Here is a 55,466-nt window from a genome sequence, read left to right as displayed (position 1 = left end):
TGGTTTTAGGTGATGAGTTTACAAACACAGCCAGTATTTATTTTGATTATAACTTTCCAATCATTACCAACACCACTTCCACAACGGTGGAAGAACCTTTAAGCAATCAAGATTTTGATTTTGAAACTAATTTTTCACTTTATCCAAATCCGGCAAAAGAGGTTTTAAACATCAAAGTAAAAAGCGAAATGGAAGTAAAATCAGTTTCTATTTACAACACACTCGGACAAATAGTAATGACAACCATTCATGCTGAAAATGGTGAGATAAACGTTTCAAACTTACAATCGGGAAGTTATTTTATAAAAGTGTTTACAGATAAAGGGAGCTCATCGGCAAAGTTCATTAAAAAATAATTTTATTAATTCAGAATATAAGCTCTACTTCGGTAGGGCTTTTTTATTTTAAAGCGAAAACTGAAAAGGATTTTCTTATATTTGCTTTATCAAAAAACAAACGACTTAAACCATGAAATTATTAGAAGGAAAAGTAGCCATCATCACCGGAGCCAGTCGGGGAATTGGTAGTGGAATCGCGAAAGTTTTTGCTCAACACGGTGCTAATGTGGCGTTTACGTATAGTTCATCAGCCGAATCGGCTATGGCATTGGAAAATGAATTAAACACTTTAGGTATTAAAGCCAAAGGATATAAATCAAACGCAGCCGATTTTACTGAAGCTCAAAAATTAGCTGATGATGTGTTGGCAGAATTTGGAACCATCGATATTTTAATCAATAACGCCGGAATTACTAAAGACAATTTATTAATGAGAATGTCTGAGGAAGATTTTGACAAAGTCATTGAAATCAACTTAAAATCAGTTTTCAACATGACCAAAGCGGTGCAAAAAGTAATGTTAAAAAACCGTAAAGGTTCTATTGTGAACATGAGTTCAGTGGTGGGTGTAAAAGGAAATGCAGGTCAAGCCAACTATGCCGCATCAAAAGCCGGAATGATTGGTTTTACGAAGTCAATTGCGTTAGAATTAGGCTCTCGAAATATTCGTTGCAACGCCATTGCACCCGGATTCATCGAAACCGAAATGACCGGAAAATTAAACGAAGAAGTGGTTCAAGGTTGGAGAGATTCTATCCCGCTTAAACGTGGCGGAACTCCGGAGGATGTGGCAAATGCCTGTCTTTTCCTGGCTTCTGACTTGAGTGCTTATGTCACCGGACAAGTGATGAATGTGGATGGGGGAATGTTGACGTAGTCAGTTTCCAGTCACAGTCGCAGTTTTCAGTCACAGTTTTCAGTCGCAGTTTTCAGTCGCAGTCGCAGTTTTCACACCTCGTTTGTCATTTCGCAAGATGACGAAGTCGAAATAGAAATCTCTCGCCTCGGCGAGCAATAAACCAGACAACTGACAACTGACAACAGAAAACAGATTAGAAGCTATTCCCGCTGTCCGTTACAAGTTTTTTAAGAAAAATTAAGTTTTGTAAGCCACACAAAGAGCTTCCGTTGGTCGCTTTTGTTTGGCAACAAAACTAAAAATTTTCCTTAAAAAAGCTTTACACTACCATCGGGGCTAAAAAGTGCTAAAAAGAAAAATTCATTTAAAATTGAGATTTGTCGTTATTCGTTAATCACCAATTACTAATCACTAATTACTAAAAATGACTACAACTACTGTGCTTTTACTCTTACTTTCAGTATTAATAGCCGGAGGAGTATCATTTTTTCAGTATTTCTACAAAACCAAAACCAATTCTAAAGTCTATTGGTTGTTAGCATTTTTGCGTTTTGTTGCTGTTTTTGGATTATTGATATTATTAATCAACCCAATTCTCACCCGAAAATCATTTGAAACCATCAAAATTCCTTTGCCAATTGTGGTCGATAATTCGTCATCAGTTATCGAATTAAAAGCGAATGAATCCGCTTTGGATGTTTATAAAAAATTGACTTCCAATGCCGATTTACAAGATAAATTTGAGGTACAATCCTATCAATTTTCTTCTGAATTAGAATCTTCGGAATCCTACGATTTCAAAGGAACGCAAACCCGAATCGATGGAGTAGGAAAGGGGCTCAAAAGCATCCACAAAAGTATCAATCATCCCACCGTCATTATTACGGATGGAAACCAAACCCAAGGAAACGATTATATTTATTCTTTTGACGAAAATAAAGCGGTATATCCGGTTGTGTTGGGCGATACAACGGCTGTTTTAGATTTAAAAATCAGTCAGCTCAACGTCAACAAATACGCTTTTTTGAAAAATAAATTTCCGGTGGAAGTGTTTGTCAACTATTCCGGAAATAAAAATGTGAATGCTACTTTTTCCATTTCACAAGGAAATACGGTTTTAAGTAAGCAAAATGTAGATTTTTCAAACAGTCAAAAATCAAAAGTAATCACTGTTTTATTACCTGCTGAAAAAGTGGGTGTTCAGGTTTTTAAAGCAACTATTTCCTCTTCAGAACAGGAAAAAAACACGTATAATAATTCCAAAAATTTTGCCGTAGAAATCATCGATCAAAAAACGGAAGTGGCAATAGTTTCATCGATTAATCATCCTGATATAGGAGCATTAAAAAGAGCTATTGAGTCCAATCAACAACGCAAGGTTTCGATTCTTAAACCCAGTCAAATCAAATCGTTGCAAGACTTTAACGTGTTGATTTTGTACCAACCAACATCTGAATTTAAATCCGTTTTTGAAAAAAATAATTTGGCTAATCTGAATACATGGATGATTACGGGCTTGCACACCGATTTCAATTTTTTAAATCAACAGCAAACGACTTTCGATTTTAAAATGAGTAGTCAACAAGAAGATTATTTGGCTACTTTTTCTTCGCAATTCAATCTGTTTGCCATTGACAACATTGGTTTTGAAAATTTTCCTCCCTTACAAAATCCGTTCGGAACGATTACGTCAAAAACGAATTATGATAAATTAATTGGTGCCCGAATTCGAAACGTAGAGCTTGATTCACCTTTATTGGCATACACCGAAAATCAAGGAAAACGTTCTGCTTTTTTATTGGGTGAAAACATCTGGAAATGGCGTTTGCAAAGCCACATTGACCAACAAAGTTTTCAGAAATTTGATGTGTTTATTGATAAAACTATTCAGTTTTTAGCTTCCAACAACGCAAGAAAATCTTTGGTCGTTACGCATGAGAACTTTTACAATTCCGGTGATGCTATTGAAATTAATGCTCAGTATTTCAACAAAAACTATGAATTTGACGACAATGCTCGTTTGTCCATTACGGTAAAAAATAAAGCAACGAATCAAACTAAATCGTATGATTTACTAAAATCAACCAATTCGTATAAAGTAAATTTTGACGGACTTTCAGCCGGAAATTATTCATTTACGGTTACTGAAAACAACTCCAAAACGTCGTATTCAGGTTTTTTTGACGTCTTAGATTTTGATATCGAAAAACAATTTGTAAATCCGGATTATGCCAAATTAAACCAATTGGCTACTCAAACCAAAGGAAAAACGTATTTGGCTAATCAAGTGGATGAATTAGTTCAATCGCTTTTAGCTAACGAAAATTACAAACCCATCCAAAAAGAAATCATCAAAAAAACACCTGTAATTGACTGGGTTTGGTTGTTAATCATCATAGTTTTGGCTTTAGGTACGGAATGGTTTATTCGAAAATATAACGGGTTATTGTAACTTAAGATTTACTTAATTACCCATTCACTTTCAATAATTGGACTGTTTTTCCGTTATTTTTACATAAAATTTGACGGATGAAAAATTATCTTCTTCTCGTATTACTATTCATGAATACGGTTTTATTGGCTCAAAATTGGCAGTCTAACTTTCAGGAAGCCAAAGTTATAGCTCAAAAAGAAAACAAAAATATTGTATTGGTTTTTTCCGGTTCCGATTGGTGTGCACCTTGTATGAAACTCGAAAAAAACATTTGGATGTCAGACGTATTTAAAGCGGAAGCTGAAAAAAATTGGGTAACTTATAAAGCTGATTTTCCAAAGAAAAAAGCGAATCAATTAGCTCCGGAATTAACTGAGCAAAATAAAAAGCTGGCTGAAAAGTATAACAAAGGAGGAAGTTTTCCATTGGTTGTATTGTTAGATCCCAATGGAAAAGTGTTAGGAATGACCGGTTTTAAAAACGTATCTGCCGAAGAATACATTCAATTGTTGCATAGTTTTGTCAAAAAATGAGAGGATTAATTTTTTATTTACTGGTGTTGATTGTGTCGGTTTCATCAGCTCAAATTGTGCATAGTAAAAAAACATTTATGCTTGGTAGTCCGTTTGAAATGACGGTTGTAGCAAACGATACCATTCAAGCAAATCAATATATTAATCAAGCTATAGAAGAGGTAAAACGCATTGAACATTTAATTTCAGATTGGATTCCAACAACACAAGTATCAAAAGTCAATCAAAATGCCGGAATTACGACCGTAAAAGTGGATCAAGAGGTATTTGAATTGATTGAAAGAGCCATTAAGATTTCGAAACTAACAAATGGGGCTTTTGATATTTCGTATGCTTCGATGGATAAAATTTGGAAATTTGATGGCAGTATGAAAGAAATGCCTTCAGAAGAAGCCATTAAAAATTCCGTAGCAAAGGTTGGTTATCAAAACATCATTTTAAACGAAAAAGAATCTACTGTTTTTTTAAAAAATAGAGGAATGAAACTTGGCTTGGGTGGCATCGGTCAAGGATATATTGCTGATAAAGTCAAAGCATTGTTACTTGAAAGTGGTTGCAAATCTGGAATTGTCAATGTATCGGGAGATGTTTTCGCTTGGGGCAAACAACCTGATGGGAAACCGTGGACGGTTGCTATCGTAAACCCAATGAATAAAAACAAAGTGTTTGCCACATTTCCTCTCGAAGACAGTGCGGTAGAAACTTCGGGTAGCTATGAAAAGTTTGTTTCGTTTAACGGAAAGCGTTATTCACATATTATAGATCCAAGAACAGGTTATCCTGCCACCGGAATAGTGAGTGTGTCGGTTTTTGCCAAAACCACAGAACTCGCCGATGCACTTGCTACCGGAGTTTTTGTTTTAGGTGTAGATACTGGACTTGATTTAATTAATCAACTTAAAGGAATTGAATGCATAATTGTGGATGATAAGGGCGTTGTGCATACCTCCAAAAATATTGACATGAAAAAATTTGAAAAATAATAATCAGATAATTTTTAAAAATTTTATAAATCTGTGTTCTAAAAATCCTAAAATGAAAAAAGTTACAATTTTAACCTTGATTCTTTTCATTCTCCAATCCTGTAATACGGTCAAAGAATATGAAAAAGAAAAAATAAACGACCCTGACATGAAATTAGCTGCTCGTTCCTCTGAACGTTTTGAAACCAATTTTCAAGTCTATCGCGAAGCAGCTGCCGGAGCCAATGGTGGTAAAACCGGAGGAGGGTGTGGTTGTAATTAGTTTAAAGTTTAAGAGTTTAAAAGGTTAAGGGTTTAAAAGTTGAAAAGGTTTTGAGAATAGTATAGATTATGAGTCTTAAAACATCTTTAATAATTTTTTCAATTTTTTAAATCTGTGTTCAAAAAAATATATTTATGAAAAATTGGTATTCATTCATTTTGTTATTCATCACATCATTGGGTTTTGCTCAAGTGAATGATTCTATAGAAGTGAGCTACAAAAAACGAGTGTTAGAATCCATAGAAGTAGATTTCCTGATGAGTTATTACAAACAAGACGGAATTCATTCAGCGGTTGCCGGTGGAAATGGAATGGAAGATTTAACCGATATTACACCCACAATTGTAGTAGCTGTTCCTTTAAACGACGACGATGTTTTAACGGTGGATATTGGAATTTCTGCCTATTCATCTGCTTCCTCGGGAAATATCAATCCTTTTGACAGTAATACGCCCAGTCCGTGGCAAGCCAGTTCAGGTGCTTCTGCTCAAGATGTGTTAACGACTTTGGTGATTAATTACAGTCATAGTTCAGATGACCGCAATACCATTTGGAACGCTCATATTTCGGGTTCGGTGGAATATGATTATTCTTCCATCGGTTTTGGTGGTGGATTAACCAAATTATTCAATGATAAAAATACGGAAGTAGGTATTGCTGCTAATGTATATTTAGATACTTGGAAGCCTATTTATCCAAAGGAGTTACAAGATTTTGCCGATAACGGTAATAATCTGAATGGGGGAATTTTTGATGATTTTACCGTCACAGGCAACACAAATTATGCTCCGACAAATTTTGTTTTTCATCCAGATAAAAACAGGAATTCTTTTGCAGTTTCACTAAGTTTTTCGCAGGTGCTGAATAAAAAGACTCAGATTTCAATATTTGCTGATATTTTACAACAACAAGGGTTACTTTCCACACCTTACCAACGGGTTTATTTTGCAGATGTTGACAATGCTTTTATCAATGAATTTCAATTGGCCGATGACATTGAGCGATTACCGGACAGCCGATTTAAATTGCCCATTGGTGCCCGATTGAATTATTATGTCAACGAAAAATTGGTAGTACGAACGTATTATCGTTTTTACACGGATAATTGGGGAATTTCCTCTCATACCGCCAGTTTGGAATTACCGTATAAAATTACCGATCGATTTACGCTTATTCCGATGTATCGTTATTATACGCAACAAGCTTCAACCTATTTTGCCCCGTATGAACAACATCTTTCCACTGACCAGTATTATACTTCTGATTATGACTTGTCAACCTTTGATGCTCATCAATATGGATTTGGCGTAAATTATACAGATATTTTTACCGCTGCAAAAATTTGGAAATTCGGAATAAAGAATATTGATTTCAGGTTTAATCATTACTCCCGAAGTGATGGTTTAGAGGCTAATATTGTCTCGTTTGGGATAAAATTTGTCATGCAATAATTAGGTAACATTAGTTACTCAAAATTAGTTTATTCTGAATTAAATTTGAGCAAAATTAATATCATGAAAACGTATATTTTATCATTATTGTTGTTGATTACACAAGTCAATTTTGCTCAAAATGAATTTAATTATTCTTTAGAATTAAACCCTGTTACAATTAATGGTTTACCAGGCTTGCATTCATTTGCTTTCGGACAAAGCGATGGAAAATGGCTCATAATTGGTGGAAGATTAGATGGTTTGCATGCCCGACAACCTTTTAATGCTTTTCCGGCATCTAATAATAATTCATCATTATATGTGGTTGATAAAATGACACAACAGAGTTGGTCAGTTTCATTATCCTCTTTACCAACCGGAATCAGAGAGCAATTACAGTCTACTAATATGAATTTTTATCAGGATGGTGATACGCTTTACATCATTGGTGGTTATGCATTTTCTGTTTCGGCCAATGATCACATCACGTTTGATAAATTAACGGCAATTGATGTACCAAATTTGATTAATGCCATAATCAATAACTTGCCAATTACGAACTATTTTAAACAAATCAGTAATACTATTTTTGCTGTAACCGGCGGACAATTAGGAAAAATTAATACTACTTTTTATTTAGTTGGCGGTCATCGTTTTGACGGTCGTTATAATCCAATGGGGAATCCTACTTTTACGCAAACTTATACGAATCAAATTCGAAAATTTACCATTGATAATTCCGGAACTCAATTGAGTTTTTCTTTAATTGAACAAATCACAGACCCAATCCATTTGCATCGAAGAGATTATAATTTAGTTCCTCAGGTTTTTCCCGATGGTGAATTGGGTTATACCATTTCATCCGGTGTTTTTCAAATTAACCAGGATTTACCTTTTTTATATCCGGTAGATGTAAAGGCTAGCGGTCATGTTCCACAAACTTCTTTCAATCAATATTTAAGTAATTACCACAGTGGCTCGGTTGGATTATTTCAAGCAGAGTCCAATACGATGCATAATCTATTTTTTGGTGGAATGAGTCAGTATTATTACAACGGAACAACTTTGGTACAAGATAATTTGGTTCCTTTTGTAAAAACAATTAGTAGAGTTACTAGAGAAGCAAATGGTAATTTAACTGAATATAAACTACCCGTCGAAATGCCTTTGTTAAATGGTGCCGGAGCCGAATTTATTCCGAATTTGAGTTTGCCACGTTTTTCAAATGAAGTGATCAAATTAGATGACATTGTAGATGATGAATTTATCATTGGTCATTTGGTGGGTGGAATCAGTAGTAGTTCTTTGAATCCTTTTTCGGTAAATCAAACCAATACCACTTCAGCCAACCCAACCGTTTACGAAGTAAAATTGATTAAAGAGCCATCCATGTCAATTCCTGTGCAAAATAGTCAAAATCCAATATCATTTACAATCGCTCCAAATCCAATCAAAGGAAGTGAATTAGAGATGGAATTTGAGGTCCCCTATGAAGCGGATTTATCATATTTTATTACTTCGCTTGACGGAAAAATACTTAGTGAAGGTGAGATTACGGATTTTCATTCGGGAAAAAACACAATGCAATTTGTTTTGCCTCAAAAAATGACAGCAACGTTTATTCTTACGCTAGTTTTTGATAATAAATTTTACTCTTCTCAAAAAATAATGGTAGAGTAAAGATTACCTAATTTTATGAAATGAAAATATTAATAATAGAAGACGAATCCGGAATCGCATCTTTTTTAAAGCAAGGACTTGAAGAGGAGAATTATGATGTTTCCCTGGCAATGGATGGTCAGGCAGGTTTACATAAAGCACAATCTGAACAACCGGATTTAATTCTGTTAGATTGGATGTTGCCCAAATTATCAGGTTTAGAAGTTTGCCAAGCAATCCGAAAAAATGATAAATCAACCCCAATTCTTTTTTTAACCGCAAAAGATACTATCCAAGAAACCATTGAAGGGTTAAAAGCCGGAGCCAATGATTATATTAAAAAACCATTTTCTTTTGAAGAATTGTTGGAGCGTATTAAAATTCATTTCAGAAATAAAAACGAAAATAAAGTCCTAACGTTAGGCAATATTGTTCTGGATAAAAATACTTTTCAAGTTTTTGTTGATAAAAAAGAAGTAAATTTGACACAACGAGAGTTTGAATTATTGGCCTATCTTATTAAAAATAAAGGTCATGTATGCACCAGAACCAATATTATTGAAGATGTTTGGGACATTCATTTTGAATATGATACGGGAGTAATTGATGTATTTATGAATGCCATTCGAAAGAAGTTAAACCTAACAAAAGAACAGGAACTCATCAAGACTATTCGTGGAGTAGGCTATATTGCAAATGATTAAATATTTTAATTTTTCTTTTAAAAACAGAATTGCCTTTAACTATATCGTTAGTAGTGCAGTATTTATTGCTCTTGTCTTTATAGCCATTTTTCAAGTGGTAAAATTTAGTGTAAATGAGCACATTAATGACGAAGTCTACGAAGAATTAATAAAACACTTGGATGATGTCACAACGGATGAAAATGAAACTTATCTCATTCAGGTGGATCAATGGAAAGCAAGGGAGCATAATTCTATCAGTGTTAATCCGGTTTTTGTTCAGTTTTATGATAACAATGGAGAAACAATTGATAAGTCTCCCAATTTGAAAGAAATTGATTTGGTACTTTTTGATCGTTCAAAGAATGATGTTTTTGTAAATTCTGAATTGAATTCCATTCCTATCAGACAAATTCAAAGACCAATTCTCAATCAAAATAAAGTGGTTGGTTTTATTGTTGTTGCCATGTCAATGGAAGATTTTGAAATTGTATTGATTTTAAAAAATATTCTGCTGATTACTTTTCCCTTAATTCTTTTTTTATTGTTTTTGATGGCCCGATTTTTTGCCGGAAGAAGTATTAAACCTGTTCAAACAATAATTGAAACCTCAAATCAAATCACTAAAGACAATTTAAAAACACGCATTCCATTACCCCAAAATAAAGATGAATTATTTGTTTTATCTGAAAATATAAATAGCCTTTTAAACCGAATTGAAAATGCGGTAGATAGAGAAAAACAATTTACATCTGATGCTTCGCATGAATTGAGAACGCCTTTAGCAGTGATAAAGGGAACCATGGAAGTATTGATTCGAAAACCGAGAAATGAAGCGGAATACAAAGAGAAAATTCGATTTTGTATTGATGAAATAGATCGATTGAATACTATGGTGGATCAATTGTTATTATTAGCCCGATTTGAAAATCAAAAAAGTAATAGCAAAAAAGAGATTGTGTATTTAAACGCTTTGGTTTTAGATACACTATCTCGTTATTCAGATAAAATTGAAGCCAAAAAAATTACTGTCATTACACATTTTGATGACGATATTTATGTGGAATCAGATAATTACCTCTTATCTATTATTATAGAGAATTTAATTTCCAATGCAATAAAGTATAATAAGCATAATGGTCATATTACAATTAAATTGTCATCAGCATCCGGTCATATTTTACTTTCAATAGAAGATTCAGGTATAGGAATTTCTGATGAAAATATGGAGAAAATATTTTTACCCTTTTATCGCTTGCATAGTACTGAATATCCTTCCATCAAAGGAAATGGGATAGGACTTTCAATCGTAAAACGTTTATGTGATATATTAAATATAAAAATTGTTGTCAAAAGCAAGTTAAATAACAGTACAACTTTTCTACTTCATTTTAATTAAATCTTAATTTTCTATTAAGTAATTCCTAAGCATTTTCTGGGCTTACCACCATACATTTGATTAAAAAAATAGTATGAAATCATTTGTAATCGGACGAATAAAAAGCCTGAAATTTGCTTTATACGGCATGTTTTTATTAGTAAAAACAGAGCATTCTATTATTACTCAAAGTTTACTTTCCCTACTATTAATTGCAATTGGTTTTTACATTGATTTATCCAAATTAGATTGGATTATTCAATTGTTTTGTATGGCATTTATCTTGGCAATAGAAAGTTTAAACACAGCCGTAGAAAAACTTTGTGATTTTGTACATCCTGATTATCATCCTAAAATTGGTTTCATAAAAGATATTGCAGCCGGAGCAGTATCTTTTGCTGTTCTAATTTCTATTGTTATACTTTCCATAACCTATTATTCTTATTTATAGTTATGAATTTTAAATTATTATATCAACGATACCTGGTTGCCATTTATTTTTTTATTGGCTACTTAATTCTAGCAACTTTTGTGAGAACAATTTTAGCAGTAATATCAATTGATAAATTAGAATTATCAATTTATTCTGCCGTTAAAATTTTTGGAAAAGGATTTTTATTTGACTGTACTGTTGGGATTTCATTTTTAAGTGTCTATATTTTATATTTAACATTTTTTCCTTCAAAGTGGATTGGTACTACATTTGATATTATCTTAAATTATTTTATACTATCGTTATTGTTTTTTATTGTTTTGTTCTCATTTTTTGCTGAGTTTCCTTTTTGGGATGAATTTAATACAAGATTTAATTTTATAGCGGTAGATTATTTAATTTATACGTATGAAGTGGTAGCAAACATTAATCAATCCTTTCCCATACCGGTTATACTTTTAATTTTGCTTAGTATTATTTTGATCATTTTTTATTTTTTGAGAAAGCATAAAATTTTTCAGCAACTATTTAGTTCAAAGCCAAAATTTTCAAATCGATTTTCAATCTTTTTTGTTTTTATTCTTATAGAAATCAGTTTGTTAACAATCGTAGAAAACAAATCAGCAGAATGGAGCACAAATACTTATGAAAATGAACTTTCAAAAAATGGTGTGTTTTCTTTTTTTGCCGCTTACCGTTCTAATGAATTGGATTATGATTTGTTTTATGTCAAATTAGACAAAAAATTGGCATATCAAATCGTTAAAACAGATTTATTGTCTTCCGGTGAAAAATTTACTTCCAAAAAATATGATGATATATCAAGAGTTATTGAAGGAACTGACGATATAAAACCAAATATTATATTGATTTGTATAGAAAGTTTAAGTGCTGATTTTTTAAAAGAATTTGGAAATTCAGAACAATTAACAACAACAATTGATCAACTTGCGAATGAAGGAATTTTATTCAAAAACATGTATGCAACAGGAACAAGAACTGTTCGTGGTATGGAAGCTTTAACGCTGTGTGTTCCACCAACCCCGGGAAATAGCATCGTGAGAAGACAAAATAATGATAATTTATTTTCCGTTGCAACCGTATTAAAACAAAAAGGCTACCAACTCGATTTTATTTATGGAGGTGATGGTTATTTTGACAACATGAACACTTTTTTTGGCGGTCAAGGATTTGACATCAATGACAGAGATAGGGGAAATCCATTATCTGACGAAATTACAACTAAAAGAACATCTATTCCTGATAGCGAAGTAACCTTTGAAAATGCATGGGGAATTTGTGATGAAGACATATACTATCAATCTCTTAAAAAGGCTGATTTAGAATCTGCTTCCAATCATCCTTTTTTTCAATTTATTATGACAACTTCCAATCATAAACCTTATACTTTTCCTGATAATAAAATTAATTTAAAACAGGGAAATAGAGAAGCCGCTGTAAAATATACTGACTTTGCATTAGGACAATTTATCAAACAAGCTAAAACAAAAAAATGGTTTTCCAATACTGTTTTTGTTATTGTTGCTGATCATTGTGCCAGTAGTGCCGGTAAATGGGAAATTAATGTTGATAAACATCATATTCCGGCAATAATCTATAATTTGAATCAAAAAAATGAAAAAATAGACAAATTAGTTTCCCAAATTGATGTAATGCCTACACTTTTTGGTTATTTGAATTGGAAGTATAATTCGAGTTTTTTTGGGAAAGATATCTCTAAGATGAATTCTTCTGATGAAAGAGCTTTTATGGGCAATTACAGAACATTAGGACTATTAGAAGGAACTACATTTACCGAAATCAATGACCGAAAAAAAGTAATTCAATACCATTGGAACTCAAATAATAAAGTTTTAGAACCAAAAAAAATCATAAACGATTCCCTAAGAAACAAAACTATTTCCTATTATCAAATAGCAAGTGAACGCTTTAAAAATGGAAAAATGAAAGTTAGATAGTGTTTTAACATTAAGTAGTTCTTAAGCAAAACATCGTTTTTATTCACTATATTTGTATTGTATTTAAAGCATTACAAACTGATAATGAATAAATTAATTGCCATCTTTCTTTTATTGGTTTTTATGTGTGCCAACACATCGATAGGGCAATTATTCAAAATTCCAAACCTAATTGAGCATTACAACGAACATAAAAGTGAATCCACTGATACTTCCATTTCATTTATTGATTTTATAAAACTGCATTATTCTAACAATGCAGAGCACAGTCATGAAGAACACCACGATTTACCTTATAAGACGTTAGAAAATTCAACATCAATAGTATATTTCACATTAATTGAAAATAACCTATTTGAAACTATTACCTTTTTCTATCCAAGAAAAAAAATAGTTGGTTACTCTTCTACTTTTAAATCAAATTTACTTTCCTCCATTTGGCTTCCGCCAAAAATAAACTAACATTTTGTATTAAAAATCAAAATTGATTTGATGTATTTGTTTGTTTATCAAATAAATACTATTTGTTTAGTTTAATTATATCAAAAAATGTTAGAAAAAATAATTGCTTTTAGTTTAAAAAATAAACTAATAATTCTCCTGTTTACATTGGGTATTTTAGGATTTGGATTGTTCTCTGTTTTCCAAATATCAATTGGAGCGGTGCCGGATGTCACCAACAATCAAGTACAAGTGATTACCACTTCAAGAAATCTTTCCACACAAGATATTGAACAATATATTACCTATCCGGTGGAATTGGAAATGGCCAATTTACCGGGCGTGACCGAAATTCGTTCCATTTCTAAATTTGGATTATCTGTCGTAACCATCGTTTTTGAAGATGAAATTGGAACGTATTTACCTCGCCAATTGATTGCCGAAAAAATAAAAACCGCCTCTGAAAAAATCCCACAAGGTTTTGGAACGCCTGAAATGGGACCCATAACAACCGGCTTAGGTGAAGTATATCAATATACGTTGGAGGTACAACCGGAATTTAAAGACCGTTATTCTATCACCGATTTACGCACTATTCAAGATTGGGTGGTTAAACGCCAATTATCCGGAATTAAAGGCGTTGTAGAAATCAATACATGGGGTGGTTATTTAAAACAATACGAATTGGCCATCAACACATCCAGTTTGAAAGCGATGAATATTGCTGTTTCGGATGTTATTACCGCTTTAGAAAAAAACAATAGTATTGCCGGAGGTTCCTATATTGAAAAAACCAATCAAAGTTATTTTATTCGTGGTGAAGGCAAGATTAATTCAATAGACGACATTGAAAATATTGTCATCAAAAATGATTCCGGTACGCCAATTTATTTAAAAAATATTGGTAAAGTTCAATTTGGGCATGCCAATCGTTTTGGAGCGATAACCGGTAATGGTGAAGGTGAAAAAGTACTCGGTCAAGTCATGATGCTCAAAGGAGCTAATTCCAAGCAAGTCATTGAAGACGTCAAACACCGTGTCACTGAAATTGAAAAAACGCTCCCCGAAGGGGTTTATATCAATGGGTTTTTAGAACGAAGTGAATTGGTAGGGAAAACAACATTCACTGTGGCAGAGAACCTGATTTTAGGTTGTTTAATTGTCATTTTTGTCGTGGTTTTATTGTTGGGAAATTGGCGTTCAGGTTTAGTTGTGGCCTCTGTTATTCCACTTTGTTTACTTTTTGCTATTTCTTTTATGAATATTTTCGGAATCGATGCTAATTTAATGAGTTTAGGAGCTATCGATTTCGGAATCATCATTGACGGTGCGGTCATTATTGTTGAGTTTATTGCCTTCCAAATTGCACATAAATCCAAACATTTAGTAGGTTTAGCTAAAGAAGAACGTCAGATGGAAATAGACCAAATAACGTATAAAAGTGCTTCCAAAATGATGAATTCTGCCGTATTTGGTCAGTTAATTATTCTCATCGTTTTCATTCCTATTTTATCCCTTTCCGGAGTGGAAGGTAAAATGTTTAAACCCATGGCTATGACGTTCAGTTTTGCCTTGTTGGGTGCCATGTTGCTTTGTTTTACATATGTACCGGTGGCTGCTTCTTTGTTTTTAAAACCGAAAGAAGAAAATCCCAATTCAATTTCTAATCGATTAATTAATCAGTTGAACAGTTGGTATTTACCGGTCATGAAATGGTCTTTAGTTAATGCCAAAAAAGTTTTAGTAGGAGCAGTAAGTTTATTGTTTTTTGCCATCGTATTATTTTCAACCATGGGTGGAGAGTTTATTCCGCAATTGGATGAAGGCGATTTTGTCATTCAACCTGTTTTAAAAACCGGAACTTCATTGTCTAAAACAATCGAAACGACAACCCAAATTGAATCCATTATTTTAAAAAACTTCTCTGAAGTTTCGCAAGTTGTCAGTAGAATAGGGGCGGCAGAAGTACCAACTGATCCAATGAGTATGGAAGAAAGTGATATTATTGTCAAATTAAAACCAAAATCAGAATGGGTTTCTGCAACTTCAAAAGACGAATTAGCGGATAAAATTAAAACCGCTTTGGAAGCACAAATCCCAAACATGGAAATCGAATTCACTCAACCCATTGAAATGCGGTTCAACGAATTAATTTCCGGTTCACGGTCTGATGTGGCTATTAAAATTTTTGGTGATGACTTAGACGTTTTAGCCAAAAAAGCACATGAAATTGAGAAAGCAATTAAAAATGTAGAAGGTGCTTCTGATGTCATCATTGAAAAAACAGAAGGTTTACCCCAAATGTTTGTGCAATATGACCGAACGAAAATTGCCCGATACGGATTGAACATTGCCGATTTGAATGAAATGATTGCTTTAGGCTTTGCCGGAAAAACAGTTGGTAATGTTTTTGAAGGTGAAAAACGATTTGATTTGGTCATTCGTCTAGACAAACAAAACAGAACGGATATTGAAGACATTCAAAATTTATTTGTGTCAACTCCTAATGGCGACCAAATTCCTTTGCGAGAATTGGCTAATATTACTTATACAGAAGGTCCGGCCAAAATTTCACGTGACAATACCAATCGTCGCATTGTGGTGGGAATCAATGTCAGAAACAGAGATTTACAAAGTGTGGTTGAAGATGTAAAAAAACAAATTGAGTCCAAAGTCACGTTACCTTCCGGTTACCGAATCACTTATGGTGGTCAATTTGAAAATTTAGAAAGTGCCAAAGCAAGACTGTTAATTGCTGTTCCAATTGCTTTGTTTTTAATATTTGTGTTGTTGCATTTTGCTTTTGGATCCATTAAAGAAGCATTGATGGTGTATTCAGCTATTCCATTATCGGCTGTGGGTGGTGTTTTGTTCCTATGGTTGAGAGATTTACCCTTTAGTATATCTGCCGGTGTTGGATTTATTGCTCTTTTCGGAATTGCTGTACTGAATGGAATTGTGTTAATCGAACATTTTAAAGAACTAAAACACTACGGAATGAAAGACATGAATGAATTAATTCTGAAAGGAACAAGCGACCGATTACGTCCGGTTATATTGACCGCAGCGGCCGCCGCTTTAGGATTTTTGCCAATGGCAATTTCCTCCGGTGCCGGAGCAGAAGTACAACGCCCATTAGCAACAGTTGTGATTGGTGGTTTGTTTACGGCTACTTTATTAACCATGATCGTTCTACCGTTATTATTTAAAATTTTTTACGAAAAAGAATTTAAAAAACCGAAATTCAAAAAGCATGTTAGTGGAACGTATTGTTTGGTATTTTTCCTTTTTACAGGTGTAGGATTCGCTCAGCAAAATCCTTCAGAGTTAGATTCAATTATGGCAAGAGCATTTCAAAATAATGCGGCCTTAAAATCAGGAAAATTACAAATTGATAAAGCAAATGCTGCCATTCAAACGGCTTATAGTTTTGATAAAACAACCCTTTACTACAGTTATGATCAAAATAATTTAGCATTAAATAATCTTCCCTTAAAGGTTTTTGGTGTGCAGCAATCATTTGCATTTCCTACTGTTTATGGAGCTCAAAGAAAGGTAATGCAATCAGAATCCGAGATTCAAAAAGCCTCATTTGAATTGCAAAAAAATGAATTGCAAAACAACATTTCCAAAGTATATCATCAAATCGTTTATATTCAACACCAAGAAAAACTGTATCGTTATTTGGATAGCTTGTACCAAAATTTTTCCAAAGCCAGTAACCGTCGTTTTGAATTGGGTGAAACCAATTATTTAGAAAAAATAACTGCGGAAGCGAAGTTCAGGCAAATCCAAACAAAGCTTACTCAATTGGAAAAAGAAAAAAAGGCACAACTTCAACTACTTCAATCGTTTGTGCAGACTGAGGAACAAATAGTTGTTCAATCCAATACAATCGTACCGATGATTGAACTTCAACAATCCAAAAGTCAAGGACTTTATCAGGCTTATTTGGAAAGTGTTTCTAAAAAATACCAAACCAATGAAAAATTGCAGAAACAAAATTGGTTACCCGATTTGAATTTGGAATATTTTCAGGGAAAAAATAACGGTTTATCGCAATCATTATATGGTTTTCAAGTAGGTATTGCTGTTCCAATTTTATTCAACGGAAACCTTGCCAAATCAAAAGTGGCGAAGTTAGAAGCACAAGCTTGGGAACAACAAAAACAACATGAAACGATTAAAATAGCATCGCATTTTACTCAGAAGCAAAATGAATTAGAACAGCATTTGCAAGCCATTGATTATTATACTCAATTTGGTAAAAAAGTAGCTGAGGAAATCATAAAAGTAGCCAACCTAAGCTATCAACAGGGTGAAATTGATTTCTTTCAATACATCATGAGTTTAGAAAATGCCACCTCAATTCAAGTTGATTACTTATCGGCGGTCAATCAATACAATCAAACACAACTCGATATTCAATACTTCAATAATCAATAAAATGAAAAATACAATTATAGCTCTCACAATGGCATCATTTTTACTTTCTTGTAAACAAGAAGTAAAAGAAGAAAAGACAATGGAAGACGGGTTAATTACCGTCACTCCACAACAATTTGAAGCAAGTAAAATGGAAATTAGTTCTCCGGTGGAACAAGATTTTGACGTTGTTGTTCAAGCTTCAGGAAAAATTGATGTACCACCGCAATACAAAGCCAAAATTTCTCCGTTTGTGGGTGGTTACGTAAAATCAACATCCTTGTTAATTGGAGATAAAGTAACCAAAGGTCAAGCTTTAATTACCCTTGAAAATACAGAATACTTGGATTTGCAAAAAGATTATGTGGAAGTGGCTGAGCAAATCAATTACCTAAAATCAGAATACGAGCGTCAAAAAACATTATTTGAGGAAAAAATTACTTCTCAAAAGAATTATTTAAAAGCAGAAAGTGATTACCGTCAGGCGAAAGGAATGTATCAAGGTTTACGCGAAAAATTATTGTTGTTAAATATAAATCCTGCAAATGTAGAAAGAGGAAAATTCACTTCTCTCATTACGTTAACTTCCCCAATTACAGGTGATGTCACAAAAATGAATGCTAATGTCGGGATGTTTATATCTCCATCCGATGTGATGATGGAAATAGTGAATACCGATCATTTAATGGTAAACCTGACTATTTTTGAAAGTGATATTTTAACCATCCAACAAGGACAAAAAATTCGTTTTTCTATTCCGCAAGCCAGTAAAGAACAATTTTATTCTACCGTTCAAACAGTAGGTAAATCCATTGAAAATGAAGACAGAAGTATTTCGGTGTATGGAACTTTACAGAAAGTACAAAAAGAAAAATTACTTTCAGGCATGTTTGTAGAAGCCAAAATTGTTACGGCCACAAAAAAAGGATGGAGTGTGCCAAAAGACGCTATTTTCAAAGAGGATAATAAATATTTTGTACTTTTAGGGCAACAAAATCAAGACCACTATTTGTTTAGAAAAACGTTGATTGAAATTGGCGAAGTAACTGAAAAATTTACAGAAATTAAACTCAATCAAAACGTTAACCAAAATTCAAAAATACTAACCAAAGGTGTCTATGAACTAACCAATTAAAATTTTTCTCATGAATCAAGCTCATTTGCACATGGTTTTTAACCATTTTCCCATTATCGGATTATTTTTCGGAACCGCAATTTTACTCTATGGTATCCTAAAAAAACAAACCATTCTAATCAACACGGCTTATATCATGTTTATTTTTTGCATGATTATGGCCAAAGCCACCATGATGACCGGCGAAGGTGCTGAGGAAATTGTAGAAGAATTAGGTATTTCTCACGACATCATTCACGAACATGAAGAATTAGCAGAAAAGTATATGAAAGTGTTGTATGCTTTAGGATTACTATCAATAGCAGGATTAGTTGCCAATAGCAAAAAGCATGCAAAAGCAAGTTTGGTTTCTTATATTGTACTTTTATTAGCCGTTGCGGGAGTAGTATTTTCTAAGTTTGTGGGAACTTCCGGTGGTGAAATCCGACATACGGAAATTCGTGAAGTTGCTACTAATCAAACTAATGAAATTGAACATTCGGAGCATCACAACGATGATCATTAATTGAACTTTCAATTGTAACTTTCTTTCTTTTTCTGCGTATAAAAAGTAAACCAAAACACTTTTTTTATGAATAAACCATTCAATTTTAAGTTAATTCCAATGATTATTGGGATTATCTTTCTTATCATTTTTATAGCAAAATCAACCATTACGATTGGCTCTGGACAAGCCGGTGTTTTATATAAAACGTTTGGCGGCGGGGTTGTAACGGATGAATCGCCTTTGGGAGAAGGTTTTCATTTAGTAGCTCCATGGAATGATGTATTTGTATACGAAGTGAGACAACAAGAACTTTCTGAAGAAATGCAAGTATTATCATCAAATGGTTTGGAAATCAAATTAGATGCTACCGCTTGGTTTCATCCGCAATACGAAAATACAGGTAAATTGCACCAAGAAAAAGGAGAGAACTACATTGAAAGAGTCATTCGTCCTGCCATCCGTTCTGCTGCCAGAAGTGTGGTTGGTCGTTATACACCCGAACAATTGTATTCTACTAAACGCGATGCCATTCAAGACGAAATTTTTACAGAAACCAAAAAGATTTTGGCCGGACAATATGTACAATTGAATGAAGTGTTGGTGCGTGACGTTACTTTGCCGGCGACTATAAAATCCGCCATCGAAACCAAATTAAAACAAGAACAGGAAAGTTTAGAATACGAATTCCGTTTGGAAAAAGCCCAAAAAGAAGCGGAACGTCAACGTATTGAAGCCGAAGGAAAAGCCCGAGCTAATCAAATTTTAAGTGCTTCATTAACGGATAAAATTCTTCAAGAAAAAGGTATTCAAGCGACTTTAGAGTTATCAAAATCTCAAAATTCAAAAGTCATTGTTATCGGTTCCGGTAAAGACGGAATGCCTATTATTTTGGGGAATCAGTAACTTCTAAATAAACATAGTTAGTCTAAACCGTTTGAATTTCAGACGGTTTTTTGTTTTTAAAATAGATTTATAAAGCACAAAATGACATAAACTTTTGTTAATCACTTTTTACTTTGTAAGATAATTTATTTCATTTACCACATGAGAATAATAATCATTCAGTATTGATTTTTTAATGAGTGAATGAAATTATCATTTTTAAAAGACTAAACAATGTTATTTATGAAAAAAAGTTACCTGTTTTCAATTTTGTTTCTATCGTTTTCAACTGCAATTTTCGCTCAGAAACAACCAACCAAGTCAGTATTAAATTTTGATTTTGAAACAATAGAAAATGGAAATCCAAAGGGTTGGGAAAACTTTGGAAATGAAACATATCAAAAGGCTTTAGATTCTTTGGATGTTAAAAGTGGAAAATATTCAGTTTCATTATCTTACACTGACGGGAACCTTGGTTTCAAAGCATGGGCATTTACATTACCGGACAATTACAAAGGAAAATCAATCACGCTAAGCGGATTCATTAAAACAGAAAATGTTTCCGAAGGTCATGCCGGATTATGGATGCAGATTGATCCAAGCTTAGGTTTTGATAATATGAATAAAAAAGGAATTGTTGGAACAACTGAATGGACTAAATATGAAATTAAATTACCGTTGTATCCTGATAAAACCGACAAAATTTATGTCGGAGGCTTGCTGGTGGGTAAAGGAAAAATGTGGTTAGACGATTTGAAAGTTACAATTGATGGAAAAGAAATTCAAAAAATAAAACCATATTTCAAAGAGGTCTTTCCAGCTCAGTTAGATAAAGAATTTGATGAAAGTTCAAAAATAACAACGTTTGATTATACATCTACTCATATTTCAAATCTTAAAATGCTTGGGTTGATTTGGGGATTTTTAAAATACCATCATCCAAAAGTTGCATCGGGTGATTTAAATTGGGATTATGAGTTATTCCGAATTATGCCAAAAATAATATCTGCAAAATCAATTAACGAACGAGATGAAATTTTTTCTACTTGGATTTCAAGTTTAGGTGATTTTAAAACAACAACTTTTAAACAATCAAAGGACGAAATCAAAATTCAACCCGATTTAGCTTGGATTACAACTTCCAATTTTTCAAGTAAATTAACAACTTTACTAAACAAAGTAAAAATAGCAAAACGAACAAATAATCATTACTATTTAGCATTTCATTCGGGAGTTAATAATCCCGATTTTAAAAATGAAAACGCTTATGCAAAAATGGTTTATCCTGATACAGGCTTTCGTTTGTTGACTTTATTTCGCTATTGGAATATGATTCAGTATTTTTTTCCATACAAAAATTTAATTGAAGAAGATTGGAAAATGGTATTAGAAGAATTTATTCCCAAGTTTATTCAAGCAAAAGATGAAACAGAATATACATTAACTATTTTAGAAATAGTAGCTAGAATTCATGATACGCATGCTAATGTTTGGGAAGGAAATGAAGTTTTAAATAATTTTTATGGTTCAAAATTTGCTGCGGCAGAAATTAAGTTTATTGAAGAAAAAGCAGTTGTTACCCAATTTTATGATGATGAATTAGGTAAAGAATCAGGATTGAAAGTTGGTGATGTAATTGCATCCGTGAATCAAAAAACAATAGAAGAATTTGTGAAGGAACAAATAGATAGAACTCCTGCTTCCAATTATCCAACAAAATTAAGAGACATTGCTAATTTAGTTCTGCGAACAAATGACGATGAATTATCAATCGAATACATTAGAGATGGAGTAAAATCTCAACGAAAAATAGCCACCTATTCATCAGATAAAATTGACATTTATAATTTTTATCAGAGCCATAACCCTTCTTTCAAATTTGTTGAAAAAGATATTGCATACATTAACCTTGGAACAGTTAAAAAAGATTTTTTACCTGAATTGTGGGAGCAATTTAAAAACTCAAAAGGATTAATTTTGGATTTACGAAATTATCCCTCTGATCACAATGCAATGTATATATTAGGTAGTTATCTTGTTTACAAAAAAAGCAAGTTTGTTAAGTTTACTAAAGGTAGTTTGAAACATCCGGGAATGTTTTCTTTTTATACTACTTATAGTGTTCCAAACAAAAAAGATAAAAATTATCAAGGAAAAGTTGTAATTTTAGTTAATGAAATAACTCAAAGTAGGGCTGAATTTCATGCAATGGCCTATCAACAATCACCAAATGCTATTATTATGGGCTCAACAACTGCGGGATCAGATGGAAATGTTTCTATTATTTCGCTTCCGGGAGGAATTTCAACCATGATTAGTGGTATAGGGGTTTATTATCCAGACGGTAGAGAAACGCAACGAATCGGAATTGTTCCTGATATAGTAGTAAAACCGACCATCGAAGGTGTTAAAAACGGTTACGACGAAGTGCTTGAAAGAGCTATTGAGTATTTGAATAAAAATTAATTTAGTTTTAATAGTTCGAGCAATTATAGTTCAACAAATCACAAAGTTTCTAAATTTTTTGTTTTCTAACATTTTAAGTCATTACATTTGCAACATCAAAAAATAACAAAATGTTTACCATTCAATTACATCATCATCATCACACCTCCGCTCAAGCGAAGTAATGATGCTATGTAATTAATCCATATATCTAAAACCCGTTTGAGTGTATCAAACGGGTTTTTTGTTACTCACCCTTTTGGTGCATTCATTTAAAAAAACTAAAAATGAACACCTTAAAAATTGCGATTCAAAAATCAGGAAGACTCAACGAAGAAAGTCTTCAAATGCTGAAAGATTGCGGGATTTCCATTAACAACGGCAACGACCAACTCAAAGCAGAAGCGACTAACTTTCCTTTGGAAGTATTGTTTTTACGGAATTCAGACATTCCGCAATATTTATTGGATGGTGTGGTAGATGTTGCCATTGTAGGCGATAATCTCTTGGTTGAAAAAGGTCAAAACATCACCGTTGCAGAGAAATTAGGCTTTTCTAAATGCCGTGTTTCTGTTGCCGTTCCTAAATCATTCGAATACAATTCGATTCAAGATTTAAATAATTTACGAGTGGCGACATCGTATCCAACAACAGTGCTGAATTTTTTTAAGTCGAAAAATGTTTCCATCGACATTCACCAGATTTCCGGTTCGGTTGAAATTGCTCCCAATATCGGTTTATCAGATGCCATTGTAGATATTGTTTCCAGCGGAAGCACCTTATTTAAAAACAATTTGAAAGAAGTAGAAGTGATTCTGAAAAGCGAAGCCGTTTTAGCCGTTTCTCCAACTATTTCAACTGAAAACCAACAAATTTTAAATAAACTTCGATTTCGCATTCAATCCGTACTCAAAGCCGGAAAATCAAAATACATTTTGATGAATGTACCGAATGATAAAATTCAACAGGTCAGCCAAATTCTTCCGGTTTTGAAAAGTCCAACCATTATGCCTTTAGCCGAATCCGGGTGGAGCAGTCTTCATTCTGTCATCGAAGAAGACACTTTTTGGGAAGTCATCGATCAACTCAAATCCGCCGGAGCAGAAGGTATTTTGGTTTGCCCGATTGAGAAGATGGTTTTGTGAAAAAGTGATTAGTAATTAGTGAATAGTAATTAGTCTTAATGAATCTTAATGAAAACCCCCTTAATACCTTAATGTTAAAGTCAAATGAAAAAATATAAAAACCCACCCCAATCCCAATGGTCATCGTTATCCCAACGCCCCACTCAATCATTCGCCGAAATCGAAGAAACCGTAAAAGCCATTTTTAAAGAAATTCAGACCAAAGGAGATAATGCAGTTGCCAAATATACATCTTTGTTTGACGGAATTAAGTTAGATACTTTTTTGGTTGCTGAAAATGAAATTAAAGAAGCTGAAAAACAAATTTCAGAAGATTTGAAACATGCCATCGCTTTAGCAAAATCGAATATTTATAAATTTCATTCAGCCCAAAAAACGAATAAAATTGAAGTGGAAACCACTGAAGGTGTTGTATGTTGGCAAGAAAAACGTCCCATTCAAAAAGTCGGTTTATACATTCCGGGCGGAACGGCTCCGTTATTTTCAACCGTGTTGATGTTGGCCATTCCCGCTAAAATTGCCGGTTGCGAAGAAATCATTTTATGTTCACCACCTGATAAAAACGGAAAAATAAATCCCGCTATTTTGTATGCGGCCCATTTATGTGGTGTAACGAATATCTTTAAAGTTGGTGGAATACAAGCGATTGCGGCTCTGACATTTGGTACAGCATCGATTCCAAAAGTCTATAAAATTTTCGGACCAGGTAATCAATATGTTACGGTGGCGAAGCAAGTAGCTACGCAATTCGATACAGCTATCGATATGCCGGCCGGACCTAGTGAATTGTTAGTTTATGCAGATGATTCATCGATTCCCGCTTTTGTTGCTTCCGATTTATTAAGTCAAGCCGAACACGGAACCGATAGTCAAGTAATTTTGGTTTCCAATTCTCAAAAAATAATTGATGAAGTAGAAAATGAAATTGAAAACCAAATTCAAGTTTTACCTCGTAAAGAAATTGCTCAAAAAGCCATCGAAAACTCTAAATTGATTTTGATCAAAAAGGAAAACGATGCCTTGGCATTTATTAACGAATATGCCCCTGAACATTTGATTATTTGTTCCAAAAACGAGACTTTTTTTATTGATGGAATCCAAAATGCCGGTTCAGTGTTTATTGGCAATTTCACTCCTGAAAGTGCTGGCGATTATGCTTCTGGAACCAATCATACGTTGCCAACAAACGGATTTTCAAAGAATTATTCCGGTGTAAATTTAGATAGTTTTTCAAAAGCCATTACGTTTCAAAAAATTGCTGAGCACGGTTTAAAAAACATTGGAAATGCCATCGAAATTATGGCGGAAGCTGAGGGTTTGCAAGCCCATAAAAACGCAATTACCTTACGACTAAATGCTTTAAATAATGAATAAAAATACAGCAATAAATAGTTCGTTTTCGATTCAGAGTCTTGTTCGAAACAATATTTTCAATATGCAATCCTATTCTTCTGCACGCGATGAATTCAAGGAATTTGAAACGAATATGGTTTTTTTGGATGCCAATGAAAATCCGTTTTCCAATGGCTATAATCGCTACCCAGATCCGCAGCAAAAGCTTTTGAAAACAATTTTGGCACAACAAAAGAAAGTGTCCATCAATCAAATTTTGTTGGGAAATGGAAGTGACGAAGTGCTTGATTTGCTCTTTCGTGCCTTTTGCGAACCTAATCAAGACAATGTCATCACGTTGCCACCAACGTATGGAATGTATGGCGTTTTAGCTGATTTGAATGCCATTGAAAACAGAAGAGTTTTGTTAACTACAGATTTTGAACCTAATGTTGAGGAAATTTTGAAAAATGTTTCAAAAAACACCAAAATCATCTTTTTGTGTTCGCCCAATAACCCAACCGGCAACTCCTTTTCAGATGAACGTATTTTGTATTTGTTGAGAAATTTCAATGGTTTAGTTGTTTTGGATGAAGCCTACATTGATTTTTCTTCCAAAGCAAGTTGGTTGTCAGAGCTGAATGATTTTCCCAATTTGGTCATTACTCAAACCTTGTCAAAAGCCTATGGTTTGGCCGGACTTCGGGTGGGAATTTTGTATGCTTTGGAGGAAATTGTTGAAATTTTAAACAAAATCAAACCACCTTATAATTTAAATACTTCTTCTCAAGAAATTGCGATGAAAAAATTGACACAAAACACGTTGGTTGCTCAAATAAAAAAGATAATATCAGAGAGAGAAAGCCTTCTGAAATCACTTCAAGAGGTGAACTGTATTGAGCAGGTATTTGCTTCGGATACTAATTTTATTTTGATAAGAGTAGATGATGCAAACTTGCGATATAACCAATTAATTCAGGCAGGAATCGTAGTTCGAAACAGAAGTAATCAGCCTTTATGTGAAAATTGTCTTCGCATAACCATTGGAACAAAAGAGGAAAATGTTCAATTAATCACCACCTTAAAATCATTATAAAATGGCACAAAAAATTTTATTTATCGATCGAGACGGAACCATTATAAAAGAACCAGCAGATGAGCAAATTGATGCCTTTGTAAAAGTGACTTTCTATCCAAAATCATTAACCTATTTAAGCAAAATTGCAACCGAATTGGATTTTAAATTGGTCATGGTCACCAATCAAGATGGTTTAGGAACGGCAAGTTTTCCTGAAGAAACATTTTGGCCGGTGCATAATTTCATTCTAAAAACATTTGAAAATGAAGGAGTTGTTTTTGATGATGTATTAATTGATAAAACGTTTCCACAGGAAAATGCTTCCACCCGAAAACCAGGAATCGGAATGTTGCAAAAGTATCTTTCGTCGGACTATGATTTAGAAAATTCATTCGTTATCGGTGACCGCTTAACTGATGTTGAATTAGCGAAAAACCTCGGATCAAAAGCGATTTTCATTAATGATAATACCAATTTGGGTACGAATGAAATATCTGTTAAACGAGAAGATTTGAATTCAATTATTGCCTTAGAAACCAATGATTGGAAACAAATTTATGACCTTTTGAAATTGGAAAACCGAACGGCTTCAGTCTATCGCAAAACGAATGAAACTGAAATTGCCATCACGTTAAATTTAGACGGAACCGGAAAAAGTAACATTCAAACCGGATTGGCCTTTTTTGATCATATGCTGGATCAATTATCCCGTCACGGTCAAATGGATTTGGATATTCAAGTCAAAGGCGATTTGCAAGTGGATGAACACCACACGATTGAAGACACAGCTATTACCTTAGGCGAAGTTTTTTCGAAAGCGTTAGGTGATAAATTAGGCATCGAACGTTACGGATTTTGTTTACCGATGGACGATTGTTTGGCACAAGTAGCCATCGATTTCGGCGGTCGATCGTGGTTAATGTGGCAAGCTCCTTTTAAACGGGAAAAAATTGGGGATATGCCAACCGAAATGTTTTTTCACTTCTTCAAATCATTTGCTGATGGTGCAAAAGCCAATTTAAACATCAAGGCGGAAGGTTTTAACGAACACCATAAAATTGAAGCGATTTTTAAAGCTTTCGCGAAAGCAATCAAAGCAGCGGTTAAAAGAGATGTAGAGAAAATGATTTTACCTACAACTAAAGGAATGTTATAAAGTATTCAGTCTCAGTCTCAGTAGGCAGTCTAGCACTGCAGCTGAAAACTGTGACTGAAAACTGTGACTAATTTTAAAAAAATGAAAATAACCATAATAGACTACGGTGCCGGAAACATACAAAGTATTCAATTTGCCTTGAACCGATTAGGTTTTGAAGGGATTTTGACAAACAATGCAGATGAAATTAGTTCTGCCGATAAAGTGATATTTCCGGGCGTTGGTGAAGCTAGTTCGGCAATGAAAAAATTAAAAAATACTGGTTTGGATGAATTGATTCCAACATTGAAGCAACCGGTACTTGGAATTTGTTTGGGAATGCAATTGATGTGTAATCACTCAGAAGAAGGTAATACCAAAGGTTTAGGAATTTTTGATACCGATGTTATTCGATTTTCCAATGAAGTTAAAGTACCGCAGATGGGTTGGAACACTATTTATAATTTGCAATCTCCTTTATTTCAAGGAATAAATGGAAATGAATACTTGTATTTAGTACATAGTTTTTATGCTCCTTTATCTGAAAATACAATTGCAATAACAAATTATGAAACAGAATACAGTTCGGCCTTACAACGTTATAATTTCTACGGCGTACAATTTCACCCTGAAAAAAGTGGAATTATAGGAGAACAAATACTCAAAAATTTTTTAAATCTTTAATGTGAACACAGATTTAAGAAATAATAAAATTTTAAAAATTTCTCAAATTATATCAATCTGTGTTCAAAAAAAAATAATCAAAAATGAAAATCATCCCAGCCATCGACATTATCAACGGAAAATGTGTCCGGTTAACCAAAGGCGATTATACTACTCAAAAAATATACAATGAAAATCCAATAGAAGTCGCCAAATCATTTGAAGCTCATGGTATCATGAATTTACACTTAGTCGATTTAGACGGAGCAAAAGCAGGACAAATTATCAATTATAAAATTTTGGAACAAATAGTTTCGAATACTGAATTGAAAATTGATTTTGGAGGCGGATTAAAAACCAACAAAGATGTTGAAATTGCTTTTGAATGCGGTGCCAATCAAATCACCGGTGGTAGTATTGCTGTCAAAAATCCGTTATTATTTGAAGAATGGATTCAACGTTTTGGTCCTGAAAAAATCATTCTCGGTGCCGATGTATCGAATGGAAAAATTGCTGTTTCAGGTTGGCAGGAAGAAAGTTCAGAAGAACTCATTCCATTTATTCAACACTATCAAACCAAAGGAATTCAATCGGTTATTTGTACTGATATTGCAAAAGACGGCATGTTAGAAGGACCAAGTTTTGAGCTGTATAAAACAATTTTATCGGAAGTAAAAACTATCAAATTAATTGCATCCGGCGGAATTTCAACATTCATAGAATTACCAAAATTAGCTGAAATAGGTTGTCACGGTGTCATTATCGGAAAAGCGATTTATGAAAACCGAATTTCATTAAAACAATTGGAAAATTTCATCACAAAGTCTTAATACTTAATACTCCAATCTTAATACTATCAAATGCTTACAAAAAGAATAATCCCCTGCCTCGACATCAAAAACGGACGAACCGTAAAAGGCATCAATTTTTTAGACTTAAGAGACGCGGGTGATCCTGTTGAATTAGCTTTAAAATATTGTTTAGAGGGAGCAGATGAATTGGTTTTCTTGGATATTTCTGCTACAGAAGAACGCAGAAAAACCTTGGTTCAACTCGTTCAAAAAGTAGCTCAAACCATCAATATTCCGTTTACGGTGGGTGGCGGAATTTCATCAGTAAATGATGTAGAAGTATTATTGAAAAACGGAGCGGATAAAATTTCCATCAATTCATCAGCCGTTAATAATCCGAAATTGATTTCAGAAATTGCTAAAAATTTTGGAAGTCAGTGCGTTGTTGTTGCCATCGATGCGAAATTAATCAATGAAAATTGGAAAGTACATTTGGTTGGGGGAAAAGTCGCCACCGAGTTGGATTTATTCGACTGGGCAAAAGAAGTGGAACAACTTGGGGCTGGTGAAATTCTATTCACTTCGATGAACAACGACGGAACAAAAAATGGTTTTGCTAATTCGGCTTTAGCTCAATTATCTAAAACGGTAAATGTACCCATAATTGCTTCGGGTGGAGCAGGAATGATGAACCATTTTGAAGAAGCATTTTCTTTGGGAAATGCCGATGCTGCTCTGGCGGCCAGCGTTTTTCATTACGATGAAATATCAATCCTTGAACTAAAACAATTTCTAAAAAATAAAAACATTCCTATCAGATTATAGAAGTTAAATTAACACTTTTATGACCTTTTAAAAATCAATGAAAATAGTAAATAACTTATACGACTTATATGTTTAAAAAAAATTTAAATTTCAATAAAAATCCTGATAACTTAATTCCAGCGATTATTCAAGATGCCACAACCAAAACGGTTTTAATGTTGGGCTACATGAACGAAGAAGCGTATCAGCAAACGATTTTAACTCAGAAAGTCACTTTTTTCAGTCGGACAAAAGACCGGTTATGGACCAAAGGTGAAGAAAGCGGCAATTTTCTCAATCTTGTTTCAATCGATGCGGATTGCGATAACGATACACTTTTAATTCAAGTACATCCAACCGGTTCGGTTTGCCATACAGGAGCTGATACGTGTTGGAAACAGCCAAATAAAGCTGATTATGGATTTTTGTCTAATTTGGAAAACACTATTCAACTTCGAAAAGAAAATGGCCTTGCAGAAACAAGTTATATCGCTTCTTTATTTGCAAAAGGCATCAATAAAATTGCCCAAAAAGTTGGTGAGGAGGCGATTGAAATGGTTATTGAAGCCAAAGATTCCAACGATGCTTTATTTTTGAACGAAAGTGCCGATTTACTTTTTCATTATTTAGTTTTATTGAACGCAAAAGGTTTTGAATTGAATGATGTAGTTAAAATTTTGAACGACAGAAGCTAATCACTAATTACTAATCACTATTTTTCGTATATTTAGACCTTTAAAATAGATATAAATATGCTTAAAAAATCTGCGGTTGCATTGAGCACCATTGTTTTATTTTCAACTTTATCTTGCGAACAAAAAAATATGAAAGCCAAAACTGATACGGTTTCTGAAACAAATTCAGAACATAAAATTGTTGTTTATCAAGTTTTTACACGTTTATTCGGAAACACTAATACCACCAATAAACCTTGGGGAACCATCGAAGAAAATGGCGTTGGGAAGTTCAATGATTTTACAGATAAAGCTCTTCAAGAAATAAAAGAGTTAGGCGTAACACACATTTGGTACACCGGTGTGCCACATCACGCAGTTGTTCGTGATTATACCAAATACGGAATTTCTAACGATGATCCGGATGTGGTAAAAGGTCGTGCCGGTTCGCCATATGCCGTAAAAGATTATTACAACGTAAACCCTGATTTGGCGGTTGATCCCGCAAAACGTCTAGAAGAATTTGTAGCCTTGATTGAACGTACACATAAAAACGGTTTGAAACTTGTTATAGATATTGTGCCCAATCACATTGCCCGTCGTTATGAAGGAAAAACCAATCCAAAAGGGGTCAAAGATTTTGGAGCAGACGATGATAAAACGGTAGAGTACAAACGAAATAATAATTTCTATTACATTCCAAATTCAAAATTTGAAGTGCCTACCGATGCCAATTATAAACCACTTGGTGGTGAAAAGCATCCGTTAGCCGATGGAAAATTTGAAGAAATTCCGGCAAAGTGGACCGGAAATGGTTCACGTTTGGCAAAACCTGATATTAATGATTGGTATGAAACGGTTAAAATTAATTATGGTATAAAACCGGACGGAACCAAAGATTTTCCAATGTTACCGGATGGTTACGACAAAAAAGATTATAAAGCTCATGCTGATTTTTGGAAAGGAAAAGATGTGCCGGATTCTTGGAAAAAATTCAAAGACATCACCCATTATTGGATAGAAAAAGGAGTAGATGGTTTCCGATATGATATGGCCGAAATGGTACCGGTAGAGTTTTGGAGTTATATGAATTCTTCCATCAAAATGAAGAATCCAAATGCTTTTTTGTTGGCAGAAGTATACAATCCGGCGGAATACAGAAATTACATTCGTTTAGGAAAAATGGATTATTTGTATGACAAAGTACAAATGTATGATACCTTGAAAAATATTGTGCAAGGTCGTGGCTTACCGAAACACATTTCCGGTATTCAAGAAGACTTGAAAGATATTGAACACCACATGCTTCACTTTTTAGATAACCACGACGAACAACGTTTAGCGAGTCCGCAATTTGCCGGTGATGCAAAAAAAGGAATGCCGTTAATGGTAGTTTCGGCAACCATCAGTTCGTCGCCAACCATGATTTATTTTGGTCAGGAAGTGGGAGAACCGGGTGCGATTGATGCCGGTTTTGGTAAACAATCTCGAACCTCTATTTTTGATTATGTGGGAGTTCCGCATCATCAACGTTGGATGAATGGCGGAAAATTTGACGGCGGACAATTATCCAAAGAAGAAAAAGAATTACGTGATTTTTATAAACGCTTGTTGAACTTTACGCTGAAAAGTAGTGCGTTGATGGGTGATTATGAACAAATTCAGGACGCCAATTTAGAAGCCGGTTTAGGCTATGATTTCGGATTGTATTCGTTTGTGCGATGGAGCGAGGAAGAGAAGTTAGTGATTGTCACTAATTTTAATCAAAACACACCCGTTCAATGTGATGTGATGATTCCGGCAGATGTGGTGAAAAAAATGAATTTGAAAGACGGAAAATATCAATTAAAAGATCAATTATACGGGAAAAGTACAACTGAATTGATTATTGAGAATGGAGTAGGTAAGTTTGTTGTGAAAATTTCGCCTAATGAAAGTTTTATTTATAAGATTTAGTTACAAATAATTTATTTGGATTAATGGCTTCATGTTTTACTAGTTTTAATGATTAGTTTATAATTTTAAAAAAATCAAGTTGATATAAGTAATTTTTCTTTCTAATTCCCTCAAAAATAGTTTTGTAAATTCAAAAAAGCTTCGTAATTTTGCACACCTTTTGGCGAAGAAGAGTTTCCATTGGGTATAAACAAATTATGTAAACATCTTCTGCTGTTTTCTATCGCATTATGAAACTCAAGTGAACACAGAATACAAATTTTTAATCAGCATGTCTGAAATTTTAAAAGAACAAGAAGCGTTTTTAGCAAACTTTAACTGGCATAACTTCCAAGAAGGAATTGATGCAGTGGATGAAAAAAACCTAAGAGAATTTGAAGAATTAGTTGCTAAGACCTTCATTTCAACGGAAAGTGACGAAGTGGTAATGGGAACTGTAGTTCGTATTACGGATCGTGATGCTATCGTTGACATTAACGCGAAATCGGAGGGAGTTATTTCTTTAAACGAATTCCGTTACAATCCAAACTTAAAAGTAGGTGACAAAGTAGAAGTATTAATCGACGTTCGTGAAGACAGAACAGGTCAGTTAGTATTATCGCACAGAAAAGCTAGAACAATCAAAGCTTGGGATCGTGTAATTGCTGCTAACGAAAGTGGCGAAATCGTAAACGGTTTTGTAAAATGCAGAACAAAAGGTGGTATGATTGTAGATGTTTTCGGAATTGAAGCCTTCTTACCAGGTTCACAAATTGATGTGAAGCCAATTCGTGACTACGATCAATATGTAAACAAAATGATGGAGTTTAAAGTGGTAAAAATTAATCACGAGTTTAAAAACGTGGTGGTTTCTCACAAAGCTCTTATCGAAGCAGATATTGAAGTTCAGAAAAAAGAAATCATTGGTCAATTAGAAAAAGGACAAGTATTAGAAGGTGTGGTGAAAAACATCACTTCTTATGGTGTTTTCATTGATTTAGGTGGTGTTGATGGATTAATTCACATTACTGACCTTTCTTGGTCAAGAATCAATCACCCAAGTGAAGTACTTGAATTAGACCAAAAATTAAACGTTGTAATTCTTGATTTTGATGATGAGAAAACAAGAATCCAATTAGGTTTAAAACAATTAAACGCTCACCCATGGGATGCTTTAGATGCTAAATTACAAGTTGGTGATAAAGTAAAAGGTAAAGTAGTAGTAATCGCAGATTACGGTGCTTTTATCGAAGTGGCTGAAGGTGTTGAAGGTTTAATCCACGTTTCTGAAATGTCTTGGTCAACACACTTACGTTCAGCTCAAGATTTCATGAAAATTGGAGATGAAGTAGAAGCAGTTATCTTAACATTAGACAGAGACGAAAGAAAAATGTCGTTAGGTATCAAGCAAATGACGCAAGATCCTTGGACTGATATTACCGCTAAATATCCTGTTGGTTCTAAACATACCGGTATCGTAAGAAACTTTACTAACTTTGGAATCTTCGTTGAATTAGAAGAAGGTATTGATGGTTTAATTTATATTTCTGATTTATCTTGGACTAAGAAAATTAAACATCCATCTGAATTCATCAACGTCGGTGAGAAATTAGATGTGGTAGTATTAGAGTTAGATGTTGAAGGACGTAAATTATCATTAGGTCACAAACAAACTACGGATAACCCATGGGATAAACATGAAGATGCTTATGCTGTTGGTACTATCCACAACGGAACTATCGCTGAAATTGTTGACAAAGGTGCAACAGTTGATTTTGGTGATGATGTAGTTGCCTTCGTTCCTGCTCGTCATTTAGAAAAAGAAGACGGTAAGAAATTGAAAAAAGGGGATGCTGCAGACTTTAAAGTAATTGAATTCAACAAAGAATTCAAAAGAGTTGTAGCTTCGCATACTGCTATCTTTAGAGAAGAAGAGGAGAAAAATGTGAAAGCTGCTTCAGAAGCTGTTGCGGCTAACAATAACACGAATGCTCCTGCTCAAACCTTAGGTGAAAACAACCAAATTTTGGCTGACCTAAAAGCTAAAATGGAAAAAGGAGAAAAATAATTTTTCTCTTTTATAAATTAAAAAATCCCTCTTCGAAAGTAGAGGGATTTTTTTTCATTCTAAAGTTACTATTCACTAATTATAATATTTGCTCAACCAAATATCTTCATTGAAATTCTTTCCTTGCCAAAAACAGTAGTAAAGAGCAATTCCCATCACAGATTTTAAAACAAATAAAAAGGTAACCAAGCCCATAACTCCTTGTGTGGTTTTACCAAATATATTTTGTGGTATAAGAGCAGTCAATAACAAACTGATAAATACTAGAAGAACAATAAAATTCCCCATATTTTTAAAGGGTTTCACGGCTAGTTTTCGTAACGGATGCAAATCATTTCCCCATTTGTGAATAAGATAATAATATTCATTGCCGATTGGAGCAAATAATAACGGATCGTCATAGTTTTCCAATTTAAACAATTTAGAAGGTGCAACAATTTTGAATCCTTGTAATTGGGTTTGGTGAATTTTTTCTAGTGCACGAATTTTTGAAATTGCTTCTTCCGGAATTTGTCCTTTGAAATAATGTGAAGATAAAAATCGTAAGCGATAATCTACACACAAGGTTTTGATTTCATTGATGTGGAAAATGTTTTTCGTTTCCAATTCATCAAAAATGAAATAATTGTGATTTGTTGAAGATTTCTTTGAAAGTTCACTTTTAATATTTTCTCTTTCCTGTTCATTTTCACTTAAAATCTTCTTTACTTGTGAGATAAGTTCAGATTCAGAATTCATTTTTTTCTTTAAATTCTGTAATTCAACCAGCAAGTTCTTCTTTTTCAGTAGCATTTTGAATGAATTTAGTTGTAATTAAATAATATGATTTAATTAGTTCTAAATTAATTAATTATACTTTTTTTAAAAAATAATTTGTGCTTTTTTTTACTATTTCAATTATTAAAGTTCTGTTAAAAAGGCTTTTAAAAAACTATGGTTTAGTTTGATACGTAATCCAATCAATAACTAAAAAAATTATATCACAATAAATTAAGAAAATAGTAACTGCAATGGTTGCATTGCAATAATGAAATGAAAAAGGGTTTGTTCAAATCGAAGTTATAATACTATGATTATAGGTTTATTACTTGATTTTTGTATGAACTAAAAAAGACCACCAATTTAATTTTTGTGGTCTTTTTTATTATCTCAAAACTGCTCCAACTTCTTTTTCAAAATTTTGTTGAAGCTTGTTCATTATTTTATCAATTTGTTCGTCAGTCAACGTTTTGGTTGTGTCTTGAATAACGAAACTCAAGGCATAGGATTTCTTTCCTTCCGGAAGGTTCTTTCCTTCATAAACATCAAAAAGATGAATCTCTTTTAATAAAACTTTCTCTGTTTGACGAGCAATAGAATATAATTTATCAAACGTAACATTTTGATCTAATAATAATGACAAATCTCTTCGAACTTCCGGATATTTAGGAATATCTTGAAATTTAATTTTGTTTGAAATCATTTTCAAAATCAGATTCCAATTAAAATCGGCATAAAATACTTCTTGTTTAATGTCGAAATATTTTAGAATAGATTTTTTTACCGTACCATACTCAACTAAAACATCATTTCCAATGGCAATGGCTATTCCTTCGTTAAATACATCGCTTGAAACCGGAACACTTTGTGTTTTTCCAACAGAAAGTCGAGTTAAAATCGATTGCACATAACCTTTAAACAAAAAGAAATCACTAGGCTTTTGTGGCGTTGTCCAAATTTCAGGTTGACGATTTCCGGTTACAAACAACGAAAGATGCTTGTTTTCTTCATAACCGGACGGCATTTTATGGTAACTTTTACCGAATTCAAATAATTTTAAATCTGAATTTCTACGATTTATGTTATACGAAACCGCTTCTAAACCGGAAAACAAGAGGGATTGACGCATCGCTGATAATTCATTACTCAACGGATTCAGCATCATGACATTAAAATCTTCTTTAAGATTTTCTGATAATTTCACATAATCAGGAGTTGTCAAGGAATTGGCCATCATCTCATGAAAACCTACCGAATTCAATTGTGAAGCGATGATGTTCTGCACTTTATAATCCTCAGTTCTTCCTGAATTGGCAACGGTCGCATTCAATTTTTTAGAAAACTGAATGTTGTTGTAACCATACACACGAAGAATTTCTTCAATCACATCAATTTCACGTTGTACATCCACACGATACGCAGGAATGGTTAAGCCTAAACCGGCATCGGAAACGCTGTTGACTTTAATATCTAAAGAAACCAAAATCTTTTTGATGATTTCTTTTGGAATTTCCTGACCAATGATTTTATTTACTTTATTGAAGTTTAATAAAACCGTGAAATCTTCAATTTTCTTTTGATAAATATCGATGATATCTGAAGTAATTTCGCCCCCTGCAATTTCTTTAATTAAAATAGCGGCTCTTTTTAAAGCGTATTCAGTGATGGTTGGATCGATTCCACGTTCAAAACGGAAGGAAGCATCGGTACTTAATCCATGTCTCTTTGCCGTTTTACGAATAGAAACCGGATTAAAATAGGCACTTTCTAAAAAGATATTGGATGTATTTTCGGTAACGCCAGAATTTTTCCCACCAAAAACACCTGCAATGCAAAGCGGACCTTTTTCGTCGCAAATCATTAAATCTTCTTCGTGTAAAATTCGTTCTACATCATCTAAGGTTTTGAATTTTGTTCCACTTTCAGCAGTTTTTACGATAATTTTTCCGTTGATTTTGTTGGCATCAAATGCATGTAGCGGTTGCCCTAATTCGTGCAAAACATAATTCGTAGCATCAACAATATTATTTTTTGGTGTTAAACCAATCGCTTTTAAACGATTTTGCAACCAATCCGGAGAAGGTTTTACCGTAATTCCCGAAATGGTAACACCGCAATAACGAGGAGCTAATTTGATATCTTTTACTTCTACATCAATTTTGAGCGTTCTTTTATCTACTCTAAAACTGGTTACGGAAGGCGTAATTAATTCGGGGTGCACATTTTTTTGTACTAATCCGGCACGTAAATCACGAGCAACACCCCAATGCGACATGGCATCGGCTCTGTTGGGTGTTAAACCGATTTCAAAAACTTCATCATTTTCAATGTTCATTACTTTAGCAAATGGTGTTCCGGCTTTTAATGAAGCATCTAAAATCATAATTCCGTCATGATTTTCGCCAAGACCTAATTCATCTTCGGCACAAATCATTCCGTGACTTTCTTGTCCGCGGATTTTTCCTTTCTTAATTTGAAATTCGTTTCCTTCTTTATCAAATAAATTGGTTCCAATGGTTGCTACAGGAACTTTTTGACCCACCGCAACATTGGGAGCACCACACACAATTTGTACAGGATTTCCATCGCCTAAATCTACTGTAGTTATTTTTAAACGGTCAGCATCATGATGTTGCACGCAGGTTTTTACTTCGCCAACCACGATGCCTTCTAAACCACCTTTTACAGATTGATATTTTTCTACAACTTCTACTTCTAAACCTAAATCGGTTAGCAACGCTGCTGTTTCTTCGGAAGATGATTCTAATTTAATAAATTGTTTGAGCCAATTGTATGAGATACGCATTTTCTATGAGCTTTTAAAGGTGGCAAAGATAATCAATGAAATACTTTTTGCATAATTTTAAATAAAAAAGGTCACTTAATTTAGCGACCTTTTGAAAACTTTTTCTAATCATGATTTTTAGTTGATGCAATAAAGAAAATAGGATAATTTTTCGCTTCCTGGTAAAACTTGGGAAACACTATTTGCTGACTTACTGTCTTGTGAAGTAGCATCTATAAACTTGAAATGTGTTGACACATAAATGCATCCGTTTTTATCAAATTTTAAATCTTCTTTTTCTATTCTAAAGATATTTTCAGTCTGATTTGTGGCAGTTTTAAAATTGTAAGAAGGAATTGTTTCGACATCATCAATACTTTTACGAATTTTAGAAAACGTTCCAAAATATAAATCAGCTTCTGAAATTGATATTTTATCATTTGTTTTACAAATCATATAAATAGTAGTTTCATCATGATAAATAGATAATTCGCCAATTGATTTGGAATCATTATCAATTATTTCATAATTCACTTCAGATTTTAAAGCAGTATCTTTTTTAGAGGAAAGCAGTGCAAGATTTGTTTGTTCTTCGTTAAAAGAATCGTCTTTACTACAATTAACAGTCAAAAATGCAGTAAAAATTACTAGTGTAATTTTTTTCATGTTGGTTAAGTTTTTTGTGTTAGACTTGGGATCTATTCAAATAAATGCCGGGCAAGCTTTTAGTTGATGGTGCTAAACTAAGTGCAAGTATTGATTTACAAAAATAAAATCGTTTAAAAACACTTTTTTCTCGTTATATAACTCAAAATAAGTATAATTAGTATGATTTAAAGGATTTCTTCAACGTGTTTTTTGATATTAGAAGCTATTTTTTCGATAGGAAGATCGTTTGCATCAAAACCGAAAGGATCTTCAATTTCTTCGGCAATGAGCTCTAAACTCGCTAATACATAAAAAATAAAAATAACTACCGGAATAGAATAATATCCCAAACTGAAAACATAGCCAAACGGCAAAGTCATTACATAAAAAAAGATAAACTTTTTGATAAATGCACTATAAGAATAGGGAATAGGCGTGTTTTTGATTCGTTCACATGCTCCGCATATATCAGTAAACGACATAATTTCGTTGTTCAAAATAATCAGCTGATCGCCGGTAATTTTCTTTTGGTCATACAAATCATTTATTTTTTGAAAAAGCATTTTGGCTATTTGATTAGGTTTGTGTTTATGATGATCAATTTCCAAATCGGTAACTTCATAAAGTTGTTTACTCGTTTCTTCATCAGTCAAATGCTTTCCTAATATTGAAGCATATCCCGGAATAATTTTTCTGAAAAAGGCCCTGTCATTTTCTTCATGTAAAATGACACATAGTTTAACAGCTAAGTTCCTGCTGTTATTTACTAATGCACCCCATAATTTACGCCCTTCCCACCATCGATCATAGGCGGTATTGGTTCGAAATACAAGTAATAAAGAAATCACAAAACCCAACATGCTATGCATAATTGTAATATTACTCAGGTAACTTTGTTCTGATAATTTCCAATACTCAATTTCCAAATAGCCCACACCATACGTATAAAATCCAATAAAAATCATCATCGGAATCAATTTTCGGAAGGTATCGGATTTATGAAATCTGAATATAAAAGTAATCCAGTCTTTGGGGTTGTATTGAACCATTTGTTTGGGTAATGGGTTAAAGGTAATGGGTGATTGGTTTGAAAGTGTAAATGTAGAGAAGAAATTTTAATTTTTAATTGCTAATAAAAATTTTCATACTTATTAACCTATTACCAATCACCAATTACCCTTTACCTAACTAATATAATTCCAAATATTCTTCTTCTTACTCATTTCCATAAAAACCATTCGCAACGTTTGGTGCTCCGGTAATGTCATTGAGGCATCTTTTTTCAAGAGTTTGATGGCTTCATGGCGAGCAAGTTGTAAAATATCTCGGTCTCGAACTAAATCGGCGATTTGTAAATTCAATACACCACTTTGTTGTGTTCCCATGATATCGCCGGGTCCGCGGAGTTTTAAATCGACTTCGGCAATTTCAAAACCGTCGTTGGTGCGACACATGGTTTCTAAACGTGTTTTGGAATCGTCACTTAGTTTGTGACTCGTCATCAAAATGCAATAACTTTGTTCGGCACCACGACCGACACGACCGCGAAGCTGATGCAATTGCGATAAGCCAAAACGTTCCGCACTTTCAATCACCATGACGCTGGCATTGGGAACGTTTACACCGACTTCAATCACGGTGGTAGCGACCATAATATTGGTTTTCCCAGCTGCAAAACGTCGCATTTCTTCTTCTTTATCAGCCGCTTTCATTTGTCCGTGTACGATGGAAACGCTGTAGTGAGGCAATGGAAAATCCCTTGAAATACTTTCATAACCATCCATCAAATCTTTGTAATCCATTTTTTCACTTTCATTAATCAATGGATAAACAATATAAATTTGTCGGCCTTTGGCGATTTCATCTTTCAAAAAATTCCACACTTTCAATCGGTTCGAATCATAACGGTGAACGGTTTGAATAGGTTTTCGACCCGGAGGCAATTCGTCGATTACAGAAATATCCAAATCGCCATACAAACTCATCGCCAATGTTCGCGGAATTGGAGTAGCTGTCATTACTAAAACGTGTGGTGGAATAGCGTTTTTCTTCCATAATTTCGAGCGTTGCTCTACACCAAAACGATGCTGCTCATCAATAATGGCCAAACCTAAATTATTGAACTGTACTTTATCTTCCAACAAAGCATGTGTGCCGATTAAAATATGTAATTCACCATTTTCTAACGCTTCGTGTATAATTTTTCTTTCGGAAGTTTTGGTTGAACCTGTTAATAGTTTTATATTGATATTCAAATCTTTAGCCAATTCGGTCAAGCCGTTAAAATGTTGCGTAGCTAAAATTTCCGTGGGAGCCATCAAACAACTTTGAAAACCATTGTCTAACGCTATTAGCATACACATTAAGGCTACAATCGTTTTTCCGGAGCCCACATCGCCTTGTAATAAACGGTTCATTTGTGCGTTGCTGCCTAAGTCATTTCGAATTTCTTTCAACACTCGTTTTTGAGCATTTGTCAATTCAAACGGCAAATGATTTTGATAGAAATTATTAAAATATTCGCCCACTTTTTCAAACGGATGGCCTTTGATTTTATGTTTCCGAATGAGGTTTTTGGTGATTAATTGCAATTGAATAAAAAACAATTCTTCAAATTTTAATCGAAATTGAGCTTTTGCCAACAACTCCTGACTTTTTGGAAAATGAATATTGAACAAGGCCGCATTTTTGGGAATCAATTTTAATTCATCCAATAAATAAGGGGGAAGTGGCTCGGTAAAACGGGCTTGCGTTTCCACAAACAATTGCTGCATCATTTTGTTGATGGTGCGATTGGAAATGCCTTTTTGCGTCAATTTTTCGGTTGAAGGATAAACCGGTTGCATCGCCGAACGCAAACTTTGTTTGTGTTCTTCCAACAATTCCAGTTCCGGATGAGCCATGTTAAACACGTTGGAAAATGAAGCAACTTTACCAAAAGCAACATAAACGGCGTTGAGTTTTAAACTTTCGCGAATCCATTTTTGTCCTTGAAACCAGACCAATTCCATTTCTCCGGTGTCATCAACAAACGTAGCGACTAATCGTCCTCGTCCTTTTTTTTGTTCAACTGTTTTGATGTGGATGATTTTTCCAATGATTTGAACTTCACTATTACTCCCGAGACTTCGAGACTGTAATTCATTGATTTTATAATATTTTGTTCGATCAATGTACCGATTAGGGAACAACGTTAACAAATCACCATACCGATGAATACTAAGCTCTTTCCGAAGCATTTCACCTCGGGAAGGACCTACACCTTTAAGGTATTCGATAGGAGTTTGTAATATATCGTTCATTTTAAAAAAATCAATGGCAATATCAATGGCAATGGCAATGGCAATGGCAATTGCAATATCAATGTCATTTCAAAGCGAAGATAGTTTTTTATGGTGGATTTTGAAAAATGAAATAGCTTGAATTATCAATACATTGAATTTGTAGTTTTAGTTCTACCCAAAAATGATTAATTGTTTATAATTTCATGAAAAAATAATATGTTTTGTTAAAATATCTTCTTAATTTTATAAATCAATAATTTTTAAAACAATTAACATGGGATCATTTGTTATCAGTAAAAGAAAAAATGGAGAATTTCAATTTGCATTAAAAGCCGGAAATGGTCAAGTAATTTTGTCCAGTGAAGGCTACACGACTAAAGCGGCTTGTGAAAACGGAATTGAATCGGTAAGAAAAAATTCGCAAGACGATAAACGATTTGATCGTTTAGAATCAAAAAATGGAAAACCTTACTTTAATTTAAAAGCAACTAACGGTCAAATCATTGGTAACAGTGAAATGTATGAATCGGTAGCTGCTCGTGAAAACGGTATTGCTTCAGTAGCTAAAAATGCTCCGGATGCAACTGTTAAAGAAGAGTTAGAATAATATAATTCCGTACATACTATGATAAGCCCTGTAAAAAGGGCTTTTTTTATTTAATACTTTGATAAAAAGAAAATATTCCAATTAATAAAATTAAAACTAAAGCAATCCGCTTGAAGTAATCTTGTGAAATATGGTTTAAAAACTTTTGACCTAACCAGCTTCCCACAAACCCAATTACAAATAAAAAAGGAACATACCAAAGGATGTCCTTTGTAATAAATCCGTTCCCAAAGTAAACTACGGTTCTTGATAAATCAATCATCATATCAATTGCTGCAGAAGTTGCCACAAAAACACTTTTTTCTAAATTAAAGGCTGCCATAGTTATGCCTCGAATAGCTCCTCCGGTACCAATTAGACCGGCTGAAAAACCTGAGAGTGCTCCACCGATTACTGTTTGGTTAAATTTGGGCGGAATAATAAGTTTATCTTTGATTAAAAATAATAAACTAAGTGAAATTAGGAAGATGCCTAACACGATTTCTAGAATTTTATTATCAAAAAATTTACTCAAAAAGCCTCCAATGATTACAAATAATACTGATGGAATACCAATTTGAAGAATAAGTTTTTTGTCTAATCCTTTTCTAAACAGATAGATTTTTGAAAGATTACTCGATAAGTGAAAAACAGCAGTGATTCCCAAAACGGTATGAAAATCAAAAAAAATGTTTGCAAAAGGCACAAAAAATACAGACGAGCCAAAACCACCAATGGTTCCAATGATTTCTGCAATTAATGTAAGTACTAAAAACCAAATGGATTTTTCGATTCCCATTGTAATCAATCTTTACCTAAAGGTACAAAAAAAACGCAAAATTGCTTTTGCGTTTTTCAGTTATTTTTGAAATAAATTATTTCCCGTCCTTGTCCACTTTTGGTCTTTCCACGGCATTAGCTAATTCCCAAGCTACAGCAAAAGCTAATTTTGTTCTTTTGGCTAACAAAGGATAATCGATTTTATCAGGTGTATCTGTTGGTTTATGGTAATCATCATGCACACCATTAAAATAAAAAATGGCTGGAATTCCTTTTTTGGCAAAATTATAATGGTCTGAACGGTAATAAAAACGATTTGGATCATTCAAATCGTTGTATTTATAATCCAATTCCATCCCGATATACTTCGTATTGGCTTCTTCTGAAATACGGTGTAAGTCGCTGCTCAAACGGTCAGAACCGATAACATATACATAATTGTCGTTGTTTTCTTTTTCATAACCCCGACGTCCTATCATATCAATATTGATATTGGCGATAGTATTTGCAATAGGAAATAAAGGATTTTCAGCATAAAAACGTGAACCGTGCAAGCCGTGTTCTTCACCGGTTACATGTAAAAATAAAATAGATCGTTTCGGACCGTTCCCTTCTTTTTTAGCTTTTTGAAAGGCAGCAGCAATTTCCAAAAGAGCTACTGTTCCGGAACCATCGTCATCGGCACCATTGTATACTTCTCCATTTTTCATTCCCACATGATCGTAATGAGCAGAAATAACCAAAATTTCATCCGGTTTTTCAGTACCTTCGATAAATGCCCAAATATTTTCAGAATCGCCTAGTTTTGGACTAAATTGTTTCTTAAAAAACTCTGCCGGAATGGGCTGATAAAATGCACTCGCCCCTTTTGGAAAAGAAATTCCATTGGCTTTGTATTGATTAATCAAATACTCACCGGCTTTTTTCTGGCCGGGAGTTCCGGTGTCACGCCCTTCCATTTCGTCAGAAGCAACAATATAAAGGTGTTTACTTAAATTTTCAGCCTTAATCTCAGACAAGTACTTTTCCGGTGAACTTTCTTTTGTACTATTTTTATTGGAGGAACAACCTACCAACAAAAACGATAACACAAAAGAACTCAGAATTATTTTTTTCATTTTAATCAAATTATTTTGACAAATATACTAAAGTAGGTTTACAAAGTTTCTTTCAAGAATGATAAAAAATGAACGAAAGAGCGTTTATCAGCCAATTCATTATAAGCAGCCCCTCTTGAATTATCGTTTCCGGCTTTTTTATTGGTAAAAGAATGTACCGCACCCGAATAATAAATCATTTGCCAATCGGCTTTGGCCTCTTTCATTTCTTTTTGAAAAGCAAGGATTTCTTTTTCCGGAACAAACGGATCATCTGCACCATGTAGAACGAGTACTTTCGGATTAATTTCAGAAATAATTCTGTCTTCCGCTTTACCTAATCCACCATGAAACGAAACAACTCCTTGAACGTTTAAACCCGCACGGGCTGCTTCCAACGCACCGGTTCCGCCAAAACAATAGCCAATTATCACAATTTTATCTTTATTGGCTCCAGATTGAATGAGTTGATCAAGAGCCAATTGAATTCTTCGATGATAATCCGCTACATTATTTTTATAAAAACCGGCTTGTTTTCCGGCTTCAGAACTGTTTTGGGGATAATTTCCTTCACCGTAAATATCGGCAATAAAAACATAATGACCTAAGGCTGATAATTGTTGAGCTACTTCCTTAGAATGGTCGTCAATTCCCATCCATGCCGGTAAAATTAAAATACCGGATTTATTGGCATTCGCTTTTTGGGGTTTAGAAGAAAATCCGTTTAGGTTTTGATTTCCGTCTTTGTAGGTAGTCGATTCCAATTGTGCATTCATTGAAAAGTGTGTGAAAATCAAAAGTAAAAGTAAATTTTTCATGCGTTTTGTTTTTGATGTTAAAGTACGATACAATCTTTTTATACCAATGATAATTTAGAAAAAATTAATATTTGTTAATCGGTATTGATTTTTATAAAAAAAACAGGATAACAATATGTGCAATAAAATAAGCAGAAAAATAATAATTATGTAATTATTGAATGGTTTTATTGAAAAAAAACAATGAATGTAACTTTTGTTACAGAAAGATTATTGTCAACTAGCTAGTTTTACCAATCTAAAGTAATAGGTATGAAAGCAAATCAACACATTCTGATTATTGGTGGTGGTACTGCAGGAATTATGACTGCCGCTCAATTAATTAAAAAAAACAAAAATCTATCCATTTCAATTCTTGAGCCATCTGAGAAACATTATTATCAGCCGGCATTCACCTTGGTTGGGGCAGGAACCTATGATTATAAAAAAACAATTCGTTTAACGAAAGACTTGATTCCGAAAGGAGTCAAATGGATTAAGGACTTTGCCACTGAAATTTTAGCTGAAGAAAAACAGGTAAAAACTGCCACATCGGGCAATATATCCTATGATTTATTGGTTGTTGCGACCGGATTGGTTAATGATTTAGATGGGATTGGGATTGAAGGACTTCGTGAAGGATTAGAAAAAGGCGTCGTGTGCAGTAACTACGTTGACCCTAACAAAACATGGGAACTTCTTCAAAAGTTCAAAGGAGGAAATGCTGTTTTCACTCAACCTACTACACCAATAAAATGTGGAGGAGCACCACAAAAAGCAGCGTATATGGCTGCGGATTATTTCAGAAAAAAAGGTATTTCTAATAAAACCAATCTCGTTTTTGCAACCCCGGGTTCGGTGATTTTTGGTGTAAAAATTATCGCTGACTCACTCATGAAAGTCATTGGTGACTATAACATTCATTTTAAAACATTTTATGCTCCCATAAAAATTGATTCGGATAATAAAATTGTTTATTTTAAAGAGGTAAGCACAGGTGAAAACAAATGTGTGGTCAATGAAAACAACATATTAAACGAAAAACATACCGGTAATGAAATCATGGAAATTCCGTTTGATTTCTTGCATTTGGCACCACCTCAAGCCCCTCCAAAATTTATTAGAGAATCGAATCTGGTGAATGCCGCCGGTTGGTTAGATGTTCATATTAATTCACTTCAACACAATAAATTTACTTCCATTTTCGGTTTAGGAGATGTTGCCGGTTTGCCAACAGCTAAAACCGGTGCCGCCATTCGCAAACAAGTGCCAGTGGTTGTGGATAATATTTTAAAATATTTAGCCAATCAAACAGTTGATAATCAAGGATACTTAGGTTATTCCTCTTGTCCGTTAGTAGTTGGTTATGGAAAAATGATTTTGGCAGAGTTCAATTATAAAAATGAATTTACACCCGACCCCAAACTAAAGCAAATGCTTGTTTTTGACAGTAATAAACCTCATTGGCGATTATGGTTTTTAAAAAAATACATGTTACCCCATTTATATTGGAATAAAATGATGAAAGGAGAAAATGTTTAATTTTATAAGCAGAAAGAATATTCGTAACTAATATTGGAATAATCCATATTTTTTTCGAAATTTACGATTGAAATTAAAAAAAATGAAAGAATTACTCCAGCAAACCTATGGGTTTGTTTTTGAAGAAAAACTTATTGAAGAAATAGCGGCAGTTTCGTTATTAAGAGATTTTAATGAAGGCGATATTTTAATCGATTTTGGCGATTATATTAAAAAAATGCCCTTACTTATCGAAGGAGCAATAAAGATTTTAAGAGAAGATTTTGACGAAGGTGAATTACTCCTTTATTTTATTGAAAAAGGGGATACATGTGCCATGACCATGGCTTGTTGTATGGGCGAAACCAAGAGTGAAATTCGTGCTGTTGCCGAAACCAAAGGAATGGTAATTATGATTCCTGTTTACAAAATGGAGGAATGGTTGGGTAAATACAAAAGTTGGCGAAATTATGTTTTTAACAGTTATAATAATCGTTTAAAAGAAATGCTCAATGCCATTGATAATTTGGCTTTTATGAATATGGATGAACGATTGATGAATTATTTAAATGATAAGTCAAATATCAATCATTCTAAAGAAATTCATACAACACATCAAGAAATTGCTTATGATTTACATACTTCACGAGTAGTAGTTTCTCGTTTATTAAAAGCACTTGAAAATGATGGTAGAATAAAACTTCACCGGGCTTCAATCGAATTATTAAATTAAAGTACAGTATCAAAAGTTACATAGTTATTAATTTTTCACTATTACTTTTGATAAAAAATACACTAATGGAATCAACTTTTATCTTAGGCTATTTTCTTGCAATTATTGTCGGCATTTCACTTGGCTTAATAGGAAGCGGTGGTTCAATTTTAACTGTTCCCATTCTAGTTTATATCATGGCTGTTGAGCCTGTGCTAGCCACAGCATATTCTCTTTTTATTGTGGGGTCAACTGCTTTGGTTGGCGGAATAAAAAGTGCTTTGCTCAAGAAAGTTGATTTTAAAACAGTTTTAATTTTTGGAATTCCTTCAATTGCAGCAGTTTATTTAACAAGAGCTTTTATAGTACCTCATTTACCTGAAGTATTTTTTACTATCGGAACCTTTGAATTTACAAAGTCGATTGCTTTAATGCTTCTGTTTGCAATTGTTATGATTATGGCTTCCATTTCAATGATAAAGCCATCCAAGGCAGTTGAAGATGAGAATAGCCCCATGAAGTATAACTTCCCATTAATTTTATTGGAAGGTTTGTTAGTGGGAGTTCTAACCGGTTTAGTTGGAGCAGGAGGAGGTTTTTTAATCATACCGGCTTTAGTTTTACTGGCAAAAATGCCTATGAAATTAGCAGTTGGTACCTCACTTTTTATCATTGCTGCAAAATCATTAATTGGATTTTTGGGTGATTTGAAAGGAAATCAAACAATTGATTGGAGTCTGTTATTAATTTTTACTTTTGCTTCTATAATTGGAATATTTATTGGAATATACCTTTCAAAAAAAATTCATGGTGCCAAATTAAAAACGGGATTTGGCTGGTTCGTACTTTTAATGGGAATTTACATCATACTTAAAGAATTAGTCTTATAATTGTAGTATGATTTTAAAGAATTCAATTTCAGGAATACTTTTCACATGCTTAATTGCTGCTTTTGCTTGGACCATTAGTGCATGGTTTCCTTTTTTAAACAGCATATTAATCGGTTTGTTATTGGGAATTGTAATTGGGAATTTTTTTAAACTGCCGATGCAATTATCCCAAGGAATAAGTTTTTCAAGTTCAAAAGTATTAGAATTTTCAATACTTTTTTTGGCATTTGGTATCAACTATTCCTATATGGGAAAAATTGGATGGCAAAGTTTTTTAATGGTTGCATTTGTTGTATTCGCGGTTTTAGTTTTTAGTGTGTATTTATCCAAAAAAGTGAATTGTCCAAGTACAGTTGGATGGATGGTTGGTTTTGGAACAGCCATTTGTGGTTCTAGTGCCATCGCAGCCTTGGCTCCCAGTTTAAATAAAAACAAAGAAGATGTTGGGGTAGCATTAGCTGTAGTTAATTTGTTTGGCTCAATAGGGATGCTTTTTTTACCCTTAATTCTTACTCTTTTTCATTTTTCAACCACAGAAATAAGCTTGCTTCTGGGTGGAACATTACATTCAGTGGGCAATGTAGCCGGTGCTGCTTTTGCCATTTCACCCGAAGTTGGTGAACAAGCGTTAACCATTAAATTAGCTCGGGTAGCGTTACTTTCTCCGGGTTTGATCTTCTTTTCCTACTTAACACAAGAGAGCAAAAGTAAAAGCTGGAAAGATTATTTACAATTGCCATGGTATTTGTGGGGATTTATTATCATTACAATTCTTGTCTCTACAATAAAAATTCCGGAAAATGTAGTTGCTTTTTCAGATATGATGGCTAAAATTCTATTAACCATTGCAATGACTGCAATCGGATTAAAAGTGAGTTTCTCTTCCTTAATAAGTTCCGGAAAAAAAGGACTTTTTTATGGTTTTTTAATTTTTTTCTTCCAAATTATTTTGATTTTGTTGGGTATTTTATTTGTAATTAACTGATAAATATCATTTTATTTTTTTTCGATGTATTCTATTTTTATCAAAATTTATTAGATGATGAAAATAGAACAAATTTACACCGGCTGTATCGCTCATGCAGCATATTATTTAGAAAATAATGGAGAAGCAGCCTTATTTGATCCGCTGCGAGAAGTGCAACCTTATATTGATCGTGCCAAAAAAGACAATGCCAAAATTAAATACGTTTTTGAAACGCATTTTCATGCCGATTTTGTTTCCGGCCATTTGGATTTGGCTAAAAAAGAGGGAGCAACTATTGTATACGGACCTACGGCAAAACCCAATTTTAATGCTTTAATTGCAGAGGACAATCAAGAATTCAAAGTAGGTAATTATATTGTAAAAGTACTTCATACTCCCGGACATACTTTAGAAAGTACCACGTATTTGTTAATTGATGAAAATGGAAAAGAGCACGGTATTATATCCGGCGACACTCTTTTTATTGGCGATGTGGGTCGCCCTGACTTGGCTCAACATGTTATAGCCGACTTAACCGAGGATAAATTAGCTCGAATGTTATACCATTCTTTGCGAAATAAAATTATGACTCTTCCGGATGATTTGATTGTTTATCCCAATCACGGAGCAGGATCGGCTTGCGGTAAGATGATGAGTAAAGAAACTACGGATACCTTAGGTAATCAAAAAAAGACAAATTATGCGTTGCGTCCGGATATGACCGAAGACGAATTTGTAAATGAATTATTGACCGGTTTAACAACACCACCCAGCTACTTCCCAAAAAATGTATTAATGAATATTCAAGGTTATGAGAGCTTAGACAGCATCATGGAAAGAGGAAAAAAAGCCCTTACTGTTGAAGAATTTCAAACAATATCAGAAAATAACGACGTATTAATTCTTGATACAAGAAAAGCGGAAGATTTTGCTAAAGGATTTATTCCGAATAGCTTAAACATTGGATTAGAAAGTAATTTTGCCATGTGGGTGGGTGAACTTATTACCGATATAAAACAAAAAATACTTTTAGTTACGTATCCGGGAAAAGAAGAAGAAAGTATTATTCGTCTTTCAAGGGTTGGTTATGATCATGCTATTGGATATCTAGATGGCGGTTTTGATGCTTGGATAAATGCCAATAAAAAAATTGATGTTGTAAATAGAATTTATGCCAAAGATTTAATCCAACAACGTGAGAATAACCAATCACTTTTGATTGACGTGCGTAAAAAAAGCGAATTCAATGCTGAACACGTAATTGATGCAATCAACATTCCTTTGAATGAAATTTCAAATCGACTGAGTGAATTTCCAAAAAATAAACCATTTGTTTTAAATTGTGCTGGTGGCTACAGAAGTATGATTGCTGCTTCCATTTTAAAACAAAACGGTTTGTCGAATTTCTCCGATGTTATTGGTGGTTTTTCCGAAATTAAGAAAACAGCTGTCCCTACCACAGAATTTGTTTGTCCTTCAACCTTATTATAAAGTCACAATCACAATTTTTTGTCAAAGCCTGAATCAATTGATTTGGGCTTTTTTAATTTCATATCTTTGTAACTATTGTTACATTTTTTTTGTTTGTTAACATATAATTTTACCAAAAAATATAAATTTATGAAAATAGAACAGATTTATACTGGATGTCTAGCTCAAGGAGCTTATTATATTGAAAGTAATGGTGAAATTGCAATTATAGATCCTTTACGAGAAGTACAGCCTTACCTTGATAAAGCCGAAAAAGCAAATGGGAAAATTAAATATATTTTCGAAACGCATTTTCATGCCGACTTTGTAAGTGGTCATGTTACTTTAGCTGAAAAAACAGGTGCTCCAATTGTTTATGGTCCTAATGCAAATCCAAGTTTTGAAGCACACATCGCAAAAGATGGGGAAGTATTTCAATTAGGCGAAATTACCATAACTGCTTTGCATACACCTGGTCATACCATGGAGAGTACAACTTATTTACTAAAAGATAAAAATGGTAAAGATTATGCTATTTTTAGTGGAGACACTTTGTTTTTAGGGGATGTTGGTCGTCCGGATTTAGCCCAAAAAGCAGCTCACATGACGCAGGAACAATTAGCCGGACTGTTATACGATAGTCTTCGAACTAAAATCATGACATTGGCCGATGATGTCATTGTTTATCCTGCTCATGGTGCCGGTTCTGCTTGTGGAAAAAATCTTAGCAAAGAAACCGTAGGAAGTATCGGAGAACAAAAAGCCACGAATTATGCTTTACGAGCCAACATGACTAAAGAAGAATTTGTGAAAGAAGTAACAGACGGTTTATTGCCTCCTCCTGCTTATTTCCCAATGAATGTTAAACTGAACAAAGAAGGTTATGAAAATGTAGAAAATATTATCAATGAAGCTAAAGCGTTTGAGCCCAATGTATTTGAAACTGTTGCAAACGACACAGATGCATTAGTGCTTGATGTTCGTCATCAAGACGATTTTGCTAAAGGACATATTCCAAAATCAATTTTTATTGGTATCGATGGACAATTTGCCCCTTGGGTGGGTGCTCTGATTTTAGATTATAAACAACCCATATTGTTAGTTACTCCCGAAGGTAGAGAAGAAGAAACGATCACTCGATTAGCCCGTGTGGGATATGATAACACAATTGGCTATTTAAAGGGTGGTTTTGAGGCTTGGAAAAAAGCGGGTATGGAATATGATACCGTAACTTCAGTTGATGCAAGTATTTTAGAAAATAAAATTAAAGAAAATGTCCCTGTTTTTGATGTAAGAAAACCGGGCGAATATGCCTCCGAACATATTGTTGATGTTCCTTCAACTCCGTTGGATTTTTTAAATGAACATTTGAGCGAATTTCCAAAAGAAAAAGATTTCTACGTACATTGTGCCGGCGGATACCGAAGTATGATTGCGGCTTCCATTCTTAAAGCAAGAGGATATCACAATGTAATTGATGTCAAAGGCGGATATGCAGCCATTAAACAAACCCAAATAAAAAGAACGGCATATGTTTGCCCTAGCACATTATAATTTAAAAATTATAAATATGAAGAAAGTAATTTTATTGTTTGTAGTACTATTTGTAACTTTTTCTTGCCAATCTCAAAAAGATGAAAGAATTAAAGTGGTTTCAAAAGCTGAATTTAAGACAATGATTAACGGTGAAAATATTCAACTAATAGATGTACGCACTCCAAAAGAATACAGTGATGGTTTTATAAAAGGAGCAAAAAACATTAATGTGAATGATACAGCATTTGAATCTGAAATCCAAAAACTTGACAAATCTAAACCGGTTTATATCTATTGCAGAAGCGGAGCCAGAAGCCAAACTGCTGCCAAGAAAATGATTCAGATGGGTTTTAGTGAAGTGGTTGATTTACAAGGTGGTTACATGAATTGGAATTAATTTTACCATGTCAAATTTTTCAACTATTATTAATTCTCCTAAACCGGTTTTGGTTGATTTTTTTGCCACTTGGTGCGGACCATGTCAAATGTTAGCTCCTATTTTAAAGGAAGTGAAAGATGAACTGGGTGAAAAAGTGACAATCATTAAAATCGATGTAGATAAAAATCAATCGTTAGCTGCTCAATATCAAGTGAGAGGAGTGCCTACTTTGTTACTTTTTCAAAATGGTAAACAAGTTTGGCGTCAGTCAGGAGTTTTATCCAAACAAGAAATTGTAAAAATTATTCAAATTACAAGTAATTAAAATAATATTTTTTTTAAAAAATAGGCCAAAAACTTAAATTTACTTTAAAATTTACAGTTTTTCATCTATTTATCACATTAAATTATATATTTGTACTACTAAATCGTTAAACCTTAAAATCGTATACCATGAAAAAATTAGTTTCATTATTGGTTGTAGCTGCGTTTTTTGTAACAGCAGATGCTATGGCAACTGACCCAAAAAATAAAGAAAAGAAAAAAGAAAAAGCAAAAACAGAAAAAGCAGCTTGTTCAAAAGAAGAAAAAAAATCTTGCTCTTCAGGTGAGAAAAAAGCATGTTGTGCTTCCAAAAAAGCAGAAGCTAAATCATAATAATATTTTTATTTAAAAAACATAAAGTGTCAAATTTCTTTGACACTTTTTTTATACAAACTACTTGCCATTCAAAAAAAAGAAAACAGTTTACACAATCAATAGAATAATACAACTATGAACCTATCACACATCGAACACATCGGTATAGCCGTCAAAAGTCTGGAAGAAGCCATTCCTTTTTGGGAAAATATGCTCGGACTCAAATGCTACAATATTGAAGAAGTTAAAGAACAAAAAGTTAAAACTGCTTTCTTTATGATTGGTCAATCTAAAATTGAACTCTTAGAATCCACCGAACCTGATGGCCCAATCGGAAAATTTATCGATAAAAGAGGTGAAGGAATTCACCATTTAGCCATAGCAGTAAAAAACATCGAAGAAAATTTACAAGAACTAGATCAAAAAGGAGTTCAATTAATAGACAAAACACCTAGAAAAGGAGCAGAAGGGCTGGATATTGCTTTTCTTCATCCTAAAGCAACACAAGGTGTTTTGCTGGAACTTTGTGAGAATAAAAACGGGTAATCAGTTGATTTTAGGCAAAACTAATTTAAATTCTCGCAAATATCCGTCTAATATTTCTCCTTCTTTAAACACTTTTTTAAACAGAATTTCTTCTGTGCCAAAATGCAAATGAACTTCAACAAAAAAAGTATTTAAACTGTAGAGTTTTTTTATTACAGGTTTTTCTTTACGCTCAGCCACAACAACACCACTCTCAAAAAGGGTTTGATATTGTTCTTTTTCGGGTAAGGCTAAAAAGTTAATGAGTTTCACTTGAAATGAATTTTCAGCGAATATACCAAAAATCTTTTTTTAAAGATCTTTTTTTCAATAGTACAAATTAAATATTTTTATACCATTAATTAGTAAGAATATGCTTTTTCCCATAGGAGATGATCAAGTAAAAGGTGGACAATTCCCCATTTTTAGCTATGTTTTCATTTTTGCAAACATAGCCGTCTTTTTATTTCTGCAAATTCCAAATGATGTTTTTACCTATGCCTATAGTACAGTTCCTTACGAAATAACAAAAGGTGTTGATTTGGTTGGAAATATAAATGGTATTCCTCATTTTCAAGGACCCACACCCATCTACAGCACACTTTTTACCTCCATGTTCATGCACGGCGGTTGGATGCACCTGATAGGAAACATGCTTTTTCTTTGGATTTTTGCAGACAACATCGAATCCACCGTAGGAAGAAAACGATTTCTGTTATTCTACTTACTCGCCGGATTAACTGCAGCTCTTGCACATGTACTTTCCGCACCAAACTCAATCATTCCAAGTTTGGGAGCTAGTGGAGCCATTGCAGGGTGCCTTGGATGCTACTTAGTCATGTTTCCAAAATCTAAAATAAAAGTACTTTTTATCATCAAAATCTTTAGTGTTCCCGCTTTTCTTTTCTTATTATTTTGGATTGGGCAACAATTTTTCAGTGTTTACACGGCCTCTCAAAACCCAATTCATGAAAGTGGAGTGGCTTGGTTTGCTCATATCGGCGGATTCTTTTTCGGAGTTTTGGGTGGAATCTATTTCCGCTTCTATTATCCCAAAATGAAACACATCAACCAACAATACATTCCTGTAAACAGAAACGCTAACCGCTACAACAACCGTCAAATCACCAGTCATTTTAAAAACTACTTTGATTAGTCTCATCAGAAGCTATTCCCGCTTTCCATTACAAGCTTGTTTGTCTTGTTGTTTTTTTCAAAGTCAAAAAAAGAGCTTCCTTTGGTCGCTTTTTTTTGCCAAGAAAAAATACACCAATCCATCACAAGGCTTTCCATTTCAATCGGGGCTAGGGGAGCAGAGTTAAAAAGGAGTTTCAGGTTTCAACCAAAATGAATTGATTACCAAACCCACCCGTTCCAATCCATTATAGCGAGGCTATTCAAATCTGTTCAAATCTGCGTTTAGCTTTAGCTAATCCGTCCAATCCGTGTTTCATTATAAATTTTCTATGTACCCTCAGCCTAAAACCTTAAACTTGAAACCTAAAACCTAAAACCTAAAACTTGAAACAAAAAAACTTTTGATTATTTCTCTCTCACAACCAAGTAGTTAAAAAAAAGAATAGAAAAGAGGGTAAAAAAGATTTGGAAAGGCGAAAAAGAGTATTACTTTTGCACCCGCAATGAGAGGGACGTTGGGTATGGGTTTTGAGTTAAAAA

At 33.7% G+C, this 55,466-nt stretch carries 49 protein-coding genes; 40 read left to right on the top strand and 9 right to left on the bottom strand.

What is annotated here, in order from left to right; all coding sequences use genetic code 11:
• The 28 genes from EQG68_RS14090 to rpsA form a co-directional block, all read left to right on the top strand.
• Positions 1 to 356: T9SS type A sorting domain-containing protein (locus EQG68_RS14090; RefSeq protein WP_164975467.1), on the top strand; the 356-nt coding region annotated here is incomplete at its 5' end.
• Between the two features lie 112 nt (positions 357 to 468).
• On the top strand, positions 469 to 1,215 hold the full coding sequence (gene fabG / locus EQG68_RS14085) for a 3-oxoacyl-[acyl-carrier-protein] reductase (protein WP_129465529.1): 747 nt from the start codon (positions 469 to 471) through the stop codon (positions 1,213 to 1,215).
• Positions 1,216 to 1,621: 406 nt separating this feature from the next.
• A complete protein-coding gene (locus EQG68_RS14080) occupies positions 1,622 to 3,649 on the top strand; it encodes a hypothetical protein (RefSeq protein ID WP_129465528.1) in 2,028 nt (675 codons plus the stop codon).
• Between the two features lie 77 nt (positions 3,650 to 3,726).
• The gene (locus EQG68_RS14075; RefSeq protein WP_129465527.1) at positions 3,727 to 4,164 is read left to right on the top strand and encodes a thioredoxin family protein; all 438 of its coding nucleotides are present in this window, start codon (positions 3,727 to 3,729) and stop codon (positions 4,162 to 4,164) included.
• A complete protein-coding gene (locus EQG68_RS14070) occupies positions 4,161 to 5,147 on the top strand; it encodes an FAD:protein FMN transferase (protein WP_129465526.1) in 987 nt (328 codons plus the stop codon). The genes EQG68_RS14075 and EQG68_RS14070 overlap by 4 nt, the downstream gene beginning before the upstream one ends.
• Positions 5,148 to 5,199: 52 nt before the next feature.
• Positions 5,200 to 5,409, top strand: coding sequence for a DUF4266 domain-containing protein (locus EQG68_RS14065; protein WP_129465525.1), 210 nt, complete (start codon positions 5,200 to 5,202; stop codon positions 5,407 to 5,409).
• A gap of 134 nt (positions 5,410 to 5,543) precedes the next feature.
• Complete coding sequence (locus tag EQG68_RS14060; RefSeq protein WP_129465524.1) at positions 5,544 to 6,860, top strand: DUF3570 domain-containing protein; 1,317 nt, start codon at positions 5,544 to 5,546, stop codon at positions 6,858 to 6,860.
• A 63-nt stretch (positions 6,861 to 6,923) separates the two neighbouring features.
• Positions 6,924 to 8,522, top strand: coding sequence for a Kelch repeat-containing protein (locus EQG68_RS14055; RefSeq protein ID WP_129465523.1), 1,599 nt, complete (start codon positions 6,924 to 6,926; stop codon positions 8,520 to 8,522).
• A 20-nt stretch (positions 8,523 to 8,542) separates the two neighbouring features.
• Positions 8,543 to 9,205: a response regulator transcription factor gene (locus EQG68_RS14050; RefSeq protein ID WP_129465522.1), complete on the top strand. Its 663-nt coding sequence runs from the start codon at positions 8,543 to 8,545 to the stop codon at positions 9,203 to 9,205.
• On the top strand, positions 9,198 to 10,583 hold the full coding sequence (locus EQG68_RS14045) for a sensor histidine kinase (RefSeq protein WP_129465521.1): 1,386 nt from the start codon (positions 9,198 to 9,200) through the stop codon (positions 10,581 to 10,583). The genes EQG68_RS14050 and EQG68_RS14045 overlap by 8 nt, the downstream gene beginning before the upstream one ends.
• A 73-nt stretch (positions 10,584 to 10,656) precedes the next feature.
• Entirely contained in the window at positions 10,657 to 11,013 is a 357-nt protein-coding gene (locus EQG68_RS14040) for a diacylglycerol kinase family protein (protein ID WP_129465520.1), read from the top strand.
• A 2-nt stretch (positions 11,014 to 11,015) separates the two neighbouring features.
• On the top strand, positions 11,016 to 12,974 hold the full coding sequence (locus tag EQG68_RS14035) for an LTA synthase family protein (RefSeq protein WP_129465519.1): 1,959 nt from the start codon (positions 11,016 to 11,018) through the stop codon (positions 12,972 to 12,974).
• Between the two features lie 84 nt (positions 12,975 to 13,058).
• The gene (locus EQG68_RS14030; RefSeq protein ID WP_129465518.1) at positions 13,059 to 13,436 is read left to right on the top strand and encodes a hypothetical protein; all 378 of its coding nucleotides are present in this window, start codon (positions 13,059 to 13,061) and stop codon (positions 13,434 to 13,436) included.
• A gap of 87 nt (positions 13,437 to 13,523) precedes the next feature.
• Positions 13,524 to 17,861 (top strand): CusA/CzcA family heavy metal efflux RND transporter, encoded by a 4,338-nt coding sequence (locus EQG68_RS14025; protein ID WP_129465517.1) that lies wholly within the window; start codon positions 13,524 to 13,526, stop codon positions 17,859 to 17,861.
• 1 nt (position 17,862) lies between these two features.
• On the top strand, positions 17,863 to 18,975 hold the full coding sequence (locus EQG68_RS14020; protein ID WP_129465516.1) for an efflux RND transporter periplasmic adaptor subunit: 1,113 nt from the start codon (positions 17,863 to 17,865) through the stop codon (positions 18,973 to 18,975).
• Positions 18,976 to 18,985: 10 nt separating this feature from the next.
• Positions 18,986 to 19,480 (top strand): hypothetical protein, encoded by a 495-nt coding sequence (locus EQG68_RS14015; protein ID WP_129465515.1) that lies wholly within the window; start codon positions 18,986 to 18,988, stop codon positions 19,478 to 19,480.
• 66 nt (positions 19,481 to 19,546) lie between these two features.
• Positions 19,547 to 20,365, top strand: a complete 819-nt coding sequence (locus EQG68_RS14010; protein ID WP_187347469.1) for a prohibitin family protein — start codon at positions 19,547 to 19,549, stop codon at positions 20,363 to 20,365.
• Between the two features lie 222 nt (positions 20,366 to 20,587).
• Positions 20,588 to 22,810: a S41 family peptidase gene (locus tag EQG68_RS14005; protein ID WP_164975466.1), complete on the top strand. Its 2,223-nt coding sequence runs from the start codon at positions 20,588 to 20,590 to the stop codon at positions 22,808 to 22,810.
• A gap of 266 nt (positions 22,811 to 23,076) precedes the next feature.
• Complete coding sequence (gene hisG, locus EQG68_RS14000) at positions 23,077 to 23,934, top strand: ATP phosphoribosyltransferase (RefSeq protein ID WP_129465513.1); 858 nt, start codon at positions 23,077 to 23,079, stop codon at positions 23,932 to 23,934.
• A gap of 84 nt (positions 23,935 to 24,018) precedes the next feature.
• Entirely contained in the window at positions 24,019 to 25,308 is a 1,290-nt protein-coding gene (gene hisD, locus EQG68_RS13995) for a histidinol dehydrogenase (protein ID WP_129465512.1), read from the top strand.
• Positions 25,301 to 26,362 (top strand): histidinol-phosphate transaminase, encoded by a 1,062-nt coding sequence (gene hisC, locus EQG68_RS13990; protein ID WP_129465511.1) that lies wholly within the window; start codon positions 25,301 to 25,303, stop codon positions 26,360 to 26,362. The genes hisD and hisC overlap by 8 nt, the downstream gene beginning before the upstream one ends.
• A gap of 1 nt (position 26,363) precedes the next feature.
• A complete protein-coding gene (gene hisB / locus EQG68_RS13985) occupies positions 26,364 to 27,500 on the top strand; it encodes a bifunctional histidinol-phosphatase/imidazoleglycerol-phosphate dehydratase HisB (RefSeq protein WP_129465510.1) in 1,137 nt (378 codons plus the stop codon).
• Positions 27,501 to 27,581: 81 nt separating this feature from the next.
• Complete coding sequence (gene hisH / locus EQG68_RS13980) at positions 27,582 to 28,163, top strand: imidazole glycerol phosphate synthase subunit HisH (RefSeq protein ID WP_129465509.1); 582 nt, start codon at positions 27,582 to 27,584, stop codon at positions 28,161 to 28,163.
• Positions 28,164 to 28,246: 83 nt separating this feature from the next.
• The gene (gene hisA / locus EQG68_RS13975) at positions 28,247 to 28,972 is read left to right on the top strand and encodes a 1-(5-phosphoribosyl)-5-[(5-phosphoribosylamino)methylideneamino]imidazole-4-carboxamide isomerase (protein WP_129465508.1); all 726 of its coding nucleotides are present in this window, start codon (positions 28,247 to 28,249) and stop codon (positions 28,970 to 28,972) included.
• A 30-nt stretch (positions 28,973 to 29,002) separates the two neighbouring features.
• Positions 29,003 to 29,758 (top strand): imidazole glycerol phosphate synthase subunit HisF, encoded by a 756-nt coding sequence (gene hisF, locus EQG68_RS13970; RefSeq protein ID WP_129465507.1) that lies wholly within the window; start codon positions 29,003 to 29,005, stop codon positions 29,756 to 29,758.
• A gap of 68 nt (positions 29,759 to 29,826) precedes the next feature.
• Complete coding sequence (gene hisIE / locus EQG68_RS13965) at positions 29,827 to 30,432, top strand: bifunctional phosphoribosyl-AMP cyclohydrolase/phosphoribosyl-ATP diphosphatase HisIE (protein WP_129465506.1); 606 nt, start codon at positions 29,827 to 29,829, stop codon at positions 30,430 to 30,432.
• Between the two features lie 57 nt (positions 30,433 to 30,489).
• Positions 30,490 to 32,367 carry an alpha-amylase family protein gene (locus EQG68_RS13960; protein WP_129465505.1) on the top strand — a complete coding sequence of 626 codons (1,878 nt, stop codon included), beginning with the start codon at positions 30,490 to 30,492 and terminating at the stop codon, positions 32,365 to 32,367.
• Between the two features lie 271 nt (positions 32,368 to 32,638).
• A complete protein-coding gene (gene rpsA / locus EQG68_RS13955) occupies positions 32,639 to 34,414 on the top strand; it encodes a 30S ribosomal protein S1 (protein ID WP_129465504.1) in 1,776 nt (591 codons plus the stop codon).
• Between the two features lie 75 nt (positions 34,415 to 34,489).
• On the opposite strand, the gene EQG68_RS13950 is transcribed toward rpsA, so the two are convergent.
• From EQG68_RS13950 to recG, 5 genes are all read right to left on the bottom strand, one after another.
• Positions 34,490 to 35,152, bottom strand: coding sequence for a hypothetical protein (locus EQG68_RS13950; RefSeq protein WP_246011765.1), 663 nt, complete (start codon positions 35,150 to 35,152; stop codon positions 34,490 to 34,492).
• Between the two features lie 406 nt (positions 35,153 to 35,558).
• A complete protein-coding gene (pheT, locus tag EQG68_RS13945; RefSeq protein ID WP_129465502.1) occupies positions 35,559 to 37,979 on the bottom strand; it encodes a phenylalanine--tRNA ligase subunit beta in 2,421 nt (806 codons plus the stop codon).
• A 117-nt stretch (positions 37,980 to 38,096) separates the two neighbouring features.
• A complete protein-coding gene (locus tag EQG68_RS13940) occupies positions 38,097 to 38,624 on the bottom strand; it encodes a hypothetical protein (protein ID WP_129465501.1) in 528 nt (175 codons plus the stop codon).
• Positions 38,625 to 38,791: 167 nt separating this feature from the next.
• Complete coding sequence (locus tag EQG68_RS13935; RefSeq protein WP_129465500.1) at positions 38,792 to 39,655, bottom strand: bestrophin family protein; 864 nt, start codon at positions 39,653 to 39,655, stop codon at positions 38,792 to 38,794.
• A gap of 135 nt (positions 39,656 to 39,790) precedes the next feature.
• Positions 39,791 to 41,908, bottom strand: coding sequence for an ATP-dependent DNA helicase RecG (recG, locus tag EQG68_RS13930; protein ID WP_129465499.1), 2,118 nt, complete (start codon positions 41,906 to 41,908; stop codon positions 39,791 to 39,793).
• Between the two features lie 256 nt (positions 41,909 to 42,164).
• On the opposite strand from recG, the gene EQG68_RS13925 reads away from it, so the two are divergent.
• Positions 42,165 to 42,497 (top strand): YegP family protein, encoded by a 333-nt coding sequence (locus tag EQG68_RS13925; protein ID WP_129465498.1) that lies wholly within the window; start codon positions 42,165 to 42,167, stop codon positions 42,495 to 42,497.
• Positions 42,498 to 42,543: 46 nt separating this feature from the next.
• Here the strand turns inward: EQG68_RS13925 and EQG68_RS13920 are convergent, their stop codons facing one another.
• The 3 genes from EQG68_RS13920 to EQG68_RS13910 form a co-directional block, all read right to left on the bottom strand.
• Positions 42,544 to 43,275, bottom strand: a complete 732-nt coding sequence (locus tag EQG68_RS13920; RefSeq protein WP_129465497.1) for a sulfite exporter TauE/SafE family protein — start codon at positions 43,273 to 43,275, stop codon at positions 42,544 to 42,546.
• A gap of 76 nt (positions 43,276 to 43,351) precedes the next feature.
• On the bottom strand, positions 43,352 to 44,374 hold the full coding sequence (locus EQG68_RS13915; protein WP_129465496.1) for a M28 family metallopeptidase: 1,023 nt from the start codon (positions 44,372 to 44,374) through the stop codon (positions 43,352 to 43,354).
• Between the two features lie 38 nt (positions 44,375 to 44,412).
• On the bottom strand, positions 44,413 to 45,171 hold the full coding sequence (locus tag EQG68_RS13910) for a dienelactone hydrolase family protein (RefSeq protein WP_129465495.1): 759 nt from the start codon (positions 45,169 to 45,171) through the stop codon (positions 44,413 to 44,415).
• 252 nt (positions 45,172 to 45,423) lie between these two features.
• Between EQG68_RS13910 and EQG68_RS13905 the strand changes: the two genes are divergently transcribed.
• The 10 genes from EQG68_RS13905 (at position 45,424) to mce (ending at position 53,810) form a co-directional block, all read left to right on the top strand.
• The gene (locus EQG68_RS13905; RefSeq protein WP_129465494.1) at positions 45,424 to 46,692 is read left to right on the top strand and encodes an NAD(P)/FAD-dependent oxidoreductase; all 1,269 of its coding nucleotides are present in this window, start codon (positions 45,424 to 45,426) and stop codon (positions 46,690 to 46,692) included.
• A gap of 82 nt (positions 46,693 to 46,774) precedes the next feature.
• Positions 46,775 to 47,404 carry a Crp/Fnr family transcriptional regulator gene (locus EQG68_RS13900; protein ID WP_129465493.1) on the top strand — a complete coding sequence of 210 codons (630 nt, stop codon included), beginning with the start codon at positions 46,775 to 46,777 and terminating at the stop codon, positions 47,402 to 47,404.
• Between the two features lie 65 nt (positions 47,405 to 47,469).
• Entirely contained in the window at positions 47,470 to 48,273 is an 804-nt protein-coding gene (locus EQG68_RS13895; RefSeq protein WP_129465492.1) for a sulfite exporter TauE/SafE family protein, read from the top strand.
• A 7-nt stretch (positions 48,274 to 48,280) separates the two neighbouring features.
• On the top strand, positions 48,281 to 49,258 hold the full coding sequence (locus EQG68_RS13890; protein ID WP_129465491.1) for a YeiH family protein: 978 nt from the start codon (positions 48,281 to 48,283) through the stop codon (positions 49,256 to 49,258).
• 57 nt (positions 49,259 to 49,315) lie between these two features.
• Positions 49,316 to 50,731, top strand: coding sequence for an MBL fold metallo-hydrolase (locus EQG68_RS13885; RefSeq protein ID WP_129465530.1), 1,416 nt, complete (start codon positions 49,316 to 49,318; stop codon positions 50,729 to 50,731).
• A gap of 129 nt (positions 50,732 to 50,860) precedes the next feature.
• Complete coding sequence (locus tag EQG68_RS13880; RefSeq protein WP_129465490.1) at positions 50,861 to 52,264, top strand: MBL fold metallo-hydrolase; 1,404 nt, start codon at positions 50,861 to 50,863, stop codon at positions 52,262 to 52,264.
• Positions 52,265 to 52,280: 16 nt separating this feature from the next.
• Positions 52,281 to 52,643 (top strand): rhodanese-like domain-containing protein, encoded by a 363-nt coding sequence (locus EQG68_RS13875; protein ID WP_129465489.1) that lies wholly within the window; start codon positions 52,281 to 52,283, stop codon positions 52,641 to 52,643.
• 7 nt (positions 52,644 to 52,650) lie between these two features.
• Complete coding sequence (gene trxA, locus EQG68_RS13870) at positions 52,651 to 52,950, top strand: thioredoxin (RefSeq protein WP_129465488.1); 300 nt, start codon at positions 52,651 to 52,653, stop codon at positions 52,948 to 52,950.
• 128 nt (positions 52,951 to 53,078) lie between these two features.
• Positions 53,079 to 53,282 carry a hypothetical protein gene (locus EQG68_RS13865; protein ID WP_129465487.1) on the top strand — a complete coding sequence of 68 codons (204 nt, stop codon included), beginning with the start codon at positions 53,079 to 53,081 and terminating at the stop codon, positions 53,280 to 53,282.
• 117 nt (positions 53,283 to 53,399) lie between these two features.
• Positions 53,400 to 53,810, top strand: a complete 411-nt coding sequence (gene mce / locus EQG68_RS13860; RefSeq protein ID WP_129465486.1) for a methylmalonyl-CoA epimerase — start codon at positions 53,400 to 53,402, stop codon at positions 53,808 to 53,810.
• Here the strand turns inward: mce and EQG68_RS13855 are convergent, their stop codons facing one another.
• Entirely contained in the window at positions 53,811 to 54,062 is a 252-nt protein-coding gene (locus EQG68_RS13855; protein WP_129465485.1) for a hypothetical protein, read from the bottom strand. It lies immediately after the preceding gene.
• Between the two features lie 100 nt (positions 54,063 to 54,162).
• Here EQG68_RS13855 and EQG68_RS13850 point away from each other — a divergent pair, with 100 nt between their 5' ends.
• Positions 54,163 to 54,945 carry a rhomboid family intramembrane serine protease gene (locus EQG68_RS13850; protein ID WP_129465484.1) on the top strand — a complete coding sequence of 261 codons (783 nt, stop codon included), beginning with the start codon at positions 54,163 to 54,165 and terminating at the stop codon, positions 54,943 to 54,945.
• Positions 54,946 to 55,466: the final 521 nt, after the last annotated feature.

The organism is Flavobacterium piscinae (assembly GCF_004122145.1).
GTDB lineage: Bacteria > Bacteroidota > Bacteroidia > Flavobacteriales > Flavobacteriaceae > Flavobacterium > Flavobacterium piscinae.
The sequence above is the reverse complement of the archived record's forward strand: the minus strand, read 5'-3'. Positions and strand labels throughout refer to the sequence as shown.

Excerpts from the sequence above, each read along its gene's own strand:
- EQG68_RS13865 (WP_129465487.1), top strand. The coding sequence starts at position 53,079 with ATGAAAAAATTAGTTTCATTATTGGTTGTAGCTGCGTTTTTTGTAACA.
- EQG68_RS13880 (WP_129465490.1), top strand. The coding sequence starts at position 50,861 with ATGAAAATAGAACAGATTTATACTGGATGTCTAGCTCAAGGAGCTTAT.
- EQG68_RS14020 (WP_129465516.1), top strand. The coding sequence starts at position 17,863 with ATGAAAAATACAATTATAGCTCTCACAATGGCATCATTTTTACTTTCT.
- hisH (WP_129465509.1), top strand. The coding sequence starts at position 27,582 with ATGAAAATAACCATAATAGACTACGGTGCCGGAAACATACAAAGTATT.
- hisIE (WP_129465506.1), top strand. The coding sequence starts at position 29,827 with ATGTTTAAAAAAAATTTAAATTTCAATAAAAATCCTGATAACTTAATT.
- hisD (WP_129465512.1), top strand. The coding sequence starts at position 24,019 with ATGAAAAAATATAAAAACCCACCCCAATCCCAATGGTCATCGTTATCC.
- EQG68_RS13895 (WP_129465492.1), top strand. The coding sequence starts at position 47,470 with ATGGAATCAACTTTTATCTTAGGCTATTTTCTTGCAATTATTGTCGGC.
- rpsA (WP_129465504.1), top strand. The coding sequence starts at position 32,639 with ATGTCTGAAATTTTAAAAGAACAAGAAGCGTTTTTAGCAAACTTTAAC.
- EQG68_RS14075 (WP_129465527.1), top strand. The coding sequence starts at position 3,727 with ATGAAAAATTATCTTCTTCTCGTATTACTATTCATGAATACGGTTTTA.
- EQG68_RS13900 (WP_129465493.1), top strand. The coding sequence starts at position 46,775 with ATGAAAGAATTACTCCAGCAAACCTATGGGTTTGTTTTTGAAGAAAAA.
- hisC (WP_129465511.1), top strand. The coding sequence starts at position 25,301 with ATGAATAAAAATACAGCAATAAATAGTTCGTTTTCGATTCAGAGTCTT.
- EQG68_RS13910 (WP_129465495.1), bottom strand. The coding sequence starts at position 45,171 with ATGAAAAATTTACTTTTACTTTTGATTTTCACACACTTTTCAATGAAT.
- fabG (WP_129465529.1), top strand. The coding sequence starts at position 469 with ATGAAATTATTAGAAGGAAAAGTAGCCATCATCACCGGAGCCAGTCGG.
- EQG68_RS14050 (WP_129465522.1), top strand. The coding sequence starts at position 8,543 with ATGAAAATATTAATAATAGAAGACGAATCCGGAATCGCATCTTTTTTA.
- EQG68_RS13925 (WP_129465498.1), top strand. The coding sequence starts at position 42,165 with ATGGGATCATTTGTTATCAGTAAAAGAAAAAATGGAGAATTTCAATTT.
- EQG68_RS14055 (WP_129465523.1), top strand. The coding sequence starts at position 6,924 with ATGAAAACGTATATTTTATCATTATTGTTGTTGATTACACAAGTCAAT.
- EQG68_RS14040 (WP_129465520.1), top strand. The coding sequence starts at position 10,657 with ATGAAATCATTTGTAATCGGACGAATAAAAAGCCTGAAATTTGCTTTA.
- EQG68_RS14060 (WP_129465524.1), top strand. The coding sequence starts at position 5,544 with ATGAAAAATTGGTATTCATTCATTTTGTTATTCATCACATCATTGGGT.
- EQG68_RS13960 (WP_129465505.1), top strand. The coding sequence starts at position 30,490 with ATGCTTAAAAAATCTGCGGTTGCATTGAGCACCATTGTTTTATTTTCA.
- EQG68_RS14025 (WP_129465517.1), top strand. The coding sequence starts at position 13,524 with ATGTTAGAAAAAATAATTGCTTTTAGTTTAAAAAATAAACTAATAATT.
- hisB (WP_129465510.1), top strand. The coding sequence starts at position 26,364 with ATGGCACAAAAAATTTTATTTATCGATCGAGACGGAACCATTATAAAA.
- EQG68_RS14035 (WP_129465519.1), top strand. The coding sequence starts at position 11,016 with ATGAATTTTAAATTATTATATCAACGATACCTGGTTGCCATTTATTTT.
- EQG68_RS14065 (WP_129465525.1), top strand. The coding sequence starts at position 5,200 with ATGAAAAAAGTTACAATTTTAACCTTGATTCTTTTCATTCTCCAATCC.
- EQG68_RS13885 (WP_129465530.1), top strand. The coding sequence starts at position 49,316 with ATGAAAATAGAACAAATTTACACCGGCTGTATCGCTCATGCAGCATAT.
- hisA (WP_129465508.1), top strand. The coding sequence starts at position 28,247 with ATGAAAATCATCCCAGCCATCGACATTATCAACGGAAAATGTGTCCGG.
- EQG68_RS14080 (WP_129465528.1), top strand. The coding sequence starts at position 1,622 with ATGACTACAACTACTGTGCTTTTACTCTTACTTTCAGTATTAATAGCC.
- EQG68_RS13935 (WP_129465500.1), bottom strand. The coding sequence starts at position 39,655 with ATGGTTCAATACAACCCCAAAGACTGGATTACTTTTATATTCAGATTT.
- EQG68_RS14005 (WP_164975466.1), top strand. The coding sequence starts at position 20,588 with ATGAAAAAAAGTTACCTGTTTTCAATTTTGTTTCTATCGTTTTCAACT.
- mce (WP_129465486.1), top strand. The coding sequence starts at position 53,400 with ATGAACCTATCACACATCGAACACATCGGTATAGCCGTCAAAAGTCTG.
- EQG68_RS13875 (WP_129465489.1), top strand. The coding sequence starts at position 52,281 with ATGAAGAAAGTAATTTTATTGTTTGTAGTACTATTTGTAACTTTTTCT.
- EQG68_RS13905 (WP_129465494.1), top strand. The coding sequence starts at position 45,424 with ATGAAAGCAAATCAACACATTCTGATTATTGGTGGTGGTACTGCAGGA.
- trxA (WP_129465488.1), top strand. The coding sequence starts at position 52,651 with ATGTCAAATTTTTCAACTATTATTAATTCTCCTAAACCGGTTTTGGTT.
- hisF (WP_129465507.1), top strand. The coding sequence starts at position 29,003 with ATGCTTACAAAAAGAATAATCCCCTGCCTCGACATCAAAAACGGACGA.
- hisG (WP_129465513.1), top strand. The coding sequence starts at position 23,077 with ATGAACACCTTAAAAATTGCGATTCAAAAATCAGGAAGACTCAACGAA.
- EQG68_RS13915 (WP_129465496.1), bottom strand. The coding sequence starts at position 44,374 with ATGAAAAAAATAATTCTGAGTTCTTTTGTGTTATCGTTTTTGTTGGTA.
- EQG68_RS14045 (WP_129465521.1), top strand. The coding sequence starts at position 9,198 with ATGATTAAATATTTTAATTTTTCTTTTAAAAACAGAATTGCCTTTAAC.
- recG (WP_129465499.1), bottom strand. The coding sequence starts at position 41,908 with ATGAACGATATATTACAAACTCCTATCGAATACCTTAAAGGTGTAGGT.
- EQG68_RS13920 (WP_129465497.1), bottom strand. The coding sequence starts at position 43,275 with ATGGGAATCGAAAAATCCATTTGGTTTTTAGTACTTACATTAATTGCA.
- EQG68_RS14015 (WP_129465515.1), top strand. The coding sequence starts at position 18,986 with ATGAATCAAGCTCATTTGCACATGGTTTTTAACCATTTTCCCATTATC.
- EQG68_RS13890 (WP_129465491.1), top strand. The coding sequence starts at position 48,281 with ATGATTTTAAAGAATTCAATTTCAGGAATACTTTTCACATGCTTAATT.
- EQG68_RS14070 (WP_129465526.1), top strand. The coding sequence starts at position 4,161 with ATGAGAGGATTAATTTTTTATTTACTGGTGTTGATTGTGTCGGTTTCA.
- EQG68_RS13940 (WP_129465501.1), bottom strand. The coding sequence starts at position 38,624 with ATGAAAAAAATTACACTAGTAATTTTTACTGCATTTTTGACTGTTAAT.
- EQG68_RS13950 (WP_246011765.1), bottom strand. The coding sequence starts at position 35,152 with ATGAATTCTGAATCTGAACTTATCTCACAAGTAAAGAAGATTTTAAGT.
- EQG68_RS14010 (WP_187347469.1), top strand. The coding sequence starts at position 19,547 with ATGAATAAACCATTCAATTTTAAGTTAATTCCAATGATTATTGGGATT.
- pheT (WP_129465502.1), bottom strand. The coding sequence starts at position 37,979 with ATGCGTATCTCATACAATTGGCTCAAACAATTTATTAAATTAGAATCA.
- EQG68_RS14030 (WP_129465518.1), top strand. The coding sequence starts at position 13,059 with ATGAATAAATTAATTGCCATCTTTCTTTTATTGGTTTTTATGTGTGCC.
- EQG68_RS13850 (WP_129465484.1), top strand. The coding sequence starts at position 54,163 with ATGCTTTTTCCCATAGGAGATGATCAAGTAAAAGGTGGACAATTCCCC.